At 66.5% G+C, this 56747-nt stretch carries 55 protein-coding genes (2 of these 55 only partly in view); 19 read left to right on the plus strand and 36 right to left on the minus strand.

What is annotated here, in order from left to right:
• On the minus strand, nucleotides 1-1205 hold the 5' portion of the coding sequence (locus AC5Y5E_RS05980) for a hypothetical protein (protein ID WP_499902068.1). The gene continues 241 nt to the left of window position 1, outside the view; the window shows 1205 of its 1446 coding nt (coding positions 1-1205); its start codon is at nucleotides 1203-1205; the stop codon falls past the left edge of the window.
• A gap of 251 nt (nucleotides 1206-1456) precedes the next feature.
• On the opposite strand from AC5Y5E_RS05980, the gene AC5Y5E_RS05985 reads away from it, so the two are divergent.
• Nucleotides 1457-1621 (plus strand): hypothetical protein, encoded by a 165-nt coding sequence (locus tag AC5Y5E_RS05985; RefSeq protein ID WP_499902069.1) that lies wholly within the window; start codon nucleotides 1457-1459, stop codon nucleotides 1619-1621.
• Between the two features lie 174 nt (nucleotides 1622-1795).
• Nucleotides 1796-2767 (plus strand): GDP-L-fucose synthase family protein, encoded by a 972-nt coding sequence (locus tag AC5Y5E_RS05990; RefSeq protein ID WP_499902070.1) that lies wholly within the window; start codon nucleotides 1796-1798, stop codon nucleotides 2765-2767.
• A gap of 110 nt (nucleotides 2768-2877) precedes the next feature.
• Here AC5Y5E_RS05990 and AC5Y5E_RS05995 read toward each other — a convergent pair whose 3' ends face one another.
• Together AC5Y5E_RS05995 and AC5Y5E_RS06000 are read right to left on the minus strand one after the other, a co-directional pair.
• Entirely contained in the window at nucleotides 2878-3312 is a 435-nt protein-coding gene (locus AC5Y5E_RS05995) for a GtrA family protein (protein WP_499902071.1), read from the minus strand.
• Between the two features lie 133 nt (nucleotides 3313-3445).
• Nucleotides 3446-4336 (minus strand): class I SAM-dependent methyltransferase, encoded by an 891-nt coding sequence (locus AC5Y5E_RS06000; protein ID WP_499902072.1) that lies wholly within the window; start codon nucleotides 4334-4336, stop codon nucleotides 3446-3448.
• Nucleotides 4337-4749: 413 nt separating this feature from the next.
• Between AC5Y5E_RS06000 and AC5Y5E_RS06005 the strand changes: the two genes are divergently transcribed.
• Nucleotides 4750-5610, plus strand: coding sequence for a glycosyltransferase family 2 protein (locus tag AC5Y5E_RS06005; RefSeq protein ID WP_499902073.1), 861 nt, complete (start codon nucleotides 4750-4752; stop codon nucleotides 5608-5610).
• Here AC5Y5E_RS06005 and AC5Y5E_RS06010 read toward each other — a convergent pair.
• On the minus strand, nucleotides 5607-6524 hold the full coding sequence (locus tag AC5Y5E_RS06010) for an SDR family oxidoreductase (RefSeq protein WP_499902074.1): 918 nt from the start codon (nucleotides 6522-6524) through the stop codon (nucleotides 5607-5609). The genes AC5Y5E_RS06005 and AC5Y5E_RS06010 overlap by 4 nt on opposite strands.
• A gap of 3 nt (nucleotides 6525-6527) precedes the next feature.
• The gene (locus tag AC5Y5E_RS06015) at nucleotides 6528-7532 is read right to left on the minus strand and encodes a glycosyltransferase (protein ID WP_499902075.1); all 1005 of its coding nucleotides are present in this window, start codon (nucleotides 7530-7532) and stop codon (nucleotides 6528-6530) included.
• 480 nt (nucleotides 7533-8012) lie between these two features.
• Between AC5Y5E_RS06015 and rfbF the strand changes: the two genes are divergently transcribed.
• From rfbF to AC5Y5E_RS06030, 3 genes are all read left to right on the plus strand, one after another.
• Nucleotides 8013-8786: a glucose-1-phosphate cytidylyltransferase gene (gene rfbF, locus AC5Y5E_RS06020; protein ID WP_499902076.1), complete on the plus strand. Its 774-nt coding sequence runs from the start codon at nucleotides 8013-8015 to the stop codon at nucleotides 8784-8786.
• 151 nt (nucleotides 8787-8937) lie between these two features.
• Complete coding sequence (locus tag AC5Y5E_RS06025) at nucleotides 8938-9489, plus strand: dTDP-4-dehydrorhamnose 3,5-epimerase family protein (protein ID WP_499902077.1); 552 nt, start codon at nucleotides 8938-8940, stop codon at nucleotides 9487-9489.
• Nucleotides 9486-10709 carry a class I SAM-dependent methyltransferase gene (locus tag AC5Y5E_RS06030; RefSeq protein WP_499902078.1) on the plus strand — a complete coding sequence of 408 codons (1224 nt, stop codon included), beginning with the start codon at nucleotides 9486-9488 and terminating at the stop codon, nucleotides 10707-10709. Before AC5Y5E_RS06025 ends, AC5Y5E_RS06030 begins: the two co-directional genes overlap by 4 nt.
• Nucleotides 10710-10865: 156 nt before the next feature.
• On the opposite strand, the gene AC5Y5E_RS06035 is transcribed toward AC5Y5E_RS06030, so the two are convergent.
• Both AC5Y5E_RS06035 and AC5Y5E_RS06040 read right to left on the minus strand, forming a co-directional pair.
• Nucleotides 10866-11696 (minus strand): NAD-dependent epimerase/dehydratase family protein, encoded by an 831-nt coding sequence (locus AC5Y5E_RS06035; protein WP_499902079.1) that lies wholly within the window; start codon nucleotides 11694-11696, stop codon nucleotides 10866-10868.
• 16 nt (nucleotides 11697-11712) lie between these two features.
• Nucleotides 11713-12762: an NAD-dependent epimerase/dehydratase family protein gene (locus AC5Y5E_RS06040; RefSeq protein ID WP_499902080.1), complete on the minus strand. Its 1050-nt coding sequence runs from the start codon at nucleotides 12760-12762 to the stop codon at nucleotides 11713-11715.
• 837 nt (nucleotides 12763-13599) lie between these two features.
• On the opposite strand from AC5Y5E_RS06040, the gene AC5Y5E_RS06045 reads away from it, so the two are divergent.
• Nucleotides 13600-14331: an FkbM family methyltransferase gene (locus AC5Y5E_RS06045; protein WP_499902081.1), complete on the plus strand. Its 732-nt coding sequence runs from the start codon at nucleotides 13600-13602 to the stop codon at nucleotides 14329-14331.
• Between the two features lie 5 nt (nucleotides 14332-14336).
• Nucleotides 14337-15110 (plus strand): glycosyltransferase family 2 protein, encoded by a 774-nt coding sequence (locus AC5Y5E_RS06050; protein WP_499902082.1) that lies wholly within the window; start codon nucleotides 14337-14339, stop codon nucleotides 15108-15110.
• Nucleotides 15111-15226: 116 nt separating this feature from the next.
• Here AC5Y5E_RS06050 and AC5Y5E_RS06055 read toward each other — a convergent pair whose 3' ends face one another.
• From AC5Y5E_RS06055 to mutA, 9 genes are all read right to left on the minus strand, one after another.
• A complete protein-coding gene (locus AC5Y5E_RS06055; protein ID WP_499902083.1) occupies nucleotides 15227-16816 on the minus strand; it encodes a hypothetical protein in 1590 nt (529 codons plus the stop codon).
• Complete coding sequence (locus AC5Y5E_RS06060; protein ID WP_499902084.1) at nucleotides 16813-18267, minus strand: glycosyltransferase; 1455 nt, start codon at nucleotides 18265-18267, stop codon at nucleotides 16813-16815. Before AC5Y5E_RS06060 ends, AC5Y5E_RS06055 begins: the two co-directional genes overlap by 4 nt.
• Nucleotides 18268-18296: 29 nt before the next feature.
• Nucleotides 18297-19316, minus strand: coding sequence for an NAD-dependent epimerase/dehydratase family protein (locus tag AC5Y5E_RS06065; RefSeq protein ID WP_499902085.1), 1020 nt, complete (start codon nucleotides 19314-19316; stop codon nucleotides 18297-18299).
• Nucleotides 19313-20572 (minus strand): nucleotide sugar dehydrogenase, encoded by a 1260-nt coding sequence (locus AC5Y5E_RS06070; protein WP_499902086.1) that lies wholly within the window; start codon nucleotides 20570-20572, stop codon nucleotides 19313-19315. Before AC5Y5E_RS06070 ends, AC5Y5E_RS06065 begins: the two co-directional genes overlap by 4 nt.
• A 154-nt stretch (nucleotides 20573-20726) precedes the next feature.
• Complete coding sequence (gene lipL / locus AC5Y5E_RS06075; RefSeq protein WP_499902616.1) at nucleotides 20727-22007, minus strand: esterase/beta-lactamase LipL; 1281 nt, start codon at nucleotides 22005-22007, stop codon at nucleotides 20727-20729.
• 70 nt (nucleotides 22008-22077) lie between these two features.
• Nucleotides 22078-23070, minus strand: a complete 993-nt coding sequence (gene meaB, locus AC5Y5E_RS06080) for a methylmalonyl Co-A mutase-associated GTPase MeaB (RefSeq protein ID WP_499902087.1) — start codon at nucleotides 23068-23070, stop codon at nucleotides 22078-22080.
• A gap of 27 nt (nucleotides 23071-23097) precedes the next feature.
• Nucleotides 23098-24405 (minus strand): Rv1490 family membrane protein, encoded by a 1308-nt coding sequence (locus AC5Y5E_RS06085; protein WP_499902088.1) that lies wholly within the window; start codon nucleotides 24403-24405, stop codon nucleotides 23098-23100.
• 185 nt (nucleotides 24406-24590) lie between these two features.
• Nucleotides 24591-26807, minus strand: coding sequence for a methylmalonyl-CoA mutase (gene scpA, locus AC5Y5E_RS06090; protein ID WP_499902089.1), 2217 nt, complete (start codon nucleotides 26805-26807; stop codon nucleotides 24591-24593).
• Between the two features lie 4 nt (nucleotides 26808-26811).
• The gene (gene mutA, locus AC5Y5E_RS06095) at nucleotides 26812-28674 is read right to left on the minus strand and encodes a methylmalonyl-CoA mutase small subunit (RefSeq protein WP_499902090.1); all 1863 of its coding nucleotides are present in this window, start codon (nucleotides 28672-28674) and stop codon (nucleotides 26812-26814) included.
• 179 nt (nucleotides 28675-28853) lie between these two features.
• On the opposite strand from mutA, the gene AC5Y5E_RS06100 reads away from it, so the two are divergent.
• The 3 genes from AC5Y5E_RS06100 (at nucleotide 28854) to AC5Y5E_RS06110 (ending at nucleotide 30359) form a co-directional block, all read left to right on the plus strand.
• Nucleotides 28854-29615, plus strand: coding sequence for a TVP38/TMEM64 family protein (locus tag AC5Y5E_RS06100; protein WP_499902091.1), 762 nt, complete (start codon nucleotides 28854-28856; stop codon nucleotides 29613-29615).
• A 119-nt stretch (nucleotides 29616-29734) separates the two neighbouring features.
• The gene (locus tag AC5Y5E_RS06105; protein WP_499902092.1) at nucleotides 29735-30082 is read left to right on the plus strand and encodes a hypothetical protein; all 348 of its coding nucleotides are present in this window, start codon (nucleotides 29735-29737) and stop codon (nucleotides 30080-30082) included.
• 22 nt (nucleotides 30083-30104) lie between these two features.
• A complete protein-coding gene (locus AC5Y5E_RS06110) occupies nucleotides 30105-30359 on the plus strand; it encodes a hypothetical protein (RefSeq protein WP_499902093.1) in 255 nt (84 codons plus the stop codon).
• Nucleotides 30360-30429: 70 nt separating this feature from the next.
• Here the strand turns inward: AC5Y5E_RS06110 and AC5Y5E_RS06115 are convergent, their stop codons facing one another.
• Both AC5Y5E_RS06115 and AC5Y5E_RS06120 read right to left on the minus strand, forming a co-directional pair.
• Nucleotides 30430-31902, minus strand: a complete 1473-nt coding sequence (locus AC5Y5E_RS06115) for a sensor histidine kinase (protein ID WP_499902094.1) — start codon at nucleotides 31900-31902, stop codon at nucleotides 30430-30432.
• Nucleotides 31899-32624 carry a response regulator transcription factor gene (locus AC5Y5E_RS06120; RefSeq protein WP_499902095.1) on the minus strand — a complete coding sequence of 242 codons (726 nt, stop codon included), beginning with the start codon at nucleotides 32622-32624 and terminating at the stop codon, nucleotides 31899-31901. The genes AC5Y5E_RS06115 and AC5Y5E_RS06120 overlap by 4 nt, the downstream gene beginning before the upstream one ends.
• Nucleotides 32625-32739: 115 nt before the next feature.
• Here AC5Y5E_RS06120 and AC5Y5E_RS06125 point away from each other — a divergent pair, with 115 nt between their 5' ends.
• From AC5Y5E_RS06125 to AC5Y5E_RS06135, 3 genes are read left to right on the plus strand one after another with little or no spacing between them, the layout of a single operon-like run.
• Nucleotides 32740-32973, plus strand: coding sequence for a FitA-like ribbon-helix-helix domain-containing protein (locus AC5Y5E_RS06125; protein ID WP_499902096.1), 234 nt, complete (start codon nucleotides 32740-32742; stop codon nucleotides 32971-32973).
• Complete coding sequence (locus AC5Y5E_RS06130) at nucleotides 32970-33386, plus strand: type II toxin-antitoxin system VapC family toxin (RefSeq protein WP_499902097.1); 417 nt, start codon at nucleotides 32970-32972, stop codon at nucleotides 33384-33386. Before AC5Y5E_RS06125 ends, AC5Y5E_RS06130 begins: the two co-directional genes overlap by 4 nt.
• A gap of 40 nt (nucleotides 33387-33426) precedes the next feature.
• Nucleotides 33427-33702, plus strand: coding sequence for a hypothetical protein (locus AC5Y5E_RS06135; RefSeq protein ID WP_499902098.1), 276 nt, complete (start codon nucleotides 33427-33429; stop codon nucleotides 33700-33702).
• On the opposite strand, the gene AC5Y5E_RS06140 is transcribed toward AC5Y5E_RS06135, so the two are convergent.
• From AC5Y5E_RS06140 to AC5Y5E_RS06155, 4 genes are read right to left on the minus strand one after another with little or no spacing between them, the layout of a single operon-like run.
• The gene (locus AC5Y5E_RS06140) at nucleotides 33665-35029 is read right to left on the minus strand and encodes an MFS transporter (RefSeq protein WP_499902099.1); all 1365 of its coding nucleotides are present in this window, start codon (nucleotides 35027-35029) and stop codon (nucleotides 33665-33667) included. The two genes, AC5Y5E_RS06135 and AC5Y5E_RS06140, sit on opposite strands and share 38 nt — an antisense overlap.
• A 32-nt stretch (nucleotides 35030-35061) precedes the next feature.
• A complete protein-coding gene (locus AC5Y5E_RS06145) occupies nucleotides 35062-35418 on the minus strand; it encodes a DoxX family protein (protein WP_499902100.1) in 357 nt (118 codons plus the stop codon).
• Nucleotides 35419-35428: 10 nt separating this feature from the next.
• The gene (locus AC5Y5E_RS06150; protein WP_499902101.1) at nucleotides 35429-36571 is read right to left on the minus strand and encodes an SPFH domain-containing protein; all 1143 of its coding nucleotides are present in this window, start codon (nucleotides 36569-36571) and stop codon (nucleotides 35429-35431) included.
• A 29-nt stretch (nucleotides 36572-36600) separates the two neighbouring features.
• On the minus strand, nucleotides 36601-37035 hold the full coding sequence (locus tag AC5Y5E_RS06155; protein ID WP_499902102.1) for an NfeD family protein: 435 nt from the start codon (nucleotides 37033-37035) through the stop codon (nucleotides 36601-36603).
• 57 nt (nucleotides 37036-37092) lie between these two features.
• Here AC5Y5E_RS06155 and AC5Y5E_RS06160 point away from each other — a divergent pair, with 57 nt between their 5' ends.
• Nucleotides 37093-38010 carry an Rv1486c family protein gene (locus AC5Y5E_RS06160; RefSeq protein WP_499902103.1) on the plus strand — a complete coding sequence of 306 codons (918 nt, stop codon included), beginning with the start codon at nucleotides 37093-37095 and terminating at the stop codon, nucleotides 38008-38010.
• On the opposite strand, the gene AC5Y5E_RS06165 is transcribed toward AC5Y5E_RS06160, so the two are convergent.
• The 9 genes from AC5Y5E_RS06165 to AC5Y5E_RS06205 all read right to left on the minus strand — a co-directional run bounded on the left by AC5Y5E_RS06165 (nucleotide 38007) and on the right by AC5Y5E_RS06205 (nucleotide 46892).
• On the minus strand, nucleotides 38007-39011 hold the full coding sequence (locus AC5Y5E_RS06165) for a ferrochelatase (RefSeq protein WP_499902104.1): 1005 nt from the start codon (nucleotides 39009-39011) through the stop codon (nucleotides 38007-38009). The genes AC5Y5E_RS06160 and AC5Y5E_RS06165 overlap by 4 nt on opposite strands.
• A gap of 6 nt (nucleotides 39012-39017) precedes the next feature.
• Nucleotides 39018-39827: an NADH-dependent enoyl-ACP reductase InhA gene (inhA, locus tag AC5Y5E_RS06170; protein WP_499881827.1), complete on the minus strand. Its 810-nt coding sequence runs from the start codon at nucleotides 39825-39827 to the stop codon at nucleotides 39018-39020.
• 14 nt (nucleotides 39828-39841) lie between these two features.
• Complete coding sequence (fabG1, locus tag AC5Y5E_RS06175; protein ID WP_499902105.1) at nucleotides 39842-40585, minus strand: 3-oxoacyl-ACP reductase FabG1; 744 nt, start codon at nucleotides 40583-40585, stop codon at nucleotides 39842-39844.
• A gap of 121 nt (nucleotides 40586-40706) precedes the next feature.
• Nucleotides 40707-41714 (minus strand): VWA domain-containing protein, encoded by a 1008-nt coding sequence (locus tag AC5Y5E_RS06180; RefSeq protein ID WP_499902106.1) that lies wholly within the window; start codon nucleotides 41712-41714, stop codon nucleotides 40707-40709.
• Nucleotides 41711-42664 carry a DUF58 domain-containing protein gene (locus tag AC5Y5E_RS06185; protein WP_499902107.1) on the minus strand — a complete coding sequence of 318 codons (954 nt, stop codon included), beginning with the start codon at nucleotides 42662-42664 and terminating at the stop codon, nucleotides 41711-41713. The genes AC5Y5E_RS06180 and AC5Y5E_RS06185 overlap by 4 nt, the downstream gene beginning before the upstream one ends.
• Nucleotides 42661-43791 carry a chaperone MoxR1 gene (gene moxR1, locus AC5Y5E_RS06190; protein ID WP_499902108.1) on the minus strand — a complete coding sequence of 377 codons (1131 nt, stop codon included), beginning with the start codon at nucleotides 43789-43791 and terminating at the stop codon, nucleotides 42661-42663. Before moxR1 ends, AC5Y5E_RS06185 begins: the two co-directional genes overlap by 4 nt.
• A 121-nt stretch (nucleotides 43792-43912) precedes the next feature.
• Entirely contained in the window at nucleotides 43913-44644 is a 732-nt protein-coding gene (gene ripB / locus AC5Y5E_RS06195; RefSeq protein WP_499902109.1) for an NlpC/P60 family peptidoglycan endopeptidase RipB, read from the minus strand.
• 24 nt (nucleotides 44645-44668) lie between these two features.
• Nucleotides 44669-46102, minus strand: coding sequence for an NlpC/P60 family peptidoglycan endopeptidase RipA (gene ripA / locus AC5Y5E_RS06200; protein ID WP_499902110.1), 1434 nt, complete (start codon nucleotides 46100-46102; stop codon nucleotides 44669-44671).
• A gap of 247 nt (nucleotides 46103-46349) precedes the next feature.
• On the minus strand, nucleotides 46350-46892 hold the full coding sequence (locus tag AC5Y5E_RS06205; protein ID WP_499902111.1) for an Rv1476 family membrane protein: 543 nt from the start codon (nucleotides 46890-46892) through the stop codon (nucleotides 46350-46352).
• Between the two features lie 183 nt (nucleotides 46893-47075).
• Here AC5Y5E_RS06205 and AC5Y5E_RS06210 point away from each other — a divergent pair, with 183 nt between their 5' ends.
• Nucleotides 47076-49889, plus strand: a complete 2814-nt coding sequence (locus AC5Y5E_RS06210; protein ID WP_499902112.1) for an aconitate hydratase — start codon at nucleotides 47076-47078, stop codon at nucleotides 49887-49889.
• Between the two features lie 12 nt (nucleotides 49890-49901).
• Complete coding sequence (locus AC5Y5E_RS06215; RefSeq protein WP_499902113.1) at nucleotides 49902-50483, plus strand: TetR/AcrR family transcriptional regulator; 582 nt, start codon at nucleotides 49902-49904, stop codon at nucleotides 50481-50483.
• 38 nt (nucleotides 50484-50521) lie between these two features.
• On the opposite strand, the gene AC5Y5E_RS06220 is transcribed toward AC5Y5E_RS06215, so the two are convergent.
• The 4 genes from AC5Y5E_RS06220 to AC5Y5E_RS06235 all read right to left on the minus strand — a co-directional run bounded on the left by AC5Y5E_RS06220 (nucleotide 50522) and on the right by AC5Y5E_RS06235 (nucleotide 54026).
• Nucleotides 50522-50728: a helix-turn-helix domain-containing protein gene (locus AC5Y5E_RS06220; protein WP_499902617.1), complete on the minus strand. Its 207-nt coding sequence runs from the start codon at nucleotides 50726-50728 to the stop codon at nucleotides 50522-50524.
• 92 nt (nucleotides 50729-50820) lie between these two features.
• Nucleotides 50821-52449: an ABC-F family ATP-binding cassette domain-containing protein gene (locus tag AC5Y5E_RS06225; protein WP_499902114.1), complete on the minus strand. Its 1629-nt coding sequence runs from the start codon at nucleotides 52447-52449 to the stop codon at nucleotides 50821-50823.
• Between the two features lie 29 nt (nucleotides 52450-52478).
• Nucleotides 52479-53288 carry an enoyl-CoA hydratase gene (locus tag AC5Y5E_RS06230; protein ID WP_499902115.1) on the minus strand — a complete coding sequence of 270 codons (810 nt, stop codon included), beginning with the start codon at nucleotides 53286-53288 and terminating at the stop codon, nucleotides 52479-52481.
• Between the two features lie 24 nt (nucleotides 53289-53312).
• The gene (locus AC5Y5E_RS06235; RefSeq protein ID WP_499902116.1) at nucleotides 53313-54026 is read right to left on the minus strand and encodes a GAP family protein; all 714 of its coding nucleotides are present in this window, start codon (nucleotides 54024-54026) and stop codon (nucleotides 53313-53315) included.
• A 322-nt stretch (nucleotides 54027-54348) separates the two neighbouring features.
• On the opposite strand from AC5Y5E_RS06235, the gene AC5Y5E_RS06240 reads away from it, so the two are divergent.
• On the plus strand, nucleotides 54349-55791 hold the full coding sequence (locus tag AC5Y5E_RS06240) for a condensation domain-containing protein (protein ID WP_499902117.1): 1443 nt from the start codon (nucleotides 54349-54351) through the stop codon (nucleotides 55789-55791).
• Here the strand turns inward: AC5Y5E_RS06240 and trxA are convergent.
• Nucleotides 55788-56147: a thioredoxin gene (gene trxA / locus AC5Y5E_RS06245; protein ID WP_499902118.1), complete on the minus strand. Its 360-nt coding sequence runs from the start codon at nucleotides 56145-56147 to the stop codon at nucleotides 55788-55790. The genes AC5Y5E_RS06240 and trxA overlap by 4 nt on opposite strands.
• A gap of 189 nt (nucleotides 56148-56336) precedes the next feature.
• On the opposite strand from trxA, the gene AC5Y5E_RS06250 reads away from it, so the two are divergent.
• A protein-coding gene (locus AC5Y5E_RS06250) for a PE family protein (protein ID WP_499902119.1) crosses the window boundary here: on the plus strand, nucleotides 56337-56747 show its start. It continues 525 nt past the right edge of the window; the window shows 411 of its 936 coding nt (coding positions 1-411); the start codon lies at nucleotides 56337-56339; its stop codon lies off the right edge, out of view.

Here is a 56747-nt window from a genome sequence, read left to right on the forward strand (position 1 = left end):
CCGGGAATCTCAACAGTGCTAATCGGGATAGGTAGCGCGACCTGGGCGACGCTGAGCGCCGCGGCCACACTCACGCAGATGCCAACCGCGCGACGGCGGTCGCCCCGCCTTGCGAGCCGGTCGAATAGCCCGCTTCCGGGCGGCCCGTCGGGGTCTCGAGCGACGAGTGCGGCGATCGGTAAAACGCATACCAGGTAGTAATAGAGGGTTTGTGGCGGGAAGAGTGTGGCGGTGACCAGCAGCACAATGCCGACCATGACCGGCGGCATACGTCGTCCCAGCGCCAGCACGCAAACGACCACGGCGACCAGAACCACGTACCCGACCGCGGATCGCGGACCAATGAGAAAGTCCTCCGGAATCCTGCCGCCGGTCTGTGCGAGCTTGATGTTATCCGGGATCAGAAACACGGCTTTGCTGAAAGAGACGTTCCGACCACTGAAAAGCACCGCATTGGAACCATTGAAGTCGCGGAAGTTGTGGATCGACTCCCCAATTGTCCCGGGAAAGCCCCCCGGCCACGCTAGATACGCGGCGATATTGGAGACCAGGATGCCGGCGATGGCGAGGCCGCCCCACCGCCACCGTCGGGCGGCGAACAACGTCACAGCCAATACAGCGAACGGCGGCTTCACCAGCGCCGCCAGCACCACCATGATCGTGACGAGGCCCCATTGCCGCCGGCACAGCCCGACCAGCAGAACCAGCGCGATTGGTACCAGGAACCCCGTCGAGTTTCCCCGATCGATCACCATCCACGCCGGTACCGCCGCGGCGCCCAACGCCACGAAGACCACCACCCGTTCCAGACCGCATGCCCCGCGGGCCGCCCAGACCGCGGGAGAAAGGACCGAGATCGTCAGCGCGACCAGATAGCCGATCAGCCCCAGCCGCGGGGCGCCCAGCAATTTTCCGAGAAGCCCGAACAACAGGTGTGGGATCATTCCGGCTGCCGGATACTGCATCCGCACCAGCGGGTGCGGCGGCAGCAACGGGTAGGGCGCCCAGGGATCGGGTCGCAACACGGCTTTCACAACCATCGAGTAGTCGCTGAAACAGTGGCGACCGATATGAATTTCCGAATCGACGTAGCAGTCCTCGGGGAACGATACGAGAGAGGAAAGCACGTCGACCGAGTAGTACTGAGTCAGCACGTAAATTACGGCTCCCGACAGGGCGGACCCGATCAGGATGATGCCGAGCATGATGGACCGTTCGGACTCGCTGGCGACCGCCAACACCCGCTTTCGGAGCGGCATCACCGCACCCCGCGTCAACTCGCGGGCTTGCTTCAAACTGCACTCTCCTCGGTTCTCGCAAAGCGGTTGCCGGAGCTGCGGACAATGCGCCCGCATGCCGGAGCGTACTAGGCCGACGTGCGTTGAAAGGGTTTTTCGCGGGCTGGACATGCCCTCGGCACTGCTTGAAGCAGGGCTTCCGAATATCGGCGTGCCACATGGATATCGGCCAGGCCGCAACCCATGTTGAAAACACCCATTCTCGAGTTTGGGGCGGGGTGCCCGGCGTGGCACCGCGCTCGACCGTCCTCGCTTCGGTGCGTGCCGGCGGAAGACTGCCGCATTCACGAAAGTTCGATCCAAGCCTCGACATCCTGGAATGAGCATCTGAAACGATCTCGCCCGGCCGAGAAGCAACCCGCGATGGCTTGACACTCCGGCCAGCCAGGGCACAACCCTTTACCGGAGCGCCTCATCCCGCGACGCCGCAATCACCCCAACCGGTGGGCACTCCGATAACGTACTGTCGAGCAACCAAGACACATCACTGGTAGGACATGAGCAAAGCGGTCGAATCAGTCGGCGTCATTGACCGCGCGGCGCCGGTATACATAGCAGGTCACCGTGGGCTGGTCGGTTCTGCTCTATTGAGGAAGTTTCAAGCCGAGGGCTTTACCAATCTTCTTCTGCTGTCGCGTGCTGAACTCGACCTGAGGGATCGAGATGCGACGTTTGCGTTCATTCTCGAGTCCAAGCCCCAGGTGGTCGTGGACGCCGCCGCCAAAGTTGGTGGAATCCTGGCGAACGACACCTACCCGGCCGAATTCTTGTCAGAAAACCTACGGATCCAGGTCAACTTGCTCGACGCTGCGGCGGAGGCTCGAGTACCGCGCCTGCTATTCCTCGGCTCCTCGTGCATCTACCCGAAATACAGTCCGCAGCCCATCAAGGAAAGTTCGTTGCTTACCGGCCCTTTGGAGCCGACAAACGACGCGTACGCGATCGCGAAGATAGCCGGCATCCTGCAAGTCCAAGCCGTCAGGCGCCAATACGGCCTCCCGTGGATCTCTGCGATGCCAACGAACCTGTATGGACCCGGTGACAACTTCTCGGCATCCGACTCCCATCTACTGCCGGCGCTCATTCGCAGGTACGACGAGGCCCAAGCCGCTCGCGCACCCGGAGTGACGAACTGGGGCACCGGAACCCCCCGGCGCGAGCTCCTGCACGTCGACGACCTGGCGACCGCCTGTTTGTACCTTCTGGAGCACTTCGATGGGCCGAATCAAGTCAACGTCGGTACCGGAGTGGACCACACTATCCGTGAGATTGCCGAGATGGTGGCGGAGGCGGTCGGATACAACGGCGAGACATCTTGGGATACAACGAAACCGGACGGAACGCCACGAAAACTCCTAGACATTTCGGTTTTGCGGGAAGCGGGTTGGGAGCCCGAAATCTCGCTGCGTGACGGCATCGAGGCGACGGTGGCCTGGTATCGCGCCAACATCAGCGCTCTCAGAAGGTAGTTGCGGGTTCGCGACAGCGCCCGTGCTGGCGCAGAAGGCACCGACTCCATTGCTTGACAGCTGCCAACGCCGGTCGCGCCATGGCGCAGTTGACGTACTTTTTCCTCGCTCTACGTACGCGACGTCTCGTCGTGGGCCTCGCCGGTCTCAGCCGCGGCGCCGCTGCGACGGAATGAAAAGTACCGGTGCCCTAAGTAGTTCAGCAGCAGGATGGGGAAAAAGACGATTGCTTGGGCTGGGATGCGGTGCACGCCCAACCCGACCAGTACGGTCAAGCTGACGACGTTGATGCCAAACGTGGTGAGGTAGACGCTCTCGAATCGCAAGGCGTCACGCAGCACGTGGCCCCGCACGCGGAACACCAGCCGGCGGTGCATCACGAAGGCGAACAGCACGCTCAGTACGTGCGAGAGGCCGACCGTCACCAGCGACCCGGCGATCGCGCCGAATTGGCTGTCGACGAAGCGGCCAACCGTCACCGAGCAAGCGACGAATAGCCCAAACCCGACGACTGTGTTGATTGCCCCGACAATCAGGAATGCCACCCGCTGGTCGCGGATGAGCCGGATCAGCGGCCCCGGGGGCGCCGATTCGGGCGGCAGGTCGAATTCCGTCAGGAGAGCTCCTCACCGTCAATTAACCGACACCCTCCACCATCTCGACGGTATCCACATGCGGTCACGCCGGGACGCGCCCCGCGAAGACCGTCTGGGCACCGGTGCCGTCACCGGAGCCTTCGTAGACCTCGGGCTCGAAGCCCGCCTCACGCACGTAATCGACGATGTCGCGGCCGAACTCGGTGAACGTCAGCAAGTCAGCCCCCGCCGGGATGAACCGGTAAGCCCCGCTGCCCCGACCGTGGTAGAGGGCCGGCATCAGGTGCACGATCTCGCCGTCGTCACCTATATAGGCCCGCGCTTCCGTAGTCTCGCGCGTCCATACGACCGGCACCGTGAAGACATGACGGCCTCCGGGCCGCAGGACCCGCCGCGTCTCCGCCAGCGCGGCCCGGAAGTCGTGGACGTGCTCTAGGGTGTCGGACGACAGGACCAGGTCGAAGGCCGCATCGGGGTAGGTGAGGTGACAGATGTCTTCGTTCCGGGTGCCATCGACGACCTCGCCCAGTCGCTCTGACCCCCGGTAATCGGAGAACACCAGCCGCGGCAGCCGCTGCAGCAGAGCGTGCAGCGATCCGAGCGAGCCGATGGTGTTTATTTCGGCCACGTCGAGGACGCGGAACGCGGAGTCTTCGATCAATTCAGCGAAGGATCCGCACCCTGGCGGGCCGTAAAGGGCCACGAGGACCTCGGCGATCCGCCTCACTCTCAGGTTGCTGCAGCAGAATCGGCAGAACATGCTTTCGCGCCGGACGTAGGCCTGCGACACGCTGGTATCGGACCAAAAGGCGTGCATGTCGTTGGGGATCGTCCACGAATTGAAGGCAAAGACGGTGTCGGCGCCACAGGCCGCACAGCGGCCGGTCTCGTCTGCGCGGCGGTCGGACCGCGGGCGTAGGTTGAGCAGCACCGGCCTCCCCACCCGGGCTTTCGCCGCCGCCACCAGGCTCACCTCGGCGAGGCTCCTGTGGCGGACGACGCAGTCAACCCAGGCTGCGCCGGAGCATCGATGGCCGCATTTAGGGCAAGTACAGTGCGATGTTTCATAGTCGGTACCACAGATTTGTACGCGGACACGCGTTGAAAGTGATCATGACTCGCTCTCCGGGTTAGCAAGGGGCGTTGCGGTTCGGACGCATTGGTAACACGTCGATCCGCTACCTCGGACATGCCGCGCGATATGTCAGAAGCCTAGCGCCAAGATAAGTTAGGAACTAAATTACTGAGCTGGCGGAGTCAATCACGCCTGTCGCAGCTGGTCATCGTCCGTGGTCTTGGGATACAACTGGTTCGTTCACGGGGGCCTAGCGTTTCGTTGCGCCACAATCCCGCCGAATGCGTGACCGAACACTAGGAGGCAGCGCTGTGACGCCATTGGTATCGGTGGTCGTGCCGGTGTATAACGGCATCGAGTTCATCGATGCGGCCATGCAGTCGATCCTGGCGCAGACCTTCACCGACTTCGAACTGGTGGTTTCGGACAACGCGTCCACCGACGGCACCTGGGAGGCGCTGCAGCGCTACACCTCCGACCCCCGGGTCCGCCTAACCCGGCTGGCGTCCACCATTCCAGCCGCAGAGAACTTCGACCGCGTAACCAACCTCGCCACTGGCGAGTTCGTGAAGCTGGTTTGCGCCGATGATGTGCTCTATTCCAATAACCTCGAGGTGCTGGTAACGGAACTGACAGCGCACCCATCAGCGGTGCTAGCTGCGAGTTCAAGGGATGTCATCGACGCCACCGGAAAGATAGTGTTGCGCAACCGAGGGCTGGCCGGGCTGGGCGGTGAGGTCACCGGCAGCGACGCCATTCGGCGCAGCGTGCTCGCCGGCACTAACATTTTCGGCGAGCCGCCATCGATCTTGTTCAGGCGCGCGGCCCTGGTCAACGCCGGCGGCTGGGATTGTCGCTTCCCCTACATGCTCGATCTGGCAACGTACTGCGCGGTGCTACTTCAAAGCAATGGCAATGTCGTAGCAGTAAATCAGCCACTCTGGGCATTTCGAATCAGCATTTGTCAGGAGAGCGTGCGAGGGCAGATGCAAACTCAAGCCGACCAGGTCATCGGCTTTTATCGAGCGTTGGCCGCTGAGCATCCCGGGCTGCTGGCCCGGCGGCACCTACTCATCGGGAGCGCGCTAGCCCGGATAAACACCCTTGGTCGGCACGCGGTGTACCGCTGGCTTGGCCTGGCGCGCCTCGAGGCGGCCGCTGGCCGAACCTAGTAGGACATCGCTTGGTGCCGCAGTAGATCGTCGTACACGCGTTTGACTGCTACGGGAAATGGAGTGATCGCCACGTTTTGGAAATCGGGCCGGAAGTCTGTGCTCAGCCGCAAGTCCCGAACGTGATAGCTCGAGGACGTGCTGGTCCCGAGGGCGATCCGGACCGTGCGATGGGCAACCTGTTGCACCGTCCGTACGACGGTGCACACGGACGCGGGTTGTTGTGACGAAATGTTGCGCAGCACCGGCGTCGACGGCTGATTGTGCACCGCGTTCTCGACCAGCGTGCGCACCATCGCGGCGGCGTCATCGACGTATAGGTAGTCGCGGAGTGTCTCCATCGGCACGAAAACGTTCAACGATTGTCGCGTGATTGCGGCTCGGCACATCTGACTGACGAGACCCTGCTGTTTCACCAGGTTCTGCCCGGGCCCGACGAGGTTTGAGAACCGTCCGATGACGAGTGGGACGTGGCCTGCGAGCGTCGTCTGGAGGATCTCCTCGTGGACGAGTTTCGTTTCGCCGTAGGGGCTCAGCGGCCGTGGCGTCGTCGACTCGCTGAACGGCGGATGCGTCGACCCGGCATAGACGCCGCCCGCCGAGGACGAGAGGAAGACCGCACCCCGACCAGTCGGCCGCGCATCTCGCATCCTCTCGAATAGGTGAGAGACGATGCGCGTCTCCGCGGCAAGTTTGTCGGCCGTGGTACCCACCACCCCGCTGCCGGCGGCCCAAATAACCGACCAATCGTCGTTTCCGGCCTGTCGGATGAATCGCCTGAGGTCGGAGTCGAGCACCTCGACCGCCCCATCGTGGTTCTCCCACGGCACCCGCAGTTCCTCGAACTTCGTGCCGATAGCTCGCGACACCGCCCTGCCGAGCAGTCCACCGCGACCCACGATCCAGGTAAGCACCGGTCACTCCGCTGCCGTGCTGCCGAACACGTCACCGGGATCGCGCACGATGACATACACCGGCTTACCCATGGCCATATTGGCCGAAGCCGCGATGTACTCGGCGATGATCCCCAGGGCGAACAAGACGGCTCCGCCGACGACCATTACCGCCACGAACACAGACGTCCACCCCTGCACGCTGACGTGCCCGATCACCTTCTGGAACGCGCTGTAGATCGCCACGGCAAAACCGAGCAGCGCGAACAGAATCCCCATCATGGAGACAAAACGCAGCGGCCGGGTACCCGACGAGATGACCAGCCGCCAAAAATGCGCGACTAGCCGGCTCAGTGTGTAGGCACTCGCCGGTCTCCCCTCTTGGCGCATCGACACCGGACAGGTCGAAGGGTTGGCGACAACCCAACAAAGAGCGACGTCCAAGAAAACCCCTGCGCCGGTGTATGCCGCGACGCTTCGTCCAGCCTCGCCCAACATGAGTCGATAGCTGTGGAAGGCTTTGGGCCCGTCCGACGACATCAGGACATGCACGAACAACCACTTGGTCAGCCAAGACGCCGCGTTGCGCAAGGGACCGTGCGGTGGTCGGTTTGTTGGCGCGGCGTAAACGAGTTGTGTTCGGTCCCGGTACGCCGTGTCGAGCATGTCGCCGATGTAGGCCGGATCGTGCTGTCCGTCTTCGTCCATCGTGACGATCCAGTCGCCACCGGACGACGTCATGCCCGCGAGCGTCGCGGGATGCTGTCCGAAGTTGCGAGACAACCATATTGGGCGGATCCATTCGCCGCCCGCAGCCAACTCGCGCACGACTTCGTCGCTACGGCGAATGCCCCGGTCCCACACCAGGAGCACCTCGTCGACGCGGAACTGACGGCCGTCGGGGGTTTTCTGGGTCGAACGAAGTTGCTCAAGCTCCTTGACCACGCCGGACAAGGTCTCAGCTCCGCTGTAGACCGGTATCACAACGCTGACCGAGTCCACTCGGCTCAATTGGCCGTCGCCAGTCACGCGTTGCCTCCCCAACGGACAGGTTCAGAGAGGTGACTTTACCCATGGAAGACCGATTTTGTGGGGCAATTGTGATTCCGCTGGCCACAGCTGAGTGACGTCGACCCGCACTGCGGCCTGATGTCGGCAAAGGGATAACGGCCTAGTGCCGAGTTGCCTACGCCCCAGGCCGTTGGATGTTCGGACCCGATGGAGGTGACCGTGGTTTGTCTCGCGGTTTCTGCCCTCGGGACAGCCGTCGCCGTGTACGCTCACCGCGTGTCGCTCCTAGCAACCTGGAGCGTGAGGGCGCGAAGTATCTAACCGTTGGGGGTTTTCTCTCTAATTCGTCTCGTTTTTGGGAAAGCGTTCAATTATTCCTGCCGATAGATTTGGGTATATGACTGTCATAGGTGAAGTTAGCTCGATTTGCTGCCGTCGATTAGCAGATCGACGAGGTAATTACTCGAGGCAGGACCATCTCAAGCGTAGGCGAGTTCAATGAAAGCCGTCTTATTGGCGGGCGGCCTGGGCACTCGCCTCAGAGAGGAAACCACAATCCGCCCCAAACCGATGGTGGAGATAGGCGGCCGACCGATCCTGTGGCATATCATGAAGCTGTACTCTCACCACGGTATCCACGACTTTATCGTTTGCTGTGGCTATAAGGGCTACGTTATTAAAGAATATTTTGCCAACTATTTCTTGCACATGTCGGACGTCACTTTCGATATGTCCGCCAACAAGATGGAAGTGCATGAGCGCCATGCGGAACCCTGGCGGGTGACGTTGGTGGACACTGGCGAAGACACACAGACGGGCGGGCGCCTCAAGCGTGTTGCCAGCTACATCCGAGATGATGAGGCTTTCTGCTTCACCTACGGTGATGGGCTGAGCGACGTAAACATAAGCGCGAGCATCGAATTCCACCGTCAGCATGGCCGGCACGCCACGATCACAGCGGTGCTTCCGCCGGGGCGTTACGGGGCCATCGAATGCGCGGGCGACCGCGTCACGCGCTTTGTCGAGAAGCCACGTGGCGATGGTGGCCTGATCAACGGCGGATTTTTCGTCCTTAAGCCCGCGGTTCTCGATTACATAGAGGGCGACGAGATCTCTTGGGAAGGCGCGCCATTGAGTCGTCTCGCTGCAGATGGCGAAATGATGGCCTTCGAGCATTCCGGCTTCTGGCAACCCATGGACACACTACGAGAGCGGAACCTGCTGGAAGATCTGTGGAATAGCGGCGCAGCCCCGTGGAAATGCTGGCGTTGAACGTGGTCGGAAGCCGGATCCTTGAAAAAGCAGTCGATGACACGGCCGATTGGTATCGCCGATCGCCGGAATTTTGTGGCGCATCGAGTGCCGACCGACTGGACGCTTACATCACCGATGCGGTGGCATCAGATCTGGCTTGGGCGCCGGCATGAGGATCCTCGACACCCCGATTGCCGACCTGAAGCTCGTACAGTCCGTGCCGCACCACGACGCCCGCGGCGCGTTCGTTCGCCTTTTTTGCGCGCAGGAGCTCCAACCCGCGCTGGGCCACCGCCAAATCGCGCAGATTAACCACTCCAGAACCAACGACGCCGGGGTTGTGCGGGGCATGCATTTTCAGCATCCCCCGCATGCCGAAATGAAGATGGTCCGCTGCCTTCGCGGCCGGGTCTGGGACGTGGCGGTCGACCTTCGGGCGGGATCTCCCACTTTTTTGCAGTGGCACGCCGAGGAGTTGGCACAAGACGACGCGCAGATGTTCTTAATCCCAGAGGGATTCGCCCACGGCTTCCAAGCCCTGGAGCCGGACAGCGAACTGTTGTACCTACACACGGCGTTCTACCACCCACCTTCGGAGGGGGGTCTCCGCTACGACGACCCGCGGCTCGCCATCGCCTGGCCATTGTCCCCAAAGGGCCTTTCGCCTCGTGACCTTTCCCATCCGCTGCTGGACGTTGATTTCACGGGAGTCGCGCTATGAAATGCCGACACTGCGGCACGCCCGTACAACACAGCTTCGTGGACCTGGGATTCGCGCCCCCCTCGAACGCCTACTTGGATGCCGAAGACCTGTCTAACCCAGAGGTGCATTACCCGCTGCGCGTTAAGGTGTGCGACCGGTGTTGGTTGGTACAGACCGAGGACTACGCCCGCGCGGAGCAACTGTTCAGCGCCGACTACGCCTATTTTTCCAGCACCTCGAGCAGTTGGCTAAGTCATGCGGCCGGCTACGTACAGATGATCATCGAGCGACTGCAACTGGGGCCTGAGAGCTTCGTCATTGAAGTCGCATCCAACGATGGCTACCTGCTGAAGAACTTCATGGCAGCGGGCGTTCCTTGCCTAGGAATCGAGCCGACAGCGAGCACCGCCGCGGCCGCCGAGGCGCTGGGGATCCCGGTCAGGCGGGAATTCTTCGGCGAAGCTCTCGGGCAGCGACTGGCCGGTGAGCACCGTCTGGCGGATCTGGTGCTAGGCAACAATGTGTATGCCCATGTGCCTGCCATCAACGACTTCACTCGTGGATTGGCCGCTGTGCTGAAGCCGGAAGGCACCGTCACGCTGGAATTCCCGCATCTATTGCCGTTGATCGAGGGGTCTCAGTTCGACACTATCTATCATGAGCACTTCTCATACCTGTCACTCACGGCTGTGGCGCGCGTCTTCGCCGAGGCCGGATTGCGCGTGTGGGACGTCGAGGAGCTATCCACGCACGGAGGCAGCCTGCGAGTGTATGGCTGCCATGCCGAGGCAGCAACCACGACTACGGACCGGGTCGGATTGCTGCTCATGCGCGAGGAGCAGTTTGGGCTAAAGCGGCGCGAGACATACACCCAGTTCCAGCAGCGTGCCGACCGGGTGAAGGACGAGCTGTTGGCCTTCCTGATCGAACAAAAGCGCGCCGGCCGGCGCGTGGCGGCCTACGGCGCCGCGGCGAAAGGCAACACGTTGTTGAACTACGCAGGTGTCAGGCCAGACTTATTGCCCTACGTCTGTGATGCCGCGGTGTCCAAGCAGGGAAAGTTCATGCCGGGCAGCCACATCCCTATCCGTTCGCCTCAGGCACTGCGCGAGAGCCCGCCAGACTATGTGGTCATCCTGCCCTGGAACATCGCCCACGAGGTGCGGAACCAATTGGCGGACCTCGCCGACAGCGGCACCCGTTTTGTGACCGCGGTTCCCGAGCTGAGCTTCATGTGAAGTGCCGCATCCCTTACGACGCCATCGATTACCGAACTCTGGGTCTCCGGCCGGGCGCACATTGCCGCCCGGGCAGTCGCGCCTACTGGGTGTTGCCGTAAGTCCATTCCGGGAGATTGGGTATCCACTGTCCCCGGAGCTGAACGACCTCGCTCATCACACGTCCTGCCGCACGCCGACCAGCCGCGGTGGATCAAAAACGTTCTCGGCCTTCGCCCCAAACCGCAATAGGTCACGACGACCGTACTCGTCGGCGATGCGTTCGGCGAGTTGTCGAACGGTCACCGCTTGGCCTGAGCAGACGTTCACGGCGCCCTGTTGCTGTCCGAGCGCGACGTCGGCGATCATCCCAGCGGCGTCTTTGACGTCAAGGAAGTCACGCACCTGATCGCCGCGCGTGAGGAGGACTTCTTGCCCCGCCTCTAGTTGCCGACGAATGTAGGGCACCAGTCTCCGCTCGTCTTCGCCTTCCCCGTAAAGGTAGAAGACCCGGCACCAGACGAAGCTCACATCCACCGTGCTAAGAAAATGGCGGAGCACCTGAGAGGCCGACGCCTTGCACGCGGCATACAAGGTGCTCGGCACCAACGGGGTGTCTGTCGTCATCAGGCCCGCGGAGGGGTCGTACTCCGCGCATGTTCCCACACCAACAAATCGCTTGCCTCCGACCGCTGCAAATGCGGAGGCCAGGTTGAGGGTGCCGGTGAGACAGGTAAGGTTCAGTGGCGAGGTCAGGTACTCCCCCGGCTCAACATGCCAAGCAGCATGGACGATCGTTTCCGATCCTTCGAGCAACTCTTCCAAACGCCCGCTTGCTTCGGTAAACAAGTCCGGCGTCTGCACGACCTCAAGCGCCCCTCGTGACGGGACACCTTGCAGGCGGGACGGATCGCGGACCAGCACCCTCACCGAGCAATCCCGTTCAAGCAGGTTGCGCAGAATCTGCCGCCCGACGAACCCCGTTGCTCCGGTCAAGGTAACGGTCATGGGCGCCCCACCTTTTTCACGGACTTCTCCAACGCAGGTCGCCATCAAGAAACCCTGAAGCCGTCAATTCCTGAAGCCTCCTGAGTCGGATTCTGCTCGACGCTCTGAACTCGGCGCTGAGTCCAGGTACTTGAGCAAGGTTGGCCGCAAGCTCTTGGATGGCGTCTTCGAACGTGACACGGGGCTGATGCTTCGGCGCAATTTGTTGCCACATCGAAAAGTCGACTCGATAACTACGTGTGTCCGGCGCCGCATTCGAATTGACCGAGACCGCAATACCCCCCAGGACCGAAGCGACGGCATCAGCCAGGTCGCGCATGCGGAAGTTCCAGTCGGCGTGCCCTACATTCACTACCAGATGAGCCGGAAGTGATTGCCGGTCCGGGCCAACGGCCCATTCGATTGCCAGCGCCATGTCTTTGACGTGTATCAAGGGCCGCCACGGGGAGCCATCCGAAAGGACGACAATGCGACCCGTGGTCAGCGCTGAAGCGACGAAGTCATTGAGAACCAAGTCAAGTCGAACCCGGGGGCTCCATCCACAAGCGGTGGCGAAGCGCAGGCTCGTGACTTGGAAGTTTGGCGTCGCCAGGGCTTGAAGGTCACTTTCCGCTGCGATCTTGGAGCGGGCGTACTCGGTTTGTGGATCAAGAAGACTTGCCTCAGTACGGTCGTTATCTCCGCGACCGTAGACACTGGCACTGGAAGCAAGTACAAACGCCTTAGATCCATGTTCGCGGGCTAGCGACGCTACTCGGACAGCTTCCTGGTGGTTGATTTGACGCGTCAGGCTGGCGAAGCGATCTCCCATCGGATCATTCGAAATTGCCGCGAGGTACACGATGCATTCGTACCCCGCAATGTCCTGCGCGGTCAGGTCGCGAACATCCTTGAACCTAAAGCTGTCATACAGCACCTCAGGAAGAGGTCCCGCTCCGTCGCACTGATCGGCGAACCAACCTGCATCAATGCCGTGAACGTCTATGTCCGGTGAGGAGCACCTTAGCCTGGTAACCACCTCTGGGCCGACATACCCCGATCCACCAATGACGAGGATTCGCTTCATCTGAACTCCATTACCGAGAACCAAAAATAGTGGGTGGACTCTAGCAACAAGACGGCCTGTCGGATAATGATTTGAACCCCTCGGTGCGCTCCGACACCCCCATTCGAAACCTTAGCCGCCAGCCGCGCGCCCGTGCCGCGCGGGCGGCAGCCTCGAGTTCGGCCTGCGGAACGTCATGGGAGGTGCTGACTGCGCCGGTCTGATCTGGCGTACGACCAGCCCATCGAGCGAAAGCATGATCCGCACCACCTGGCGGTTGCGTCCACTAAGCTGGTGCGCAAGACGGGTCGTGGATGAGGGCCGGGTCGGAACGAATGGATGTGCTTCACCGGTGATTCTCCGAGAGACCATCCAGAGTCACTCGAGCAACGGAATCGGCCCGACAACCGCTGCCCACGATGTCGAGCGGCCGCAGGCACAGCAGCGTGCGCGTAGGGCAGCACAATGGGTATCGGCGGCGCCAACTCGACACCCGGACCGCCGCATTGGATCTGGCGATCCCGACAATCTTCAGACCTAGCTCAACTGGCTCGATGCTGCTGCAGGCGCCCGAGTGCCGCGCTGCTGTCTCTCGGTTCGACCATACCTTTGGCGAGATCTCCGTTATGGCGGCGAAGGCCGTAGGCTATGGCGGCGAAACTCCATGGGACCCAACGAAACCAGACGAAGCAACAACCAAACTGTGGAACGTTTCGGTTCTGCGGGAAGCGTGTTGAACGTCCCAGATCGCCGCTGCGCGTCGGCATCGAGACAACGGGAGCCCGCTTTTCTCGATCGCAAGGGTAATGCGGCAATGAAGAGCCATCGCGCCTGCTAGCAGCGTGTTAGTGTGGCGCGGTGAGTTTGTCCCAACGTGCTCGTAACATCCTGCGTCGCACCGGTATCGAGTTGTCGCGTTATGATCCCGCACTCGACTGGAAACGCAATTTTATGCATCAACTGACGTCGAGCCGGGTGGACGTAATCCTCGATATAGGCGCCAACTCAGGGCAATACGCGGCCGGCCTCCGGGCCGCGGGCTTTGAGGGTCGCATCGTGTCCTTCGAGCCCCTGTCGGGTCCGTTTTCCGAGTTGGAGGCCAGGGCCGCTCGTGATCCGCTCTGGGAGCCCCGCCGCTGCGCGCTGGGTGACTCCGACGGCACGATCTCGATAAATGTCGCGGGAAATTCCGGCGAGAGTAGTTCCATATTGCCGATGTTGGCAACTCATCGGGAGGCCTACCCGCCCGCGAACTATGTTGGCACCGAGGAGGTGCAGATGCGGCGACTTGACTCTGTGGCAGCGGAAATTCTCGGGCCGGCCGATGTGGCTTTCCTGAAAATCGACGTTCAGGGGTTTGAGAAACAAGTGCTGGCTGGGGGCAATTCAACGGTGAATCAAAGTTGCGTAGGCATGCAAATGGAACTGTCTTTCCTGCCGTTGTACGAAGGCGGCATGCTTATTCGGGAAGCTCTCGATATCGCGTATTCGTTGGGCTTCACGCTGACCGGGCTATCGCCTTGTTTCACCGATTTGCGTAATGGCCGAACACTTCAGGCCGATGGCATCTTCTTCCGCGCGGAGGGCTGACGGGAATGCCTGCAACCCCATTGTTTTCGATCGTCGTGCCCGCCTTCAACGTTGCGGCGACCCTTCGGACCTGCTTCGACAGCATCGCAGGTCAAACTTATGGCGACTTCGAGGTGGTTCTGGTCGACGGCGGTTCGACGGATGACACCCTCGACATCGCCAACAGCTACGCTTCGGCCCTCGGCACGCGTCTGGTCGTTCACTCGGGTCCCGACGAGGGCGCCTACGATGCCATGAACCGCGGCGTCAGCATGGCGACGGGCGCCTGGCTCCTTTTCTTGGGTGCCGATGACGCCCTGTACGAGGCGGACACACTTGCCCAGGTAGCCGCATTCCTTGACGCACACGACCACAGCGACCTTGTGTATGGCGATGTAATCATGCGTTCGAACTCGTCCCGGTACGCGGGAGCCTTCGACCTCGACCGTTTACTTTTCGAACAGAACATCTGCCACCAGGCGATCTTCTATCGCCGCGAGCTCTTCGCCGGCATCGGGCCCTTTAACCTGCGCTATCCCATTTGGGCGGACTGGGATTTCAATATCCGCTGCTTCTCCAACCCGGCGCTGGTAGCCCGCTACATGGACATCGTCATTGCGCGCTACAACGACACGGGCGGCATAAGCAAACGCAAGGACAACGCGCTGAAAAAGCGGCTGCCGTCGTACTTCCATTGGGCCGCGTTGGAAATGACCCGCCGGACGCTCTCACGTTTGCGGCGACACATCGTCGGCGGCTGGCGCGCCCGCCGCACGCGGTCGGCACCACTTCAAGGCTGAGCGATGGGCGTGACGCACCCGATCAGACGCTTCGCGCCCAAGCCGAATAGAGACGCCACCAACGGATTTCGATCTGGGCGCTCGGGCACTCATGCATGCCTCGGCATTTCGAGGCGCTAAAGTGTCGGCGTTAACGCCGGATCACCCTCAGCACGTTCGAGGCTTCGTCGTGCTCCGGCAGCGAAGAACAGCCCCACGCCCAGCGCCAGGAACGCGGGGCCCATCGCGAGTATCAGGCGGACCGCCGTTGCGGTGGCGTCAGCGAGCGATCCCTTGAGCCACATGCGATTTCGGGCCCCGGCATTGTCTGCGTCGGCGGGCCGGATTTCCGGCGGCAGGATCGCCCTGACATCGGGGTCTTTGAGGACTGCTGCCAGGTACGTTGGGTTTGGGTAGGAGAGTTCGATTCCGTGGCCAGCGCGGCTCTTTGACTTCAGATCGTCGACGTTTCCGGTCGCGAGGTAGGCCTGGACCTTGATCATCTCTTGACGTGCCGCCTTGCTCCAGTCGATCGCCCCAAGCACGGATCCGTAGTAGGCCAGCGCTCCGACGACTGTTACCACCGTGAATACCCAAGCCACGGCGCCACGCGCCGCGTGCCGGCCGAACCGCATGCCGCGCGCGTCGTCGGCGAGCGCGAGGACCGACATCAGCCCGACGGCATAGGCCAAGACCATGACGTCGGTGTACCGGATTGCAATGCGAACGCCGCGGCCATAGGCGAACAGCACAAACTGGATGCCGAGCCACGCCGCGATTCCGACCACCACCCACGCACGGTCGGAAATGCCGGGGCGCCGCGCGACCGTGCGGTAACAGAACCAGGCCGTCGGGACCAACGCGGCGCCGACCAACACGGCAAACGCGAACAAACCCTGGATGAACGTCCACGGGCTGCTCATCGGCTTCGCGATCGACACCGCCCACAGAATCATGGCCAGAGACGCCGACGCCATGACCACGAGGCCGGCGAACTCACGACGGCACCGCCTTCTCGCGTTGGCCGCGATCTGCAAGGCCACCAGGGCGCCCGCGGCGAGAATGGTGGCCACGCCTGTCGCGAAAGAGAAGTAACTGAGGACCGCGAAGGTCAATCCGCACAACCAGCGCACGGAGAACGGCCGCGCGGCGGCCAACATTATGAGACCGCCGATACCGAAGAACAACGCGAGGTACACCTGGTCCTGAAACCCCCACAGCGTGTTCTCGTAGACGGGAAGCGAACCAACGAAAGCGACGAAACACGCCAGCAGCATTCGGCGTTGCGGCGCGACAAGGGGCACCAGCACCGACGCAAGCCACGTGATCGCCGCGGTCTCGACGATCGCTCCGAAGATCATCTCGAAGCGCGTGTTCCACTGGCCGGCGAGCTCGAGGTGGACCAGTGCGAAGATGCGAGAAACGAAGATGCGGTGTTCGTTGTGCGGGGCGAAGAGATCGGCGACAGACAGTACGCCCCGCAAATACCGCGAATAGAGGATCCCCGCCTCGCCGGCCCACTGGTCCGACAGGGGCACCGGCGAACCGAGGGACGAAATGGTGATGAGCTTGGCGCCGAACACCATGCAGGCAATCGCGGCCAGCAGGGCAATCGTGCCTTTCGTTCGTGGCCGCGTATCTCGTGGCGCGACCGTCGGCGCTGCCCCGGCTTCGTCATGATCGCCCGGGTCATGCGTCGTCAATTCATCGTGCTCACGCAAAGTCATGACGTGGCCTTTCGCGCCCAGGCGAGTGCCCCCAGCGATGCCAGGCCGCCCGTCCAGCGCAGCACCGGACGTCGCATGGCCAGCCCATACCAACGCAAATAAGCGGGCAGCCAGCCGACCAGATCGAACCTGCTGGTGCCGGCGGTTCGGTCGTCCCAGCTGCTCGGGACCTCATCAATGCGATAGCCCAGGAGATGCGCCTTGGTCGTGAGCTCGAGCCCGACCTCGAATCCTTGCCCACTCTCCACCGGAACCTCCTCGAGAAAGCGGCGGCTGTACGCGCGGAAGTTCGTGGTGGCATCGTGAGTCGCGACGCCGCCCACGTAATGCAGGCTCAGCCCGGCGGTCCTCGACATCAGCGTCTTCAGCCGGGGCCCCCCGCGCTGCGTGCCGCCGCGCATATACCGTGACCCGCTGACCACGGCCGCGCCCTCATCGCGGATCTTGGCCGCCATCAACGGAATAACCGATGGTGGATCCGACAAGTCCGCCATGCTGGTGACGACGACGTCACCGCGCGCGGCGCCGAAGCCGGCGATCAACGCATTCGCCACGCCTTTCCCGAGCGAGTTCCTAACCAGCCGCACGCTTTCGGGCCTGTCGGGCATGGTGGCCAGCGCCGGCAGCGTGGTGTCCTCATCGAAGTCGTAACAGACGAGCAGTTCGTGCGGGGTGCCCGCCAGCGCCTCGGTAAGCCTCCTGACGCACACCTGGATGTTTTCGCCCTCGTTGTAGACCGGGATGACCACACTCACCAGACGATCGCCGACCTCGGACGAAGGCGCCGGCTTGCGGGCGCGAATTACGAACTGCTTGCCCAAGATTCGCCACGCCGGCCGGGAACGCAGATACATCCGCACCAAAATCGGCGCTTGCGGCAACGGCGAAGACGACGTGTACGGTAGAAACCTGCCGCAGCTTTCCATGATCTCGAAGTCACAGGAGACCAGCAACTCGCTCAGGGAGCGATCGCTGATTGGCACGATGTGATCCCAGAAGTCCCAATAGTCGCCGGGGACGAAGCGGATGTTCGGCCCCATCGCGATGAGATGCCCGCCCGGCTTGAGCACCCGGCGGGCCGCGGCGATGGTCCGCTCGACCTGTTCCTTGCTTCGCAGGTGTTCCAGCAGGTTGCTCGTGAAGACGACGTCTACCGACGCGTCCTCGAGGAAACCGAGGTCGTCGGCGCGACCATGGTGAAACTCGACGCCGGGCTCGAGCATGCCCGCGCTGTCCGGGTTGAGGTCGACGCCGATCCGGCGCGCCGCCTGCACATGGTTCAGGAACTCGCCATAGCCGCAGCCGAGGTCCACCACCGTGTCGCTGCGTCTGATCCACGCCTGGAAGAAGTCCCTGACCAGTACCGACCAGACGGCCGATCGCGACTCGCGCGCATGGCCGAAACGATTGCGGTAGAGCCGCTGCAGGTCGGGCTTACCCGCGATGCACATGGCGTTATGGGGGCGACGGCCGTCGCATGTCAGATGGTCCCGGCCTCGACGGCGTTGACGACCCAGGGGATGACCTCGTCGAGCATCGATTCGAGCGTCGTGGTCGCCTCGAATCCGAGCACCTCGGACGCCTTGTGGACATCCGGGGAGCGCAGCTGGACGTCGTGCTCGAACGGCGGATCGCACTCGTATCGGAACTGGCTGTCGGACCGCATTTTTTTCCAAATGAGTTCCGCGAGCTGCAATACCGTGGTGGCTTCGGGCGTCGAAAGGTTGAAATCGCCGTTGAGCGCGGCCGGATGTTCCATGCATACGCGAATGCCGCGGGCCAGGTCGCCCCCATAGGTGTAGTGCCGCACCTGGCTGCCGTCGCCCAGGATGTGCAACGGATCCTGGCCCTTTGCGACTTTCTGGATGAGGTCCGGCACGACGTGACTCATTGCGAGTTTGACATTGCCGCTTGGGATTTCACGGCCGCCGAGCGCCCGCTGCTCCCCGGTGCCCACACAATTGAACGGACGGATGATCGTGTACGGGAGGCCGTACTGTTCATGTGCACCGAGCGCGAAATACTCACACGCCAGCTTCTGGAACCCGTAAGTGCTTGTCGGCGGCGGGCATTCGGTGATGTGTTTCTCCGGTGTCGGGAATACAGTGGCGTTCTCGAACACCATCGACGAACTGATCACGTTGATCTTCTTGAGCCAGCCCTTGCGATAGGCGTGGATGGCGGTGTCGAAATGGGCGGCCGCGATGCGCTCGTTCTCGGCCAGCAGATCGTAGGCATATTCGTGGAAGTACGTGATGCCGCCGATGCGGGCCGCGCTGGCGACCATCTGGTCGCAGCCCTCGACCAGTCGGAACATCAGGTCCAGGTCTTTGACGTCACCCTGGACGAAGTGGTAGCGCGGGTGATTGTCGTAGCTCTTCTCGACCTGGCCGTATTTCGAGTAGTTGTCGATCCCGACGACCTCGTGGCCGCCGCGCAGCAGCTCGTCGACCACGTACCCGTTGATGAATCCGGCGCTACCGGTTACGAGAACTTTCACTTGGCCGAAGTCCCGGTACCGAGCGTCGCCAACGGGGTCCCGTTCGTCGCGCCCGAGTCAACCTCCGTGACGTCCAGACAGCCCCAGACGTCCTCGACGATCTTGTCTTTGGCGATCTGCAGGCCGCGGTAGATCGAGTGGGGGACGCCGACGACGATGACGTCTGCGCGGCCCAGAACGGCGTCGAGTGCGTAGTAGTCCGGGCCGTTTAGGAACGGGTCGTGCAACATCACCTTCTTGGCCTCGAGCGTGAGCAGGTGCCGGAGCTTGAAGCTCAGCGAGTCGCGGGTGTCGTCGCAGTCGGCCTTGAATGTCATGCCCAGGAGGCCAACGGTCTTGTCGCGCAGATCGACCCGGCGCTTGAGCATGTTGACGATGAACTGCGGCTGGCCCTCGTTGATCAGCATCGCCGCGTGTCCGAGCATGAAGTTGTTGTTGCTGAACGCGGCGAGCTGCATGGTGTCCTTCAGCAGGCACGGGCCCGCCGCCAGCCCGGCCGTGGGCAGGCTGTCGACGCGGCTGTTCTTGTAGGTCGCGGCCCGATGAACCCGGCTGAAGTCGAGGCCGGCCTCGCGGCTGAGCAGGTAGAACTGGTTGGCGACCGCGAACTGGATGTAGCGGTAAGCGTTGCAGAACAGTTTCGCCAGCTCGGCTTCCTGGGGCTCCACCTCGATGATCTCGGGGGTTATCCGGGAAAAGAGCTCGCGAACGATCCGGCACCCTTCGGCGTCGAACCCGCTGATGATTTGCGGAATCTCCCTCAGCTCGCGGATCGAGTGGCCCTGTGCGATGCGCTCGGGGCAAAAGGTGACGTGCACGCCGATCCCCCGCTCGGCGAACATGTCGTGGACGCGCTGGCTCAGCCCCGGGTAGACGGTGCTTCGGAGAACGAGCGTCTGCCCGTCGCGGAAGTACGAGCTGATCTCGTCGATGATGCGAAAGAAGGTGTGCGCCTTTGGCGTCAGGTATTCGTCGACCGGCGTCCCGACGACGCAGATCACGATGTCGGAATTCCTGACCGCCCACGAATCGGTGGTCGCCGAGATGCGCCCGGTGGGCAATAACCGCTTGAGCAACTCCGAGGCACCGTGCTCCACGAAGGGCATCCGGCCGGCCATGATCGTCTTCAAGGCATTGGCGTTGGTGTCGAGAATGTCGACGTTGAAACCTTCGTCGGCGAGAACGAGCGCCAGCGGCAGACCGACGTGCCCGGCGCCGCCGATTATGCACATGCGTTGATCGGGTTGAACTGCCATGCCAGACGCCCCCTCCGGCCCCCTTGCCTGAAACCCGGCCCAAGGGTTGCGCGCTGGCAAGGGCAACTACGTACGTGTATGGATCCCGTGGTCGGAGCGTACGAGACCGCCGTATCGGAGCACGGGCGTTTTCAGCAAGCTGCCAAAAATCGCGTCAGCCGGCGACGGCTCCCGGCTCCGAGAACGGCGCTCCGAACTCGGTCACCGGCTGCAGGCCGCGCTTGCGCACCTTCGCGGCGGCGTCCCGGATCAGCTTGTAGATCCCGACGAACGCGGCGTGATCGGTCATCACGAACGGTGTCAGCAACCGGTTGTGGACCAGCGCGAACGCGACGCCCTCGGCGGGGTCGGTCCAGCCGACCGAACCGCCCAGCCCGACGTGCCCGAAGCCCGGCATTACGTTGCCGAACGGCAGGCTGTGGTAACCCAGGTGGAAAGCCAACGGCACGAACAGGTTTCGATCCGGACGCAGGCTGCGCCGGCCGGTCAGGCCGGCAACCAGCTCCCGCGACAGGAATCGGGTGCCGTCGATCTCCCCGCCGTTCGCGATCGCCCCGTACATCCGCGCCAGCGCGCGGGCCGTGACCACCCCGTTGGCCGCCGGGATCTCGCCGTCCAGCAGCGGGATCTCACCCTGGGCGGCGGCGATGACGCCCGGGAAGTACATGGAGCGCCAGCCGCCGGACAACTCGTTGGCGACCTTGCGCGTCACGTAGGACAGGACCGGGTTGCCGACGATGCTCTGCGGCATGATGATCTGCGCGACCCGCGTCGGCGAGCCGGCCGGTGGCCGGCCCAGGTGCATCCCATCGGTGCCCAGGGGCTCGGCAAGCTCCTCGCGGATCAGCGTGCGCATGCCCTTGCCCGTCACGCCCCGGGCCAGCCCCGACATCAGCCAGCCGAAGGTCAGCGCGTGATACGCGGATTTGCCGAGCAGGCGTCCCGGCGGGGCCGCCGCCAGCCTTTCCTCCATCACCACGTGATCCAGCAGGTCCTCCTGCGTGGCGCCACGCAGCCCCGAGAGGCCGGCGTGGTGTTTCATCACCTGGCGCACGGTGAGTTCGGCTTTGCCGTTGGCCGCGAATTCCGGCCAGTACTCGGCGACGGGGGCCTCGTAGTCGATGAGCCCGCGGTCGGCCAGCCGGTGGATGACGGTGGCGGCCATGCCCTTGGTTGCCGAGAAAACCATGGGTGCGGTGTCGGCCGACCACGGCACATGACCGCCCCGGTCCGCCCAGCCGCTCCACACGTCGACGGCCGGTCGGCCGTCGATATAGACGGCCAGGGCCCCGCCGCCGAATCGGCGGGCCGGGAACATGGTGGAGAAAGCGCGAACGACGCACGTAAAGTGTGGGTCCGCCGCGCCGGACACGCGATGACCTGCGTCAGGGCCATCGTGCATAGGGACCGCGCGGCGAGCGACCCGAGACTCCATCGTCACGCTATCTAATTTACGTGGATTTCATACCTTCCGCCGGGAAACCGGCGGTTAATTTACCTTTCCGTTAGGTCGACGCGGCCTCGATGATTTGCTGGGCCGCCAGGGCGGGGGTCAGCTCCCCCGCCTTGACCTGCCGTTCCAGGTCGGCGCGGATTTTGCGGACGCCCGGGTTGGACATCACCCGGTCCAGGACCGTGTCCCGGACCATCTGCCAGGTCCAGTCGACCTGCTGGGCCCGGCGCCGCTCATCGAGTTCCCCGGCTTCGGACAGCACCCGGTGATGGCGCTCGATCGTCTCCCAGAGCTCGGACAGGCCGGTACCTTCCGTCGCGCTCATCGTGAGAACCGGTGGCCGCCAGAGCGTTTCGCCCGGATGGATCAGCCTGATCGCCGCCGACAGTTCCCGCGCGGCCTTTCGCGCCTCGGGCAGGTGCTCCCCATCGGCTTTGTTGACCACGACGATGTCGGCCAGTTCCAGCGCGCCCTTCTTAATGCCCTGCAGCTGATCGCCGCTGCGGGCCAGGGTCAGCAACACGAACGTGTCCACCATGTTTGCCACGGCCACCTCGGACTGGCCCACGCCGACCGTCTCGACGAGTATCACGTCAAACCCGGCGGCCTCCAGCAGGACGATGGTTTCCCGGGTCGCCTTGGCCACCCCGCCCAAGGTGCCCGAGGTCGGGGACGGACGGATGTAGGCGTCCGGGTGCACCGCCAGGCGGGCCATCCGGGTCTTGTCGCCGAGGATCGAGCCACCGGTGCGGGTCGACGACGGGTCGACGGCCAGCACCGCCACCCGGTGGCCCCGCTGGATCAGGTGCATGCCGAGCGCCTCGATGCTGGTGGACTTGCCCACCCCCGGCGTCCCACTGATGCCGACGCGGCGCGCGTTGCCCGAGTGGGGCATCAACTCCAGCAGCAGCCGCTGCGCCTTGTCGCGATGGTCGGCGCGGGTGGATTCCAGCAGCGTGATCGCCCGCGGCAGCGCCGCACGATCGCCGCTGCGCACCGCCTCGGCCAACGCCTCGACGGCATCGTTGTTCTGGGATACCGACACGATCCCCCAGCGTATAGGGCCGCCGGGTCAGAAAAGGTGCACGCTCCACACGCCGACGTTGTTGGCGGCCCCGGTCGGCAGCAACGCCAGCGCGAGAACGATGTATACGGAGAGCAGGACGTTTCTTCTCGTCGGCGCTCGCTCGATCTCCGGCCTCTTGACCGCGTACAGCATGTACACGACCGCCACGTCGAACGTGATCAGGATCCACCATCGGGTCCAATCGACGGCCGTGACGAATAGGGGAACCACCAATGCCGCCCCCAGCAGGGGCAGCACGAGATTGTGGCGAAATTCCCCGAGGAAAGCACGGACCGGAACGCCGGAGAAATAGCGGATTGTCCCCGCCGTGCCGGCGAAGTACACCACCCCGAGGACGAAGGCGCCGAGGAGCGGGAAGAACCCCCAATTCAACACCATGTAAATAGCGCCCGCGGTGTCGGCGTCGAAAATCGGGATCACTTTACTGCACATGAAGTCGTGAAAATCCGTCCGGCTCTCGACACGACCGAGCATGTAGTCGAGCGCTTTCTGGGGCGTCGTGGAAACCCCCCACGGATGTTCGATCATCCCGTGCGGAACTTGGGCGCACAACTGCGCCGCGACGTCTCGGCGCCCCAGTGCGGCGACCGAGAGTGTCGCGACGATCCCCGGACCGACCGCCAGGACCGCGCACATTCGCTGGGTGGCGCGGGGCGAATCGTTCGCGAGGACGACGATCGCCAAAGCCGCTCCGAGCGCGAACGCCAGCGGAATCGCCTCGTGCATCAGGGCCAGCGCGGCTAGCGCGATTCCGTACAGGGCGCTGAGACCCATTCGGGCGCGGGGCGTTCTCGCCCTGGTGAGCGCGATGCTGTAGGCCAGCAGCGCAGTCATGCCGAAGAGTTCGGGATGCGGGCTGTAGATGGCATAGGAAAGCGAGAAGGGCAGCACCGGGACCAGGAGGGCAAGCATCACCTTGCGCTGGGGTCTGGCTTCCCCGGAAGGAACGGTGACGATCCGCCACGCCAGCACGGCGAGGGCGATCAGCCAAACCACGATGGACGCCCACAGGATCGCGTAGGCGGCGGTTAAGTAGTGGCCGGGGGCGAATATACGGATCAGCTCGCCGCCCAGGCCGCGCCGCACGAATCCGGGCGCGTAATTCCCGACGTAGTACTGCAACCACCATAAGTCGTTGGAAAAGACGACCCGCTGAAAATACATGTGGGCGATAACCCAGACGATCACCCAGGTCGAGGTCAGTAGATAAACTAATGAAATTCGGTCGGCCAGGTGCGGGTATCGCCGCGGAAAATAGCGACCCCCCGAATAAGTGGAAACGTCCACTATCATTACAGCGCCTTCCCGATAAGGCGGTTTGCAGGAGAATAGCCGACCCCGAACGGACGCGCATAGCTTCTTGCGCGATTAGACCTAGCCCGATCGCCCGATCATGAATACATGGCGCCCGGGATCCGTCGACGGCCCAGGTGTGCCGCTAATAGACCGAGGTCACCAACGCATCCGGTGAATGCGCGCTAATCCAGCTTGTATTCAAGCCGCTCGGCGAGCTTGTGCAGCAGGCCGATCGCGGCGTCCGCGATCACCGTTCCGGGCGGGAAGATGGCGGTGGCCCCGGCGGCGTACAGCTCGTCGAAGTCGCCGGGCGGGATGACGCCGCCGACCACGATCATGATGTCGGGCCGTCCCACCTCGGCCAGCGCGTCGCGCAGCGCCGGCACCAGCGTCAGGTGGCCGGCGGCCAGCGACGACACCCCGATGACGTGCACGTCGTTGTCGGCGGCCTGGCGGGCCACCTCCTCGGGCGTGGAGAACAACGACCCGACGTCGACGTCGAAACCGATGTCGGCGAACGCCGTCGCGATCACCTTCTGCCCACGGTCGTGGCCGTCCTGGCCCATCTTGGCCACCAGGATCCGGGGCCGGCGACCGTCGGCCTCGGCGAATTTCTGGACCAATTCGGTGGCGGTTGCGATGTTGGTCGCCTTTCCGGCCTCGTGACGGTAGACCCCGGCGATAGTACGGATCTCCGCCTGGTGACGGCCATACACCTTCTCCAGCGCGTCGGAAATCTCGCCCACGGTGGCCTTGGCGCGGGCCGCGTCGATGGCCAGCGCCAGCAGGTTGTTGCCCAGGCCATCTGCCCCGGCCCGACCGTGCGCGGCCGCGGCGCGCGACAGCTCGGCCAGGGCGGCGTCGACGGCCGCCTGGTCGCGGCCGGCCCGCAGCTCCCGCAATTTCGCCAACTGCTCGGCCCGCACGCGGCTGTTCTCGACCTTGAGCACCTCGATTTCCTGGTCCTCGTCGACCTGGTACTTGTTCACGCCGATCACGGGCTGCTGGCCCGAGTCGATGCGGGCCTGGGTGCGCGCGGCGGCCTCCTCGATGCGCATCTTGGGGATGCCGTCGTCGATGGCCTGCGCCATGCCACCGTGCTCGGCGATCTCGGCCATGTGGCCGCGCGCGGCCTCCGCGAGCCGGTGCGTCAGCCACTCCACGTAATAGGAGCCGCCCCACGGATCGATCGGCCTGGTGGTGCCCGACTCCTGCGCCAACAGCAGCTGGGTGTTGCGCGCGATCCGGGCCGAGAAGTCGGTGGGCAGCGCCAGCGCCTCGTCCAGCGCGTTGGTGTGCAGCGACTGCGTGTGGCCCTGGGTGGCGGCCATGGCCTCGATGCAAGTGCGTGCGACGTTGTTGAAGGCGTCCTGGGCGGTCAGCGACCAGCCCGAGGTCTGCGAATGCGTGCGCAACGACAGGGATTTGGGGTTCTTGGCGCCGAACCCCGCGACCAGTTCGCTCCACAGCAGCCGCCCGGCGCGCAGCTTGGCGACCTCCATGAAGAAGTTCATGCCGATGCCCCAGAAGAACGACAGCCGGGGCGCGAACTTGTCGATGTCCAGCCCGGCGTCCAGGCCCGCCTTGATGTAGTCGACGCCGTCGGCCAGGGTGTAAGCCAGCTCCAAATCCGCTGTGGCACCGGCCTCTTGGATGTGGTAACCGGAGATCGAGATGGAGTTGAACTTGGGCATCTTGGCGCTGGTGTAGGCGAAGATGTCGGAGATGATGCGCATCGACGGCTTGGGCGGATAGATGTAGGTGTTGCGCACCATGAACTCTTTGAGGATGTCGTTCTGGATGGTGCCGGCCAGCTTCTCCGGTGGCACCCCCTGCTCCTCGGCGGCCACCACGTACAGCGCCAGGATCGGCAGCACGGCGCCGTTCATGGTCATCGACACCGACACCGCCGACAGGTCGATGCCGTCGAACAGCTGCCGCATGTCGAGGATGGAATCGATTGCCACACCGGCCATTCCGACGTCGCCCTGGACGCGGGGGTGGTCGGAGTCGTAGCCGCGGTGGGTGGCCAGGTCGAAGGCGACCGACAGGCCCTTTTGGCCGGCGGCGAGGTTGCGGCGGTAGAAGGCGTTGGAATCCGCCGCGGTGGAGAACCCGGCGTACTGGCGAATTGTCCACGGCTGGTTGACATACATCGTCGGGTAGGGGCCGCGCACGAAGGGGGGCTCTCCCGGGAAACTGTTCAGCGGATAGCCCTCGGCCGCCGCGGCCGCACGATCGGCGGCGATGTACACCGGTTTGACATCGATGCCTTCGGGCGTGTGCCACTCGGCGGCGAGGTGGTTTCGGGCGGCCGCCTCGGTGGGCGGGCGCACTTCGCGATCGCCGTGCAGCGGGATGTCGGAGAAGCTGCCGACGGCAGGCGTCGTCATCGTCATGGCGCTACGCTCCCAACCGGGTGAGCAGGTTCGAAAGGGCTTCGACCGCATTGATTTTCGCGGTCAGGTACTCGTCCGGCCGATGTGCGGCATCTCCCAGCGCCCGCTCCGGGCCCGCGAGGTAGACCGTCGTCACACCGGCGCCTCGGGCCGCCTCGACGACGCCCGAAGCGTCGTCGAGATAGCGCTTGTCGGTGCCGCACACGATGGCCACCGTCGAATCGGCGTTGGCCACCGCGGCCGCGACCCCGGCGGCGTCGACCGGCCCCGGGTTGATCGCCTCGATGCCACCCGACGCGAGCAGGTTGGCCGCGAACGTCGTCCTGATGTTGTGCTCGGCCAACGGGCCCAGCGGCAGCAGCAACGCCTTGGGGCGCGAACCCGTGCGCGCCAGGAAGGCGTCGGAACGGTCCCGCAGGGCTTCGAACTCCGCCGCGTAGCGCCGGACCCCGGATGGCGAATGCTCTTGCGGCTCGGCCTGTGTCAGGGGAGGTTCCTCGAGGTTCGGATATTCGTTGACGCCGGTGATCGCGGTGCGCCGATGCGCGATGTCGTCGGCGCGCCGCGCGGCGACGTCGGCGATCTGCTCGGCGATGTAGTCACGGGCGTCGGCGAACCCGCCGCGGGCCGCCCGCTCCTCGGTGGCCTGGAACTGCTGCCACGCCCGCTGGGCCAGCTGCTCGGTGAGGTCCTCGACGTACCAGGACCCGCCGGCCGGGTCCAACACCCGTCCGACGTGGGACTCCTCCAGCAGCAGCAGCTGGGTGTTGCGGGCGATGCGGCGCGCGAAGCCGCGCCCAACTCCGGGAAAGCCGCCGGGGATGGCCACATCGAAGGGCAAGACCACCACGGTATCGGCGCCGCCGACGCCCGCGCCGAAGGCGGCCACCGTGCCGCGCAGCATGTTCACCCACGGGTCGCGCTGGGTCATCATCGGCAGCGAGGTCTGGGCGTGCACCACCGCCGCGCCGGCCGCCGGCTCCCCGACGACCTCGGCGACGCGCGCCCACAGCTGACGCGCGGCGCGGACCTTGGCGATGGTCATGAACTGGTCGTCGTCGGCGGCCAGCCGGAAGCTGATCTGCCGCAACGCCTGTCCGGCCGGGATCCCGGCCTCGGTGAGCAGACGCAGGTAGGCCACGGCGGCCGCGAGGCCGCCGGCCAGCTCCCAACTGGCGTTGGCCCCGAGGTTGTGGAAGGCGGGGCCGTCGACGGTGATCGCCCGCACGCCGTGGTTTGCGGCCACCCGCGTTGCAATGGCGACCACCTGCTCGGCCGACGGGGATTCCCGGCGGCTCAGCGTCGCGGTCAGCGGGTCCGCGCCCAGGTCGATCGACAGGGCGTCCCGCTTGTCGGCATCCAGCTGGTCGACCAACGCCAGCAGGGCGTCGCAGGCCTCGGTGTAGTGAGCGCCCGCGTCGAGGATCACCGGCACCAGATCCAGGTAGACGCCCGAGAGCAGCTGCCCGAGGTCGCCGGCCGCCACCCCGGACTCCCCCACCCGTACCAGCAGCGCGCTGACCCCGTCGGTGAGGGCGGCCAGCATCGCGGCGTTGGGGTCATCGCAACCCGGCGCGGGAAAAGCCTCGGCGACCTTCCAGCCGGCGTCGACGTCGCGGGCCGCGTCGGCGCCGCGCACGTAGGGCCACTCGCCGGGCAGCGCCGGTTCGGGGAGCTGGTCGAGCGCGGTGTAGAGCGCCCGGACGGCGATCCCGTCGTAGGTCGGGGTTTCCAGCAGCCGTTCGGGCTCGTCCCCCAGTTGCTCGGGATCCTTGCGCGAGCTCTTCGACAGCACACCGGCGACCGCGGTGCGCCAACGCCCGCGAACCTGTTCCAGGCCGGCGAGTTCGGGTACATCAATGGACACCGATTGCTCCCTTTTTCCCAGTAAATGGGGCTCTGCCAATTACTGACGAGGCTAATTGATTGGGCCTCCCGGCAAAAAACCGCGCGGGGCGACCAGCGGGACGCGCCGGTTGCGGACGGCGATGAAACGCCAGGCTCTGGAAAGGACTTATTCGACCGTCCCCCGTACCCTTGACAGGCGTGACGGGTTCCGCCACCTGCAAAATCACCGAGCGATTGCGCGACGTCGGCCGCGCCCTGGCCGCGACGGCTCGGCAGCTGTCCGGGCCCCGGACAATCGCGACAGTGGTCGGTATCACAGCGCTGATCGTGGCGGCCAGCTGGCTTCGGTTGCCGACGCCGGTGCAGATGCGGGACTGGGCCGAGTCGGTGGGCCCCTGGTTTCCGTTGGCCTTTCTCGCCGCGCACGTCGTGGTCACCGTGGTGCCGGTGCCCCGCACCGCGTTCACCCTGGCGGCCGGGCTGCTGTTCGGCCCCCTGCTGGGGGTCGCCATCGCGGTGGTCGCGAGCACTGCGAGCGCGGTGCTCGCTTTGCTGCTGGTGCGGGCGGCCGGGTGGCAGCTCAACCGACTGGTTCGCCACCGCGCGATCGACACGGTCGACGAGCGCTTGCGCGAACGCGGCTGGCTGGCCGTCTTTTCCCTGCGGTTGATCCCCGCCGTGCCGTTTTCGGCGATCAACTACGCCGCCGGCGCGTCGGCGGTGCGCCCGGTGCCGTACACGCTGGCAACGCTGGCGGGTTTGCTGCCCGGGACCGCGGCCGTGGTGATCCTCGGCGATGCGCTCGCCAGTCACCCGAGCCCGCTGCTGCTTCTGGTGTCGCTGTGCACGGGGGCCTTGGGGCTGACGGGGCTGATCATCGAGATCCGCCAATTCCGGCGCCACCACCGCCGGAGGATCCAGGGAGACGTGCGTTCGGCCGAGCCGGCCGTCGTCACCTGACGTCGCCTCGGCGATTCTGAACCGAACCTGAAGATCTGAGCGCTACGAGCCGCTCTTCAGGTTGACTTCAGATCCGCTTCCTACCGTCGCCGGCATCAGCACAGCGACAAGGAGGCACAGTGACCGCCGAGGAATCAACCCAAACCACACAACCCGCAACTGCACCTTCGGTCCTGCAGCGGCACCCGCTCGGTGTCGCCGTCGGCACCGGATTGGCCGGGCTCGTCGTCGGCGCGTTCGGGGCCGCCACCCTGATCGGCCTCTGGGCCCCCGCGCCCCCGCCGCCGGGCGGGGGTTTTCCGCCGCCGCCGGCCGCCTGGGGTCCCCCGCCGCCACCGCCGTTTGGCTGGCACGCACCGCCGCCGCCCTGGGCCGGCCCGCCGCCGGGCCAGCCGCCGCAGCCCGGCGTCCCCGCTCCCCCCGCCGGACCGGCGTCCCCGCCGTCGTCGCCACCGCAGGCCCACTAACAAATAAAAGGAGAAAAGGTTGATGAACATCAAGCAAGCGATCGCCAGCACGTTGCTCGCGGGCGCCCTCGGGGTGGCCGCGGCAGGCTTCGGTGCCGCGGTGGCCAGCGCCGATCCGCCGCCGCCACCACCGGGACCGGGACAGCCCGCACAGCCGCCGCCCGGTCCGGGGGGTCCGGGCGGACCGTTCGGGGCTCCCCCGCCCGGGCCCGGTGTACCGGGCGGACCATTTGGGCAGCACCCCGGCGGACCACCTCCACCGCCGCCGGGATTCTGACGCCGGAGGTCCAGGGCACTGACGAGCGGTGGTCGCCCCAATCAATCCGGTTGGGGCGGCCACCGCTCCCTCAATTCACGCCCGCGTCGAGCGGCAGGCTGAGCCGGAATTGGGCCCCGCCCTCGCCCGGCAGACACGTCAGGTCCCCGCCATGCGCGCGCGCCAGCGCCCGGGCGATCGGCAGGCCCAGGCCGGCGCCGCCGTGGTCGCGGGCGCGCCCGGCGTCGAGGCGTACCAGCCGCTCAAAGATGCGGTCGCGCTCGTCGTCGGGAACGCCGGAGCCGGTGTCGGTGACCGTGACCTCGGCGGTCTGGTCGCTCGAGCGGAGGTCGATGTGGATGGCGCCGCCCGCGGGGGTATGCCTGCGGGCGTTGTCGAGCAGGTTGGACAAGATCTGCGCCAGCCGGGTCGGGTCCGCATTCATCCGGAGTTCGTCGAGGCCGGTCCGGACGACCGTGACGGCGGGCGCCAGCATGGTCGCCCGGTCGGCTTCGGCGTGGACCAGGGCGGCCAGGTCGACGTCTTGCAGATCCAGCGGCAGCCCGGCGTCGATGCGGCTCAGGTCCAGCATGTCGGCCACCAGGCGTCCGGCGCGGCGGGCGTCGGACAGCAGCAGGCTGGCACGGCGGTACTGACCGCGCGCCGCGTCATCCGCTTGATGCTGGCCGGCGTTGCTGACGAGCTGCTCGGCGGCTACCAGGATGCCGGTGATCGGCGTGCGCAGCTCGTGCGCGGCGTCGACGAGGAATCCCCTGGTCGCCTCCTCGGCGCGCTGCGCGGACTCGGCGGACTGCCGGGCCCGGTCCTCGGAGGCTTCCAGGGCGTCGAGCATGCCATCGAAAGCCGCAGCCGCGCGGCCTAATTCGGTGCTCGGACGGTCGGGACGCAGCCGCCTACCCCGGTCGCCGGTGGTGATGGACCGAGCCAGGGTGGTGAGCCGGTCAAGGGGCCGCAGCGCGGCGCCGGTGACCAGGATGAGCAGCAGACCGGCGGCGGCGAGGAAGGCCAAGCTCGCCACCACCATGACTTCGCGCAGCCGGCGCAGCAGCGCGGTCGTCTGGGTCGTGTCGGCAACCAGGATCACCTTTCCCCCGGTGTTCAGCGGGTGCACGATGACCGCTGCGGTTGCGTCCGCGGGCGGTGGCGGCGGTGGGCCCCACGGTGGCGGTGGTGGGGGCGGCCCCCACGGCGGAGGTCGCGGGCCCCACGGCGGCGGCGCGGGCGGCAGCTCGGTCGCCCCCGCCGTGGTGTCGAGGCTTATCGCGTGGTCGCCGTAGCTGGTTCCATCCGGGGTGATCAGCAGCGCGCGGATGCCGCCGCCGCCGAGCTGCGCGACCAGGCGCTCGGGTGGGGTGTTGGCGGCGGCCAAGGCGTCCGCGCGCGCTGCCGTCGCCATCAATCGATCGTGCAGATCGCGGCGGGCCTGCGATCCGACCACCAAATCGATCGCGACCCCGAGCACCACCAGCAGCCCGGTGAGCAGGCCGAGCACCATCACGATCACCCGCCGGCGCAACGACGGTGTCCGCGTTGTCGCCGTCATGGCCGCACCGCCTGCAGGCGGTAGCCGATGCCCCGCACCGTGTGCAAAACGCGCGGGCCGTGCGCCTCGAGCTTGCGCCGCAGCCCACTCACGTGAACATGCACCAGGTTGGCGTCGTAGGCGTCGTAACCCCATATGGCATTGAGGATTTGGCCGGTGCTGACGATGCGGCCGCGCTGCTCGACCAGAAAGCCCAGCAGCCTGAGCTCGGTGCCGGTCAGTGCCAACGGGTTACCCGATCGCGAGGCGACTCCGGCCTCCAGGTCGAGGGTCAGGTCGCCGAATTGAACCGCCGAGGGCAACCGGCCGCCCCGGCGCAGCACCGCGCCGACCCGCGAGAGCAGCTCGGCCAGTTCGAACGGTTTGACCACGTAGTCGTCGGCCCCGCCGTCCAGCCCCCGGATCCGATCCGGCAACCCGTCGCGGGCGGTGAGCAATACGATTCCGGCCCCGCCCCAGTCCCGGACCACGTCGATCAGCGCGAAACCGTCCCGGCCGGGCAGCATCACATCCAGGATCACCAGGTCGGGCCGAAACCCCTCCAACGCATCCTCGAGCCCGGCGCCGTCGCGGCGGGTCGCGGTCACGTACCCGGCGTCGGCCAATGCCTCGCCGACCATCTCGCGGATCGCCTCGGAATCCTCCACGACCAGCACCCGCGCGGCGACTGCCTGGCCCGCGGCACGGCGCGGGGCGTGGTTGGCGTCGGACCGGTCGCTCATCGTCCCATTGTCGGCGCTACTGGCGCACCGCCGCCTGAAGCGAACCTGAAGAAACCGCCCGACGCGGACAGTTTCAGTGGCTGCATAATGCCTGCATCAATGCTAATCTGCAGGCATGGTGGCTATCACGATCCGGGGCGTTCCCGGGGACGTTCGCGACGAACTGGCCGCTCGTGCAGCCCGGTCGGGCCAGTCGCTACAGGAATACCTCCACGGCCTGCTCCTCGCCACGGCGGACAAGCCAACACCGCGCGATGTCATCGCCCGGGCCCGCGCCAGGGTCGACGCAACGCAAGCGCGCCTCGACGCGGCCGCCATCCTCGCGGCCAAGGACGCCGAGCGCCGGTGACCGGGCGTGTCGTCTGCGACGCGTCGGCGGTCATAGCCGTTCTGCTGGATTCGGGCGGCGACGGGCAATGGGCAACCGGGCGTCTAGCGGACGCGGAACTTTTCGCACCGACGTTGCTGCCCTACGAATGCGCCAACGTCATCAGGCGCGCGGAGCGCGGCGGGGTGATCGGGGCCGACCAGGCCGCTCAAGCGCACGCCGACCTGCTCGACCTGGCGATCGAGTTCTGGCCGTACGACGTGCTGGCGACGCGCGCTTGGGAGCTGCGGGCCAATCTATCCAGCTACGACGCCGCCTACGTCGCCCTTGCCGAGACCATCACGGCCCCACTGGTGACTTTGGACCGGCGGATCCTGCGAGCGCCAGGCATTACCTGTTCGGTGTCGGTCCCCGAGGGCACGTCCGGGCAGTAGCGTCCTCAGATACCCACATCCGACGACCAGGGGAACCAGCATGACCTCCAACGACACCGATGCCCCCGTCCGTCGCCACTCCACGCTCGTCGTAATCGGCGTGGGGCTGGTGGGTTTGGTGCTCGGCGCGATCGCCGCCTTTGCGATCACCGGCCTGGTCTTCACAGTCCGCGTGCAGCTGCCCCCGCCGCCGTATCCGCCACCCCTCGGGTCGAACGCGCCCGGTTGTGTCTACCCGGCGCCGACGTCGGGCACCGCGCCGGCGCCGGCGCCGGGCGTCATGCCGGCTCCGCCCTTGCCGCCGCTGCCGCGCTGAGCCCGACCAGCTCCGTTGAACCCAGCAACGGCTTGCCGGCCACCTCCGGGGCGAAGAACAGGGTGACGGCGCCGACCAGCCCGGCGAACATCAGCATGTAGGCGGGCATCAACGGATTGCCGGTTCCGGCGACCAGCGTCTCGGCGATCAGCGGGGTGGTGCCGCCGAAGGCCGAGACCGCGACGTTGAACCCGATCGACACCGCGCCGTAGCGCACGTGGGTGGGAAACAGCGCGGGCAGGATCGCCGGCTCGAGGCTGCTCAGGAAGAGCATCGGCAGGCCGACGAGCACCACACCGGCGAACTTCGTCGGATACGCCCCGCCGAACCGCATCAACGCGAATGCCGGCAGCGACACCGCGATCAGCAGCCCGCAGCCCGTCCACATCAGCGGTTTGACGCCGATTCGGTCGGACAGCATCGCGACGAGGAGCACCCCGATCGTCAGGACGGCCAGCACCATGAGGACCATCACCAGGGCCGCGGTGTCCCCCACGCCCGCGGTCTTCTTCAGGTACGTCGGCACGTACCCGCTGACCATGTAGCTGGTGTCGGTGACCGCGAGCTCGACACCAAGGCAGATCAGCAACCCTTTCCACTGCCGCACGACCGTCAACTTGAATTGGGTGCCAACCGAGACGGGCAGCGCAACCTTGTGCACCTTCTCGTAACCGGGCGACTCGTCGATCCGCGAGCGCAGGTAAACCGCGACGAGGCCCAACGGCGCGGCCAGCAGAAACGGTATGCGCCAGCCCCAGCTCAGCATGTCGGCGCTCGGCAGCGCCGTCTGCAGCCCCGTCACCAGCACGGCGCCCACCACGAAGCCGGCCAGCGTGCCCACCGGCAGGAACCCGGCCAGCGTCCCGCGTTTGTGGTCCGGGGCGTGTTCGGCGATGAACGTCATGGCGCCCGCGTATTCGCCGCCCGAGGAGAGCCCCTGGCCGATGCGAATGATCGTGAGCAGGATGGGGGCCCAGATCCCGATGGCGTGGTAGCCGGGCAGCACACCGGTCGCCGCGCCGCACACCGCCATCAGGGAGATCGTCATGACCAGCACGGGCTTGCGCCCTATGCGGTCGCCGAGCGGGCCGAAGATGAACCCGCCGAGGGGCCGGACGACGAATCCGGCCGTCATCGTGCCGAATGTGGCGATCAGGTTGCCCGCCCCGGAATTGTCTCCGGGATAGAACGTCTGCGCGAGGAGGGTGGCGACGAGGCTGAACAGGGTGAAGTCGTATGCCTCCATGAAGTTGCCGATGGCCGTGCCCTGGATGGACCGATGCGTCGCGCGCCTATCGGGGACGTGGACCTCAGCTTTTCGACTCATTGGGTAAATGACTTACCCGCAACGCTCGGCAACTAGTCCCGATCCGGGCCCTGCACCGTCATGGCCGCGAAAGTGGCCAAGAACGTGGCGGCGGGAAGGGCGTTGACGATCTTGTCCCGTGCCCGGATGTGCGCGCCGACGGCCAGGGTGAAGTACAGCGTCAGCATCGCCGTCGTCAGCCTCGCCAGGCCGGGGAACCGGGTGACCGAGAGCAGGCCGACCGCCGCGGCCGCCTTGACGACCGGCAGCACCGGACGAATCTCGTCCGGCACCCCCAGGTCGTCCAGAACCTTCTTGATCGGGGCCACCTGGACCCCGCAGGCCACGGCGTCGACGGCATGGAAGACGGCAAGCGCCGCATAGGTTTTCGGTGAATTCAGCGCACTCATACACCCGAGCCTATTGGGTCAGCCGCGGCGGCGCTCCGGGCTCCCCGTCGACCGGGGCGCGGGCTATCGCCTCGGCCTTGGCGACCGCCTGGGCGATCGCCGGGTCGGTCTCGGTGGAGAACCAGTCGGCGACTTCGGCGTCGTCGGACTCGGCGGCGTGCTTCGGGACGTCGTCGACCGGGGACGGCTGGAACCGGAACACGCCGTCCTCGCCCGGGGCGCCCAGGAGTTTGGTGAATCCCTGCAGCGCCGAGCTGAAGTCGCTGGGCACCACCCACACCTTGTTGGCGTCGCCGCGCGCCATCTCCGGCAGTGTCTGCAGGTACTGGTAGGCCAGCATCTCCGGGGTGGGCCTGCCAGCCTTGATCGCGGCGAACGTCTTCTCGATGGCCTTGGCCTGCCCCTGCGCCTGCAGGTAGGCGGCGGCCCGCTCACCCTGGGCGCGCAGCATCCGCGACTGCCGGTCGGCCTCGGCGCCCAGGATCGCGGCCTGCTTGGCGCCCTCGGCGGCCAGGATCTGCGCCTGCTTTTGGCCCTCGGCCTCCTTGATCGCCGCCTCGCGCATGCCCTCGGCGGTCAGGATCATCGCCCGCTTCTCCCGGTCGGCCTTCATCTGCTTTTCCATCGAGGCCTGGATCGACGGCGGCGGGTCGATGCTGCGCAACTCCACCCGGGCGACCCGCAGGCCCCAGCGGCCGGTGGCCTCGTCGAGCACGCCGCGCAGCTGGCCGTTGATCATGTCGCGGGAGGTCAGCGTCTGCTCCAGCGTCATCCCGCCGACCACGTTGCGCAGGGTGGTGGTGGTGAGCTGTTCGACGCCGACGATGTAGTTGCTGATCTCGTAGACCGCCGCCTGCGGCACGGTGACCTGGAAGTAGACCACGGTGTCGATGTTGAGGGTCAGGTTGTCCTCGGTGATCACCGGCTGCGGCGGGAACGACACCACCCGCTCGCGCAGGTCCACGCGGGCGCGCACCCGGTCGATGAACGGCACCAGCAGCGTCAGCTGCCCGCTGACCGTGCGGCTGTAACGGCCCAGGCGCTCGATCACCGCAGCCTCGGCCTGCGGGATCAGCGCAACGGACTTCGCCACCACGATGATCCCGAAGACGATGATCGCAAGCGCCACCACCAACAGAGCGATCCCAGCCATCGTGCTTCCTCCTATTTCTGCCCCAGCGATTACATGTCCTTGAACACCACCGCGGTGGCGCCATTGATCTGCATGACCGTCACCCGGTCGCCGGGTTCGTAGACATCGTTGTCGTTGAGTGGCCGGGCCGTCCATACCTGACCGTCCAGCTTCACCTGGCCCTCGTCTCGCGCGACGCGGTCCAGGACCAGCGCGCTCTTGCCCTCCAGCGCCTTGATGCCGGTCGGCAACCCCTTCGCGGGCGTGAGCCGCCGCCGCAGCGCCGGCCGCACCAACACCAGCAGCAGCACGGAGACGACCACGAACACCGCCGCGTCGGCCCAGATCGGCAAGCCCAGCAGCCAAGTGCTGCCCGCGGCGGCCAACGCGCCGCCGGAAAGCATCAACAGGGACATGTCGCCGGTCAGCGCTTCCGCACCGGCAAGTACCAGCGCGAATATGAGCCAAATCACCGCGGCGGGCATGCGGTCAGAATACGCGTAATCCGCCTTTGCCGGACCAAACAACTACACTCCGAGATCATGTGGTGTCCGAGTGTCTCGCTATCCCTGTGGGCCAACGCCTGGCTCGCGGGAAAGGCCGCGCCCGACGATGTGTTGGACGCGTTATCTCTTTGGGCGCCAAAGCAATCGGTCACCGCGTATGATGCCGTCGCCGCCGGGCACACGGGACTGCCGTGGCCCGACGTCCACGACGCCGGGACGGTCACGCTGCTGCAAACCCTGCGCGCGGCGGTTGGCCGGCCGGCGATTTCGGCACCCTCCGCGCGGCCCGGTCGTTTGCGGGGGACGATCAACTTGGTTCTGCCGGTGCCCGGCGACGTGCGGGGGCTGGCGGCGGGAACGCAGTTCGAGAGCGACGCGCTCGCGGCCGGCGAGGCGGTCATCATCACCAACCCCGACGATCCGACCTCCGCCGTCGGGCTGGTCCCCGAGTTCAGCTACGGCGATCTGGACGGGCCCGACGACGCGAGCCTGGACGAATTGTGCGCGCTGTCCTGGACGGTGTACTCGCTGCCCGGCGCGGCGCCGCCCCACCCGTACGAGCTCGGCGACGCGGAGTACGCGCTGCGGTCCGCCGTGCGCTCGGCCGCGGATGCGCTCGGCGCCATCGGGTTGGGCGCCGCATCGGACGTCGACGACCCGCGCGGGCTCGTCGAGCAGCTGCTGGAATCTGCACGGCAGCACCGCATTCCCGAGCATGCGCCGTCGCGCGCGCTGCGGGTGCTGGAGAACGCCACGCACGTCGACGCCATCATCGCCGTCAGCGCCGGGCTGAGCCGATCCGACTCCCCCGCAGACCGCATCGCCGCGGGGATCACCCAGTCGTCGTCGCAAGCGCAGATCGCCACCGATGCGCTGCGCCCGCTGACCACGGTGGTGCGTTCGGCGCGGATGGCCGCGGTCGACGCGATCCTGCACTCGGCCTGGGCCGATTAGTCCTTGCTTACCCGCGCCGCGCAGTGCGGCGGCCGGCACCGCTCGCCGTTGACACTGGCGAGGCAGCCGGGCACCGGATCCGTTGCGTCCACCCGATTCGGCGCCCGGCCGTGGCGCAGCTCGTCGATCAGGTCCGCGGCCAGCCGGGCGAATCGCCTGTCGGCGTTGGGAGTTGCGGCGCGGGCGAAGGCCATGCCCGCGGCCTCGGCCTGTAATCGCAACTCGTGGTCGAGGTCCCACACCACCTCGATGTGGTCGGCGACGAACCCGATCGGGCAGACGATGACGGCCTTGGCGCTCAGCGTCGCCAGATGGTCGCCCACGTCCGGCTCCAGCCACGGGACCTGGGGCGGTCCCGAGCGCGACTGCCACGCCAGGTCGTAGTCGGTGTAGCCGGCGGCCGCAGCGACGAGCCTTGTGGCATAGGCGACTTGGCGGCTGTAGAGCCGGGGGCCGAAGCGGTCGTCCGCGGCCACCGGGACCGAATGGGCGGTGAAGACCAGCCGCGCGTCCTCCGGCACGGTCTCGGCCGCGGCGGCGACGGCGCCGGCGAACATCTCGACGAAAAGCGGATGGTCGAAATAGGGCCGCAGCTTCACCAATTCGGGCGCGCCCGGCCCGGCCACCCGGCGCGCCCGGGCGATGTCTTCGACGTACTGCGTGCAGCTGGAATATCCGCTCCACGCCGACGTGGCGAACACCGCGGCACGGCGAACGCCGTTGTCACGCATGGTGGCAACGGTGTCCTCGACGTAGGGCCCCCAATTGCGGTTGCCGAAATAGACCGGCAGGTCCAGTTCCGCGCGCAGCTCGGCGATCAGGGCGCGGTTTATGCCGTTGATCGGCGACACGCCGCCGAAATGCAGGTAGTGCTCGGCGACTTCATCCAGGCGCTCGGGCGGCACGTTGCGGCCCCGGGTGACGTTCTCCAGGAAGGGCCGCACCTGCTCGGACCCTTCCGGACCGCCGAAGGACAGCAGCAGGACCGCGTCGAAATCCATTGGTGCTTAGAGCAACTGGGTGCTGGCGCCGCCGTCGGCGTAGATGATGGTGCCGGTGGTGGCCGGCAGCCACTCCGAAAGTAGCGCGCACACCGTCTTGGCGACCGGTGTGGGATCCTTCATGTTCCAGCCGATCGGTGCGCGCTGGTCCCAGCCCTCCTCGAGCAGCTGCATCTGGGCGCCGGCCTCCTCGCCGAGCGCGCCGCCGACGATCGCACTCATCGCAAGCGTCCGGATCGGGCCGGCCGCAACGAGATTCGACCGCACGCCGTACGGCCCTGCCTCGCGCGCCACGAACCGGTTGACCGACTCCAGCGCGCTCTTGGCCACCGTCATCCAGTTGTAGGCCGGCATCGCGCGCGACGGGTCGAAGTCCATGCCGACGATGGAGCCACCGGGGTTCATGATCGGCAGCAGCGCCTTGGCCAGCGAGGCGTACGAAAAGGCGGAAATGTGAATGCCTTTCGACACATCCTCGTACGGAGCGTCGAAGAACGGGTTTATGCCCATCCCGGTCTGCGGCATGAAGCCGATCGAGTGCACCACGCCGTCCAGCTTGTTGCCCTCGCCGATCTCGGCCGTCACCCGCTCGGCCAGCGTGGCCAGGTGCTTCTCGTCCTGCACGTCGAGCTCGATCAGCGGCGCCTTCTCCGGCAGCCGGTCGGCGATGCGCTGGATCAGGCGCAACCGGTCGAATCCGGTCAGCACCAGCTGCGCCCCCGCTTCCTGGGCGACCTTGGCGATGTGAAACGCGATCGACGAGTCGGTGATGATCCCGGAGACCAGAATCCGTTTGCCTTCGAGCAGTCCTGCCATATCCGTCCTTCTACTCAGTGGCCCATGCCCATGCCGCCGTCGACCGGGATGACCGCGCCGGCGATGTAGCCCGCATCCTCGGACGCCAGGAAGCTGACCGCCCCGGCGACGTCCTCGGCGGTGCCGACCCGCTTGGCCGGGATGAATTCCAGTGCGCCCGCCTGGATCCGCTCGTCCAGCGCGCGCGTCATCTCGGTGTCGATGTAGCCGGGGGCGACCACGTTGGCGGTCACGCCGGCCTTGGACAGCTCGCGGGAGATCGAGCGGGCCATGCCGATCAGGCCGGCCTTGGCGGCCGCGTAGTTGGCCTGGTTGCCGATGCCCCACATACCGGACACCGACCCGATGAAGATGATGCGGCCGAACCGCTTGCGCTGCATGCTGCGCGACGCCCGCTGGGCCACCCGGAACGCCCCGGTGAGGTTGGCGTTGATGACCTCGGTGAACCGCTCCTCCGTCATCCGGATCAGGAAGGCGTCTTTGGAGATGCCGGCGTTGGACACCAGCACCTCGACCGGGCCCTGGTGCTCCTCGACCTCCTTGAAGGCGCGGTCGACGGCGTCGTTGTCGGTGACGTCGCACTCGACGCCGAACAGCCCCTCGGGCGCCCCGGATCCGCGGTGCGTGATGGCCACCTTGTGCCCGTCTGCCGCCAACCGCTGTGCGATCGCCAGACCGATCCCCCGATTTCCGCCCGTCACCAGGACCGAACGGGATACGAACGCGGGTTTGACGCCGTCGGTGGCTACTTCAGTCACCCCGCCAACCTATCGCCTCACCGCGGCACGCCCGAAATCTCCCCCCTGTCGCGCCGCGAGCGTCACACTAGCGCGGCGATCGACGCCCACCGTCGCGCTGGCGTGACGCTCGGCGGCAAAGCTAGGTCGGCAGGCGCCGGTTGATCAGCAGCGCCGCCAGCCCCGCGAGCGCCAGCACCAGCGCACCCAGCCGCAGCCAGCCCGAGCTGGCGTCACCCTTGATCGTCTCGTAGCCGATCTGCTGCTGCAGCGACGCGTAGACGGCCTTCAGCTCGGCCAGGCTCGCGGCGTTGTACCAGTTCCCGCCGGAGAGCTCGGCGACCTTCTTCATGGTCGAGTCGTCGACGGGTACGGGCTGGCGCTGGTCGTTGATCTCGACGAACCCGTACGGGGTGCCGAACGAGATCGTCGAGATCGGCACGCCCTGGTCCTTGGCGGTACGCGCGGCGGTGAAGGCGCCCTTGGGGTTGTCCGGGTTGGTCGGCATCGTCTCCTTGCCGTCGGAGAACAACACGATGCGCGCGGGCGGCGGCGTGTCGCCGCCGCCGATCACCGCGCCCACGGTGGCGATCGCCTGCAACGCGGTGAAGATGCCCTCCCCGGTGGCGGTGCGGTCGGCGAACTGGAGCTTGTCCAGCGCGTTCTTGGTCGCCTCCCGGTTGGTCGTCGGCGACACCAGCACCGTCGCGGTGCCCGCGTACTCGATCAGGCCGAGGTTGATCCCCGGGGTCAGCTCGTCGGCGAACGCCTTGGCGGCCTCCTGCGCGGCCGCCATGCGGTTGGGCGGGACGTCGGTGGCGCGCATCGACTGCGACACGTCGATCACCAGCATCACCACCGCGCGATTGCGGGGAATCCGGACGTCGTTCGTCGGCCCCGCCATCGCGATCGTGAACAGCACCAGCGCCAGCACCAGCAGGATCGCCGGCAGGTGCCGCCAACGCGAGGGGCGTTGCGGCGCAACGCTTTCCAGAAGCTCCATGTTGGCGAACCGCAGCATCCGCCGCTGCCGCGCCAGCTGCAGCACGATGTACAGCGCGGCCAGCCCGACCGCCGCGAAGAGGAAAAGGAAAAACCACGCGTGCGCGAAGCCCGACAGCGTCATCGGGCCCAGCAGGGGCAGTGTCACTGCCGGCCCGCCAGCGCCCCGCGCCGGCGGGACTCGACGAAGCGGACGATGTCGGCGATCCAGTCCCGGTCGGTGCGCAGCGTCAGCACCGGGGCCCCGCAGCTGCGGATGGTGCGGGACACCTCCGCGCGGTGCGCCGCGGCCGCCTTGGAGAAGTCGTCACGCAGCTGGGCGTCGATGGTGAATTCCCGGGTGACGCCGGTTTCGGCGTCCTGCAACACGACGTCGCCGATGTCGGGCAGCTCGACGTCGCGCGGGTCGAGCACCTCGATCGCCAGCACCTCGTGGCGGGCCGCGATCGCCCGAAGCGGGCGCATCCAGTTGATGGGGCCGAGGAAGTCGCTGATGATGACGGCCATTCCCCGGCGGCGTTCGGGCCTGCGCAGCGCGTCGATCGCGGTCGCCAGATCGCCGCGCACCCCCACCGGCGCCTTGGGCGTGGTGGCGATGGTGCGCAACAGCGTCTGCTCGTGCTGGCGCCCGGAGCGGGCCGGGACCCGGGTGATGGTCGCGCCGGTGGCGATGATCGCGCCGAGCCGGTTGCCGCCGCCGCTGTTGAGGAAAGTGATCGCCGCCGCGGCGGCCACCGCCAGGTCGCGCTTCTCACACACCGTGGTGCCGAAGTCCAGGCTGGCCGACATGTCGACCACCATCCAGGTCTCCAGTTCGCGGTCGGCGATCATCTGCCGGACGTGCGGGTGCATGGTGCGCGCGGTGACGGCCCAGTCCATCCGCCGGACGTCGTCGCCGGGCTGGTACTCGCGCGACTCCCCCGGCTCGGTGCCCGGCCCAGGGATCAGGCCGAGATGATCACCGTGCAGCACGCCGTCGAGCTTGCGCTTGACCGTGAGCTCGAGCTGGCGCAGCGCCGCCGACAGCTTCGGGTCGTCGATCTGCCCGCGCTCGAACGATGGCGGATGACGCACCGCGGGCTTCTGGGGGTCGGTCACCGACCGCTAGCCGCCACGGTCTGCATCACCGGGGGGACCGAATGACCTTGCTGCGGAACGGCATTCACCTGCGGCAGGGCCACCGTCTGCAGAATCCGGTTGATGACGATCTCCGGCGAGATCTCGTCGGCGAGCGCATCGTAGGTGAGTATCAACCGGTGCCGCAGCACGTCGGGAATGACCTCGACGACGTCCTGCGGGATCACGTAGTCGCGGCCACGCACCAGCGCCAGCGAACGGGCGCCGGCGATGATGCCCAGCGAGGCGCGCGGTGACGCGCCGAACGAGACCCAGGTCTTGACGTCGTTCATGCCGAGTTGCTCGGGGTTACGGGTGGCGGTGACGACCCGCACCACGTAGTCGACCAGCGCGTGGTGGACGAAGACGTTGGACGCGATGTCCTGCAGCCGCAGCAGGTCGCCGGTGTTGAGGATCTGCTTGGGCACCGGCGGCTTGACGCCCATCCGATAGATGATCTCCCGCTCCTCCTCCGGCGTCGGGTAGCCGACGTTGATCTTGAACAGGAAGCGGTCCCGCTGGGCTTCGGGCAGCGGGTAGACACCCTCGTGCTCGATCGGGTTCTGCGTGGCCATCACCAGGAACGGGTTGGGCAGCGGGAAGGTCTTGCCGCCGATCGACACGTGGCGTTCCTGCATCACCTCCAGCAGCGCCGACTGCACCTTCGCCGGCGCGCGGTTGATCTCGTCGGCCAGCAGGAAGTTGACCACCACCGGGCCGAGTTCGGTGTCGAACTCCTCCTTGCCCTGCCGGTAGATGCGGGTACCGATGATGTCGGTAGGCACCAGGTCGGGCGTGAACTGGATGCGGGCGAACGACCCGCCGACCACTCGCGCGAACGTCTCCACGGCCAGCGTCTTGGCGACGCCGGGAACGCCCTCGAGCAGGACGTGCCCCTTGGACAGCAGGCCGACCAGCATGCGCTCAACGAGCTGGTCCTGTCCGACGATGATGCGTTTGACCTCGAAGATGGCCCGCTCCAGCGTGTGGACCTCGGCGGCCAGCCCATTACCGCCACCCGGAGGCGCCTCGTGGGCCGGAGGGCCGGAAGGACCAGCCTGGCCCGGGTAGCTGCTGGCGCCCGGGGGCGGCCCACCTGCTGATGTCATCAAGAACCCTCCACGCTCAAACGGACACGACTGCCGGGCAGCGACGTGCCCTGGACCAACTATTCCAGGCCTGCCGGTTTCCGTCGACGCTCGCCCAGCTGATGGCCGGCCTGGCCCGCGATCAGTACTCGATGATCCTAGTCAGGAACGGCGTCATGCCGGGCTTGCGCACCGGGCTGACGGTGACCTTGCCGGCGAGGCTCGACGCCTCCAGCATCTGGCCGTTGCCCAGGTACATGGTGACGTGCTGGCCGCCGTTCGGCCCGTAGAAGATCAGGTCGCCGCGCCTCGCCTGGTCCGGGGGAATGTGGCGCCCGGCGTTGTACTGGTCACCGGAAAACCGCGGGATCAGCACCCCGACACCGGCGAAGCCGTAGCGCATCAGGCCCGAGCAGTCGAAGCCGTTGATGTTGGCGCCGTCGCCGACGCCCTTGCTGGGCCCGTCCAGCGAACCGCCACCCCACGAATACGGCACGCCCATCTGCGAACCCATCCGCTTGATCACGTACTCGATCGCCTGCCGGCCGTAGACCCGCGGGATCTTGCCGCCGGGGTTGGTGGGGGTCGCCGCGGTGGGAGCCGGATCGCCCCCCAGGTTGATCCCGAGCCCGCCGAGGAACTGCTTGCCCAGGTCCATCGTGGTCTGCGCGGCCTGGGCGGTGGCCTGCAGCGAGGCGTTGGCGACGGCGAGCGGATCGCCGGGCGCGCCGGCGCTGATGGTGGCCGGCAGGGTGGGATCCCACCCGGGGTCGGCGCCGGCCACGGGAACCGGCGCGGCGACAGACAACATCAGCCCGGTCACCATTGCGGTGATGCAGGTCAGGTTGATCAGGCGAAACCGTTTGCGGCGCATAGCTCCTCGTTCAGTAATCGATCGTCACCACTCGATGTAGCGGACCACATACGGCGTCATCCCACTGGTGCGCACGGGCGCGACGCGAACCTTCAAACCGATGTCGGGGGCTTCCAGCATCTGGCCGCCGCCGAGGTAGAGCGTCACGTGCTGGCTGCCGCCCGGTCCGTAGAAGATGACGTCGCCGCGGCGCATCTGCGACGACGGGATCTTGCGGCCCAGGTTGTACTGCGAACCCGAGTAGTGCGGCAGCTTGATGCCCACGCCGGCGAACGAGTACAGGACCAGACCCGAACAGTCGAAGCCGGTGATCCCGGCACCGGAGTCGATGCCCTTGCTGGGCCCCGCCGCGTTGCCGCCACCCCACGAATAGGGCACGCCGAGCTGCGACATGCCGCGCCGGATCACGTACTCGGTGGCCTGCCGCCCGTACACCCGGGGGATGCGGCCGGCGGTGCCGCCGGGTGCCGCATTGGTGATACCCGTGTCGTCGGGCTTGAGGATGCCCAGCTGCTGTAGGAAGCTGCGGCCCATCCCGGCGGTGACCTGCGTCGAGGTCGCCGAGATGCCCAGCACCTGGTTGATCACGGCGATCGGGTCACCGGGGACGTTGGCGCTGGCCACCATGGGCAGCGTCGGGTCCCACAGGCCGTCCCACCGGCGGCCGCCGGTGGGCGGGGCGCCGGCGGGTGACCCCGGATCCCACCGGTCCCCCGAGAGCGGGACGGCGGACCCACCATGTCCCGCGGACCATTCGCGCTGGGCCGCTTCGAGTTTCGCCTGGGCCTGGTCGCGCTCGGCCGCCAGCCGGGTGGCCTGCTCGCGCTGGTCGTTGAACTTGCGCTTGGAATCGGTGAGCGCGGCCACCGCGGCGTCCTGGCTCGCCTTCGCGTCGGCGGCGGCCTTGTCGGCCTTCTGCTTGGCCAGCCGCGCGGCCGACTCTTTGTTGACCTGCTCGGTCCGGGCTCGCTGCAGCTTGTCCATCACCGCCTGCGAGCTCGCGGTCAGGGTCTCCGCGGCGCTCTCGGTCGCGATCATGTCTTCGGGGCTGGTCGCGGTCAGGTAGCTGCCCGACGGCCCGTTCATGTAGGTGGCCGCCGCGAAGGTGTTGAACCGGTGTTGCGCGGCGGCGATCGCTGCGTTGGCGTCCTTGACCCCCTGCTGGCTGGCCTCGACGTCGTGCTCGGCGGCGGTGGCGTTGTCGCGCGCGGTCTCGACGTCGACCAGGGCCTTGTTGACACTTTCCTGCTCGGTCTGGATCTCGGCGGTCAGGTCTTCCAGGCGCTGGTTGGCCTTGGCGACGTTGGCGATCAACGCGGCCATGCTGTCGGCGGCGGGGTCGGCGTCGGCCAGACCCGGGGTGCACATCAACATGGCCACGCTCAGCACCGACGGAGCGACCGGCCGGAGCAGCCTGGCGGCCGGTCGCGCAGACGATGCCCAGCGCATACGTCTCATTCGGCAGGTCTCCTACGGCTCAACGCGGACGGGCGGCGCCAGGCACGGCCTTTCTGAAAACGCCACAAACAACACGAGCACCATTTGCACCGTACGTCACATATGACGCCGTGGAAACGCTCGTCACAAACTGCACTCTTGACGTGCGTTTAATGTGACCGAACGGTGACCTGCAAGGTTTGCCGCTGGAAATCGCGGGCGACGGCCCGACGAGGCAACTCGCGCCGGACCCGCGTGTCAGGGGCCGTTACTGGGCGTCGCCGGCCGTTTCGGCCGGCGGATCCGGCGCGCCGGCCGGCGTTGCTGCGCGCTTGGCGCGCAACTGCAGAAATCGGGTGCCCACGGCCGCCGCGAGCACAGCGATCAGGAGGAAGATGGTCAGCCCCGTCCAGGGGAACTCGGGCGTATTCAGCTCGTGCAGGAAATGCTGCGCCGAGACCACCGGGTTTCCCGTCTTGGCGTTGTCCTCGCCGGCCTCGAGCGTGACGCGCGGGAATTGCGTGCTGTAGGTGCCGACGTAACTCGGGCTCAGCGTCAGGACGGTGGCGTCGTGATAGTCGGCGCCGACGACGGTGGAGATGTCGCGCAGCGGGGTGTCGTTCGGCGGGTTGTGGTCGAGCAGGACGATCTTGAGGTTGATGCCGTCGGCGTGCGCCTGGTTGACGACATCGATCAGCCCGGGCATGGCCGCCGGCGGCGCGCTGACGCCGTTGGCGGCGACCTGAGCCTTGATCGCGGTCATGTCGACGTCCACCGGAATGTAGAGCGGCAGAAACGAGTGCCCGGTCATGCCGACACTGTAGTGCGATGGTCGGCGCGGATTCTTCGGCCGCTGGGGGTTTAATCCCGCGCCGCGCGCGACAAGACTGGAACGGCGGGCACCCCGCCGTATACAGGACAAGCGTACTGTTAAAGTGACACCGCACCGCCGACATGGCCCGTCGGCGGAAGAACTTAATCCTTGGGAGTTGAAGTGACTGATTCTGTGAACTCGTTCGGAGCCCGCGACACCCTCAAGGTCGGCGACAAGAGTTACCAGATCTACCGCCTGGATGCCGTCCCCAATACCGAGAAACTCCCCTACAGCCTCAAGGTCCTGGCCGAGAACCTGCTGCGCAACGAGGACGGCAGCAACATCACCAAGGACCACATCGAAGCCATCGCCAACTGGGATCCCAAGGCGGAGCCCAGCATTGAGATCCAGTACACGCCGGCCCGCGTGGTGATGCAGGACTTCACCGGCGTGCCGTGCATCGTCGACCTGGCCACCATGCGCGAGGCCGTCGGCGACCTCGGCGGCAACCCGGACAAGGTCAACCCGCTGGCCCCCGCCGACCTGGTGATCGACCACTCGGTGATCGCCGACCTGTTCGGCCGCCCCGACGCCTTCGAGCGCAACGTCGAGATCGAATACCAGCGCAACGGCGAGCGCTACCAGTTCTTGCGTTGGGGCCAGGGCGCTTTCGACGACTTCAAGGTGGTGCCGCCGGGCACCGGCATCGTGCACCAGGTCAACATCGAATACCTGGCGAGTGTGGTGATGACCCGCGACGGGGTGGCCTACCCGGACACCTGCGTGGGCACCGACTCGCACACCACGATGGTCAACGGCCTCGGCGTGCTCGGCTGGGGCGTGGGCGGCATCGAGGCCGAGGCAGCGATGCTGGGCCAGCCGGTGTCGATGCTCATCCCCCGCGTCGTCGGCTTCAAGCTGACCGGCGAGATCCAGGCCGGCGTCACGGCCACCGACGTCGTGCTGACGGTGACCGAGATGCTGCGCAAGCACGGCGTCGTCGGCAAGTTCGTCGAGTTCTACGGCGAAGGCGTGGCCGAGGTGCCGCTGGCCAACCGTGCCACCCTGGGCAACATGAGTCCCGAATTCGGTTCCACCGCAGCCATTTTCCCGATCGACGAGGAGACCATCTCCTACCTGCGCTTCACCGGCCGCAGCGACGAACAGCTGGCCCTGGTCGAGGCGTACGCCAAGGAACAGGGCATGTGGCACAACCCCGAGCACGAGCTGGCCTTCTCCGAATACCTCGAACTCGACCTGTCCGACGTGGTGCCGTCGATCGCCGGCCCCAAGCGCCCGCAGGACCGCATCGCGTTGTCTGACGCGAAATCCACGTTCCGCGAGCAGATTCCGAACTATGTCGGCGACGATCCCGACAAGAAGGCCTACTCGAAGCTCGACGAGACCGTCGACGAGACGTTCCCGGCGAGCGACCCGGGGGCGCTGGAGAACGGTCACGCGGACGACGCCCCGAAGGTGGAGTCGGCCGCCAAGCACGCGAAGGGCCGGGTGAGCAGCCCGGTGACGGTCCGCTCGGACGAACTCGGCGAGTTCGTGCTCGATCACGGCGCGGTGGTGATCGCGGCGGTCACCTCGTGCACCAACACCTCCAACCCGGAGGTGATGCTGGGCGCGGCGCTGCTGGCCCGCAACGCCGTCGAGAAGGGGCTGGCCGCCAAGCCGTGGGTGAAGACCACGATGGCGCCGGGCTCCCAGGTGGTCCACGACTACTACGACAAGGCCGGCCTGTGGCCGTATTTGGAGAAGCTCGGCTTCTACCTCGTCGGCTACGGCTGCACCACGTGCATCGGCAACTCCGGCCCGTTGCCCGACGAGATCTCCAAGGCGATCAACGACAACGACCTTTCGGTGGCGGCCGTGCTGTCCGGCAACCGGAACTTCGAGGGCCGCATCAACCCGGACGTGAAGATGAACTACCTGGCGTCGCCGCCGCTGGTGGTGGCCTACGCGCTGGCCGGGACGATGGACTTCGACTTCGAGTCCCAGCCGCTCGGCACGGACCAGGACGGCAACGAGGTCTTCCTCAAAGACATCTGGCCGTCGCAGCAGGCCGTTTCGGACACCATCGCCTCGGCGATCAGCCAGGAGATGTTCACCAAGAACTACGCCGACGTGTTCAAGGGCGACGAGCGCTGGCGCAACCTGCCGACCCCCAGCGGCAACACCTTTGAGTGGGACCCGGATTCGACGTATGTCCGCAAGCCCCCGTACTTCGACGGCATGTCCGCCGACCCCGAGCCGGTCAGCGACATCTCCGGCGCCCGGGTGCTGGCGCTGCTGGGCGATTCGGTGACCACCGACCACATCTCCCCCGCCGGCAGCATCAAGCCGGGCACGCCCGCGGCGCAGTACCTCGACGAGCACGGCGTGGACCGCAAGGACTACAACTCCTTCGGTTCGCGGCGCGGCAACCACGAGGTGATGATTCGCGGCACCTTCGCCAACATCCGGCTGCGCAACCAGCTGCTGGACGACGTCGCCGGCGGCTACACCCGTGACTTCACCCAGGACGGCGGCCCGCAGGCGTTCATCTACGACGCGGCGCAAAACTATGCGGCACAGAACATTCCGCTGGTGGTGCTGGGCGGCAAGGAGTACGGGTCGGGCTCGTCGCGCGACTGGGCGGCCAAGGGCACGCTGCTGCTGGGTGTGCGGGCGGTGATCGCCGAGTCGTTCGAGCGCATTCACCGGTCCAACCTGATCGGCATGGGCGTCATCCCGCTGCAGTTCCCGGAGGGCAAGACCGCCGGGGACTTGGGGCTGGACGGCACCGAGGTCTTCGACATCACCGGCATCGAGGCGCTCAACGACGGCAAGACGCCCAAGACGGTGAAAGTCAAGGCCGCCAAGGAGGGTGGCGACCCGATCGAGTTCGACGCGGTGGTGCGCATCGACACACCCGGCGAGGCCGACTACTACCGCAACGGCGGCATCCTGCAGTACGTGCTGCGCAACATGCTCAAGTCCGGCTAACGCGGGCCGCCGGTGCCAAAAGTCAGCGAGGACCATCTGGCGGCTCGCCGCCGCCAGATCCTCGACGGTGCCCGCCATTGTTTCGCCGAATACGGCTACGACAAGGCGACGGTGCGTCGGCTGGAGAAGGCGATCGGGATGTCGCGCGGCGCGATCTTCCATCACTTCCGGGACAAGGACGCGTTGTTCTTCGCGCTGGCGCACGAGGACGCCGAGCGGATGGCCGACGTGGCGTCCCGCGAGGGCCTGATCCAGGTGATGCGCGACATGCTCGCCGCCCCCGATCAATTCGACTGGCTCGCGACCCGGCTGGAGATAGCGCGAAAGCTGCGCAACGATCCCGTGTTCAGCCAGGGCTGGGCGGATCGCTCCGCCGAGCTGGCGGCGGCGACGACCGATCGGCTGCGCCGGCAGAAGGAGGCGCACCGGGTGCGCGACGACGTTCCCGGCGACGTCCTGCAGTGCTACCTAGAGCTGGTTCTCGACGGCTTGGTGGCCCGGCTGGCGTCCGGCGAGGATCCGCGCCGGCTGTCCGCGGTCCTCGATCTGGTGGAAAAGTCGGTGCGGCGCAAGGAAGCTGGGGCGCAGGCGTAACGCCACTGTGAACAAGGGGACGTGATTTCGCAGTGACGCTACGCCCGCGGGGACTGGCGCCGGGCCGAAGTGTGGTTGGGGCCGCCGCGGCCGCGCAGCGTGGTACCGGACTCGAGCAGCATGCTGTGAACCGACCCGTAGGACCTGCCGGTGGTGGCCACCAGGTTGCGGATGCTGGCGCCGCCCTCGTACGCGTTGCGCAGTTCGTGCAACATCTGCTCGCGCGTCTTCTTCGGCCTTCTCACTGCGGTCTTCAAGGTCCCCTCCATGCTCCGGGCTCGATCCCCAAGCACATAGAGTAAGAAGCCGTCGTCGGCCGCGGGCCGATTTGGCGAAATCACGCCAGTTCGATGAGATCCCGGTAGTCCTCGGACCAGTAGTCCTCGGTGCCGTCGGGCAACAGCACGACGCGTTGCGGGTCGAGGGCCTCGGCCGCGCCCGGGTCGTGGGTCACCAGCACCACCGCGCCCAGGTAGCTGCGCAGCGCGTCTAGCACCTGTTCGCGCGACGCGGGATCGAGGTTGTTGGTGGGTTCGTCGAGGAGCAGCACGTTAGCCGTCGACGCCACCAGGCCGGCCAGCGCAAGCCGGGTCTTCTCCCCCCCGGAAAGGGTGCCCGCCGGTTGGTCGAGCTGCGGACCGCTGAACATGAACGCGCCGAGCAGGCCGCGCAGCTCCTGCTCGCCCGACTCGGGCGCGGCGTGCCGGATGTTCTCCCAGACGGTCGCGTCGTTGTCGAGCGTGTCGTGCTCCTGCGCGAAATACCCGATCCGCAAGCCATGTCCGGGCTCGAGCCCCCCGCTGTCGGGGGTTTCGACGCCGGCCAGCAGGCGCAGCAGCGTCGTCTTGCCCGCGCCGTTGAGACCCAGCACGACCACGCGCGAGCCGCGGTCGATGGCCAGATCGACACCGCTGAACACCTCGAGCGACCCGTACGACTTGGAAAGGCCCTTGGCGACCAGCGGGGTGCGCCCGCACGCGGCCGGGGTGGGGAATTTGATCCGGGCCACCTTGTCGGCGACTCGTTCCTCGTCGAGCGCCGCCATCATCCGATCGGCGCGGCGCAACATGTTCTGCGCCGCAACGGCTTTCGTGGCCTTGGCGCCCAGCTTGGCGGCCTGCGTGCGCAGCGCGGCGGCCTTGCGCTCGGCGTTGGCGCGTTCCCGGCGGCGGCGCTGCTCGTCCGTCGCGCGGGCGTCCAGGTACTTCTGCCAGCCCATGTTGTAGACGTCGACCTCGCCGCGCACCGCGTCCAGGAACCACACCCGGTTGACGACGTCGGCCAGCAGCTCGACGTTGTGGCTGATGAGTACCAGCCCGCCGGTGTGCGCCCGCAGGAAATCGCGCAGCCAGCCAAGCGAATCCGCGTCGAGGTGGTTGGTCGGCTCGTCGAGCAGCAGCGTGGTTGACGAGCCGGCCCCGCTGTCGGAGGCGGCGAACAGGATGCGCGCCAGTTCCACGCGGCGGCGCTGACCGCCGGACAGCGTGCGCAACTGCTGCGTCAGGACCCGTTCCGGCAGGCCGAGACTCGCGCAGATGCGCCCGGCCTCGCTCTCGGCGCCGTAGCCGCCCAGCGCCACGAACCGCTCCTCCAGCTGCCCGTAGCGACGGATCGCGCGGTCCCGCGCGTCGTCGTCGGCGACCTCGGCCATCAGCGCCTGCTGCTTCTCGAGGTCGGTGAGCAGGACGTCCAATCCGCGAGCCGACAGCACCCGGTCACGGGCCAGCACGTCGAGATCGCCCTCTTTGGGATCCTGTGGGAGATAACCGATTTCGCCGATCTGGGCGACCGATCCCGCGTAGGGCTGACTCTCGCCGGCCAGGATGCGCAGGGTCGTCGTCTTGCCCGCCCCGTTGCGGCCCACCAGCCCGATGCGGTCGCCGGGCTGCACACGCAGGTCCGGGCCGTCGGGCGAGAGCAGAATGCGCGCACCAGCGCGGACCTCGAGGTCCGTGGCCGTGATCACATCTACTCCTGTTACTTCCCTTGTCTGGGCTATTTCTCGTCGGTGAAAACCGGCGGCCGCTTCTCCGCGCGCGCGGCAACCGCTTCCTCGAAGTTGGCGGTGAGCAGGCGGACGAAGAGCTGTCCTAGGCCTTCGGCTTGCATGTGCCCTTCCAGGCTACCGGCGTCGAGTCCACTCCACAGCGTGCGCTTGGTCAACTCGGTTCCCGGGCGCGAGAAAGCCGCGATCCGCGCGGCGATCGCGTAGCAGGTGTCCAGCAGCTGTTCCTCCGGCACCTGGCAGGACACCAGGCCGATGCGCTCGGCCTCCTCCGCGCTGACGTCGCGGCCGGTCAGCATGATCTCGAACGCACGCGACGACCCGATCGCCCGGGGCAGCAGGTAGGAGAGGCCCAGTTCGCTGGCGGTCAGGCCGTTGTTGATGCCCGCGGCCCGGAAGTAGGCGCTGGTGGAGGCCACCCGGATGTCGGCGGCCAGGGCCAGGCACAGTCCCCCGCCGATGGCGGGGCCGTTGACCGCGGCGATCACCGGTTGGTGCAACCGCCGCAGCCCCAGGATCACGTCGTCCAGCAGCTCCATCGAGCGCAGCGCGTACGTCGGGCGGGTCAGCCCGGCGACGTGCGGCACGGTGCCCGCGGACTTGTGATCGGCGCCCGAGGAAAACCCTCGGCCCGCCCCGGTCAGCACCACGACGCGCACGGAATTGTCGTAGGTGACCTTCTCCAGGGCCTCTTTGAGCGGCACCATGACGTCGAAGGCCATGGAGTTCATCCGCTCGGGCCGATTGAGGGTTATCAGCGCGACACCGGGCCGCGGTTGCTCTACCAGTACCAGACTCACCCGAGAAAGGTAGCGTGCCCTGGCTCAGACGTGGCCCATGCCGGTGGTCATCAGGAAAACCCCCAGCACCGCCACCACGACCCCGAGGACCGCCCGCCTGCGGGCCTGTACCCAGTCGTGCACCCGCGACATCATCGCGCCGGTGCGCGCCGGCGCCGCCAGCTGGCAGATCAGCGGGACCTCGGCAAACGCCAGGCCAACCAGCGTGTACGCCGCCGCCGCGCTGACCTGGGTGCCCAGGGCGGCCCCGGAGGCCAGGATCACGGTGAGCGCCGCCAGGTAGCGGAAGTCGGTCGTTATCCCCACCCCGACCAGGAAGGTGATCCAGGGCGGGCCGGACTGCAGCGCTCGTACGGCGCGCGTCGACACGCGGGACAAAGCCGTGGGTTCGGCCCGGTTCAGGGGAGCCCCGGCGGGCACCGGGACGGGTCGGCGCACCGAAAAGCCCACCGCGATCGCGCCGGCGATTATCAGGGCGAGCAGGCCCATCGCGACCTGAATCTGCCCCGCCGTGGAGCTCGAGCTGGCAACCTCCACCCGGTCCATGACGCCGAGCACGACGTCGTGCAGCCCCACGAGGGCGCCCAGGGCCAGGGCGACACCCACCGCCACCCCGCCCAGCCAGAGAGCAAAGAGGTGCAGCACCGGCCGTCGTCGCGAAAACAGCAGCAGGGCGATCCCAATCCGCCCCGGGTCCACCCCCGCGACCAGCGCCAACGCCAGCACCGTGCCCCACATGGGCGCGACTCTACCGCGGACGGCCAGGGTCGCGTTCGCACTTCGGGGCGATCGAGCCGCGGCCACGCGACCGTACGTTAAATGTCGTGCAAACGCCGCACGTGGCTTGGTTTGGTCTGCTATCTTTAGCCACCATTGGGCGCGTGCCAGCTACGCCCGTTGAGATGTCTTGCGCGGGCGACAGCAGCAGAGGCATTGGCGCGCAAATATGTTGTCCCGCAACCGAATCCGACCAATGGAGGCAGGAACGCCGTTCGGCAAAGCAAATGGTAGAGCTATGAATTCGCTGTGTCCAGGCGATGAGGCAGACTAGGGAGGGAATGTGTTCATCCCAGGAGAAGAGGCGTTCGGGGCCATCCACGATTGGTCGCCCGAGCCCGGTTCGATCGTGTGCTGGCATCCCTCGCCGGCCGCGCTCGCCAAGGTCCGGCAAGCCCCGATAAGCGCTGTTCCTCCCAGCCATCAGCAGGCCCGTCACCTGCGTAATTTCGTCGACCACGCGGGCCGTGGGGTGGACATGTCGCGGCTGTGTATCGGCAGCTGGGACATGCCCGGCCGCTGCGACATCCGGGTTCTGACCTACGTCATCAACGCGCATCTTCGGCGGCACGACACATATCACAGCTGGTTCGAATTTGCCGACGGCGACCGGATCCTGAGGCACACCGTTCCCAATCCCGCCGACATTCAATGCGTTCCGATCAAGCACGACATGACGCCGGAGGAATTCCGCGAGCACATCGTGGCCACGCCGAGCCCGTTGGACTGGGACTGCTTCCGCTTCGCCGTAATTCAGCGCGCGGATCACTTCACCTTCTGCTTCAGCATCGACCATCTGTACATCGACGCGCAGTTCCTCGGTGCGATGCGCATGGAGCTGTATCTGATGTACACATCGCTGCTCGCCGGCGGTGCGCCGCCGGCCCTTCCGGCCCCGGGCAGCTACGAGAACTACTGTGTCCAGCAACACGAGTACACGTCCGCCCTGACGCTGGAGTCCCCGCAGGTGCAGGCCTGGGTCGACTTCTTCGAACAGAATGACGGCACCCTCCCGGAATGCCCGGTGTCGCTCGGCGACGGGTCGGGGGCCTGCGACCTGATGTTCGTGCGGCTGATGGACGAGCAACAGACGGCCGATTTCGAATCCGCGTGCATTGCGGCGGGCGGCCGCTTCAGCGGCGGGGTGTTCGCCGTCGCCGGCCTCGCGCAATACGAATTGACCGGCGCCGAAACGTATTACGGGCTGATTGCGTGCGACACCCGCAGTTCCCGGGCCGAGTTTCTGACGATCGGCTGGTTCACCGGTTTCGTCCCGATCACCATTCCCGTCGGTGGGTCATCGTTCGGTGCCGCCGTGCGGGCCGCGCAGCAGTCGTTCGATTCTGGTAAGGCCCTGGCGAACGTGCCGTTTTCCCGGGTGCTGGAGCTGGCGCCGTGGCTGAGCATGCCCCAGGGGCGCGTTCCCCTGCTGTTCCACCTCGACGCCAGCAGCCCTCCCCTATCCACCATCGTCAAGGCGGAATGGGGCGGCTCCAACATCAAGATTCACCACGACGGCGGGGTTCCGGCGCGGTTCGACTTGCGCGTCAACCGGTACGAGAACGAGACGCACGCCATGGTGTTCTTCCCGGACAATCCCGTCGCGCGGGAATCCGTCACCCGTTACCTCGAGACGCTGAAATCCATTTATCTCCGCGTCGCCGAAGGCCGCGTCAGCGCGGCAGCGCCTTGGGATGTCGCCGCGCCGCAGCGGCAACTCGTTTAGGCCTGCTCGGATTGGGCGGCCTCGGCCGCGTCCACGTCGAACGCCTTGATCTGCTGAACCAAGTCCTCCAGCGCCGCCGGCGGTAGCGCACCGGCCTGGTTGAACAGCAGCTTGCCCTTCTTGAAGGCCATCAGCGTCGGGATGGACCGGATCTGCGCGGCCGCGGCGAGCTGTTGCTCGGCCTCGGTGTCGACCTTGGCGTAGACGATGTCGGGGTGCTCCTCCGACGACGCGTGGAACGTCGGCGCGAACTGGCGGCATGGGCCACACCAGGAGGCCCAGAAGTCGACCAGCACGATGTCGTTGCCCTCGATGGTCTCGTTGAACTGCGCGGCAGTGAGATCGCGTGTCGTCACAATGCTCCTAACGTAAGCGACCGGCGTGATGTTCCCGCCGAGTTTACGACCGCCGACGCCCGCGAATAACTCGCTTGGACCGCGCGACCTCATTGAATCCGGCCCCGCAATGAAGTTCATTGGTGCCCGTACCAGCCGAAAAGGCGATACGATTTTGCGGTCGCTGACACTTCACCGGGGAGGTCCGAGATGTCATTTTTGGTCGCAGATACGGCGTTGGTCTCGGGGGCAGCCGACGATCTGGCGCGCCTCGGCTCGACAATCAGCGAGGTCAATTCCGCGGTGGCGGCCCAGACGACCACGTTGGCATCGGCGGGAGCCGACGAGGTGTCCTCCGCCATCGCGGCGGTGTTCGCGGCGCACGGCCAGAGCTATCAGGCGCTGAGCGCCCAGGTTGCGGCCTTTCACGACCAATTCGTGCAAAACCTGGCCGGCGGCGCGCAGGCCTATACCGCCGCAGAAGCCGCCAACACCAACCCCTTGAAGCCGCTGTTCGACGTGATCAACGCACCCAGCCGGGCGCTGTTCAACCGCCCGCTGATCGGCAACGGCAATAACGGCGCTACGCCCGGCGCGAACGGCGAGGACGGCGGAATCCTG

The sequence above is a fragment of the Mycobacterium sp. NGS54 genome, assembly GCF_059812465.1.

Excerpts from the sequence above, each read along its gene's own strand:
- AC5Y5E_RS05985 (WP_499902069.1), top strand. The coding sequence starts at position 1,457 with ATGGATATCGGCCAGGCCGCAACCCATGTTGAAAACACCCATTCTCGA.
- AC5Y5E_RS05990 (WP_499902070.1), top strand. The coding sequence starts at position 1,796 with ATGAGCAAAGCGGTCGAATCAGTCGGCGTCATTGACCGCGCGGCGCCG.
- rfbF (WP_499902076.1), top strand. The coding sequence starts at position 8,013 with ATGAAAGCCGTCTTATTGGCGGGCGGCCTGGGCACTCGCCTCAGAGAG.
- AC5Y5E_RS06025 (WP_499902077.1), top strand. The coding sequence starts at position 8,938 with ATGAGGATCCTCGACACCCCGATTGCCGACCTGAAGCTCGTACAGTCC.
- AC5Y5E_RS06030 (WP_499902078.1), top strand. The coding sequence starts at position 9,486 with ATGAAATGCCGACACTGCGGCACGCCCGTACAACACAGCTTCGTGGAC.
- AC5Y5E_RS06035 (WP_499902079.1), bottom strand. The coding sequence starts at position 11,696 with ATGACCGTTACCTTGACCGGAGCAACGGGGTTCGTCGGGCGGCAGATT.
- AC5Y5E_RS06040 (WP_499902080.1), bottom strand. The coding sequence starts at position 12,762 with ATGAAGCGAATCCTCGTCATTGGTGGATCGGGGTATGTCGGCCCAGAG.
- AC5Y5E_RS06050 (WP_499902082.1), top strand. The coding sequence starts at position 14,337 with ATGCCTGCAACCCCATTGTTTTCGATCGTCGTGCCCGCCTTCAACGTT.
- AC5Y5E_RS06055 (WP_499902083.1), bottom strand. The coding sequence starts at position 16,816 with ATGACTTTGCGTGAGCACGATGAATTGACGACGCATGACCCGGGCGAT.
- AC5Y5E_RS06060 (WP_499902084.1), bottom strand. The coding sequence starts at position 18,267 with ATGTGCATCGCGGGTAAGCCCGACCTGCAGCGGCTCTACCGCAATCGT.
- AC5Y5E_RS06070 (WP_499902086.1), bottom strand. The coding sequence starts at position 20,572 with ATGGCAGTTCAACCCGATCAACGCATGTGCATAATCGGCGGCGCCGGG.
- lipL (WP_499902616.1), bottom strand. The coding sequence starts at position 22,007 with ATGGAGTCTCGGGTCGCTCGCCGCGCGGTCCCTATGCACGATGGCCCT.
- AC5Y5E_RS06085 (WP_499902088.1), bottom strand. The coding sequence starts at position 24,405 with ATGATAGTGGACGTTTCCACTTATTCGGGGGGTCGCTATTTTCCGCGG.
- scpA (WP_499902089.1), bottom strand. The coding sequence starts at position 26,807 with ATGACGATGACGACGCCTGCCGTCGGCAGCTTCTCCGACATCCCGCTG.
- AC5Y5E_RS06110 (WP_499902093.1), top strand. The coding sequence starts at position 30,105 with ATGAACATCAAGCAAGCGATCGCCAGCACGTTGCTCGCGGGCGCCCTC.
- AC5Y5E_RS06115 (WP_499902094.1), bottom strand. The coding sequence starts at position 31,902 with ATGACGGCGACAACGCGGACACCGTCGTTGCGCCGGCGGGTGATCGTG.
- AC5Y5E_RS06120 (WP_499902095.1), bottom strand. The coding sequence starts at position 32,624 with ATGAGCGACCGGTCCGACGCCAACCACGCCCCGCGCCGTGCCGCGGGC.
- AC5Y5E_RS06125 (WP_499902096.1), top strand. The coding sequence starts at position 32,740 with ATGGTGGCTATCACGATCCGGGGCGTTCCCGGGGACGTTCGCGACGAA.
- AC5Y5E_RS06135 (WP_499902098.1), top strand. The coding sequence starts at position 33,427 with ATGACCTCCAACGACACCGATGCCCCCGTCCGTCGCCACTCCACGCTC.
- AC5Y5E_RS06140 (WP_499902099.1), bottom strand. The coding sequence starts at position 35,029 with ATGAGTCGAAAAGCTGAGGTCCACGTCCCCGATAGGCGCGCGACGCAT.
- AC5Y5E_RS06145 (WP_499902100.1), bottom strand. The coding sequence starts at position 35,418 with ATGAGTGCGCTGAATTCACCGAAAACCTATGCGGCGCTTGCCGTCTTC.
- AC5Y5E_RS06150 (WP_499902101.1), bottom strand. The coding sequence starts at position 36,571 with ATGGCTGGGATCGCTCTGTTGGTGGTGGCGCTTGCGATCATCGTCTTC.
- AC5Y5E_RS06155 (WP_499902102.1), bottom strand. The coding sequence starts at position 37,035 with ATGCCCGCCGCGGTGATTTGGCTCATATTCGCGCTGGTACTTGCCGGT.
- AC5Y5E_RS06160 (WP_499902103.1), top strand. The coding sequence starts at position 37,093 with ATGTGGTGTCCGAGTGTCTCGCTATCCCTGTGGGCCAACGCCTGGCTC.
- AC5Y5E_RS06165 (WP_499902104.1), bottom strand. The coding sequence starts at position 39,011 with ATGGATTTCGACGCGGTCCTGCTGCTGTCCTTCGGCGGTCCGGAAGGG.
- inhA (WP_499881827.1), bottom strand. The coding sequence starts at position 39,827 with ATGGCAGGACTGCTCGAAGGCAAACGGATTCTGGTCTCCGGGATCATC.
- moxR1 (WP_499902108.1), bottom strand. The coding sequence starts at position 43,791 with ATGACATCAGCAGGTGGGCCGCCCCCGGGCGCCAGCAGCTACCCGGGC.
- ripB (WP_499902109.1), bottom strand. The coding sequence starts at position 44,644 with ATGCGCCGCAAACGGTTTCGCCTGATCAACCTGACCTGCATCACCGCA.
- ripA (WP_499902110.1), bottom strand. The coding sequence starts at position 46,102 with ATGAGACGTATGCGCTGGGCATCGTCTGCGCGACCGGCCGCCAGGCTG.
- AC5Y5E_RS06205 (WP_499902111.1), bottom strand. The coding sequence starts at position 46,892 with ATGACCGGGCACTCGTTTCTGCCGCTCTACATTCCGGTGGACGTCGAC.
- AC5Y5E_RS06235 (WP_499902116.1), bottom strand. The coding sequence starts at position 54,026 with ATGTGGGGCACGGTGCTGGCGTTGGCGCTGGTCGCGGGGGTGGACCCG.